Annotated in this window: 54 protein-coding genes, 4 tRNA genes and 1 pseudogene (1 of these 59 running past the window's edge); 29 read left to right on the forward strand and 30 right to left on the reverse strand. The window is 71.0% G+C overall.

Translation table 11 applies throughout. The annotated features are described in order from the left end of the window. The 3 genes and pseudogenes from AB0Q99_RS15415 to AB0Q99_RS15425 form a co-directional block, all read right to left on the reverse strand. Positions 1 to 481, reverse strand: a pseudogene (locus AB0Q99_RS15415) (hypothetical protein); the annotation flags it as partial. A gap of 225 nt (positions 482 to 706) precedes the next feature. Then, positions 707 to 1666 (reverse strand): pirin family protein, encoded by a 960-nt coding sequence (locus AB0Q99_RS15420; RefSeq protein WP_363571857.1) that lies wholly within the window; start codon positions 1664 to 1666, stop codon positions 707 to 709. A gap of 221 nt (positions 1667 to 1887) precedes the next feature. Then, positions 1888 to 2322, reverse strand: a complete 435-nt coding sequence (locus AB0Q99_RS15425; RefSeq protein WP_363572096.1) for an SseB family protein — start codon at positions 2320 to 2322, stop codon at positions 1888 to 1890. Between the two features lie 283 nt (positions 2323 to 2605). Here AB0Q99_RS15425 and AB0Q99_RS15430 point away from each other — a divergent pair, with 283 nt between their 5' ends. Then, positions 2606 to 4435, forward strand: coding sequence for an acyl-CoA dehydrogenase (locus tag AB0Q99_RS15430; RefSeq protein ID WP_363571859.1), 1830 nt, complete (start codon positions 2606 to 2608; stop codon positions 4433 to 4435). 341 nt (positions 4436 to 4776) lie between these two features. Further along, positions 4777 to 6084 (forward strand): M18 family aminopeptidase, encoded by a 1308-nt coding sequence (locus AB0Q99_RS15435; protein ID WP_363571861.1) that lies wholly within the window; start codon positions 4777 to 4779, stop codon positions 6082 to 6084. Between the two features lie 88 nt (positions 6085 to 6172). Here AB0Q99_RS15435 and AB0Q99_RS15440 read toward each other — a convergent pair whose 3' ends face one another. Continuing rightward, complete coding sequence (locus AB0Q99_RS15440) at positions 6173 to 7987, reverse strand: NHL domain-containing thioredoxin family protein (RefSeq protein ID WP_363571863.1); 1815 nt, start codon at positions 7985 to 7987, stop codon at positions 6173 to 6175. A gap of 216 nt (positions 7988 to 8203) precedes the next feature. Here AB0Q99_RS15440 and AB0Q99_RS15445 point away from each other — a divergent pair, with 216 nt between their 5' ends. Together AB0Q99_RS15445 and AB0Q99_RS15450 are read left to right on the forward strand one after the other, a co-directional pair. Next, entirely contained in the window at positions 8204 to 9913 is a 1710-nt protein-coding gene (locus AB0Q99_RS15445) for a DUF262 domain-containing protein (RefSeq protein ID WP_363571865.1), read from the forward strand. Between the two features lie 2 nt (positions 9914 to 9915). Then, a complete protein-coding gene (locus AB0Q99_RS15450; protein ID WP_363571867.1) occupies positions 9916 to 11148 on the forward strand; it encodes a HipA domain-containing protein in 1233 nt (410 codons plus the stop codon). A gap of 120 nt (positions 11149 to 11268) precedes the next feature. Here AB0Q99_RS15450 and AB0Q99_RS15455 read toward each other — a convergent pair whose 3' ends face one another. Then, the gene (locus tag AB0Q99_RS15455) at positions 11269 to 11877 is read right to left on the reverse strand and encodes an XRE family transcriptional regulator (protein WP_363571869.1); all 609 of its coding nucleotides are present in this window, start codon (positions 11875 to 11877) and stop codon (positions 11269 to 11271) included. 300 nt (positions 11878 to 12177) lie between these two features. Between AB0Q99_RS15455 and AB0Q99_RS15460 the strand changes: the two genes are divergently transcribed. Then, on the forward strand, positions 12178 to 12369 hold the full coding sequence (locus AB0Q99_RS15460) for a hypothetical protein (RefSeq protein WP_363571871.1): 192 nt from the start codon (positions 12178 to 12180) through the stop codon (positions 12367 to 12369). After that, positions 12362 to 12568 carry a hypothetical protein gene (locus AB0Q99_RS15465; RefSeq protein ID WP_363571873.1) on the forward strand — a complete coding sequence of 69 codons (207 nt, stop codon included), beginning with the start codon at positions 12362 to 12364 and terminating at the stop codon, positions 12566 to 12568. The genes AB0Q99_RS15460 and AB0Q99_RS15465 overlap by 8 nt, the downstream gene beginning before the upstream one ends. A 66-nt stretch (positions 12569 to 12634) precedes the next feature. Here AB0Q99_RS15465 and AB0Q99_RS15470 read toward each other — a convergent pair whose 3' ends face one another. The 4 genes from AB0Q99_RS15470 to AB0Q99_RS15485 form a co-directional block, all read right to left on the reverse strand. Next, the gene (locus AB0Q99_RS15470) at positions 12635 to 13210 is read right to left on the reverse strand and encodes a recombinase family protein (protein WP_363571875.1); all 576 of its coding nucleotides are present in this window, start codon (positions 13208 to 13210) and stop codon (positions 12635 to 12637) included. Between the two features lie 778 nt (positions 13211 to 13988). Then, on the reverse strand, positions 13989 to 15524 hold the full coding sequence (locus tag AB0Q99_RS15475; protein ID WP_363571877.1) for a recombinase family protein: 1536 nt from the start codon (positions 15522 to 15524) through the stop codon (positions 13989 to 13991). A gap of 21 nt (positions 15525 to 15545) precedes the next feature. Then, the gene (locus tag AB0Q99_RS15480; RefSeq protein ID WP_363571879.1) at positions 15546 to 15686 is read right to left on the reverse strand and encodes a hypothetical protein; all 141 of its coding nucleotides are present in this window, start codon (positions 15684 to 15686) and stop codon (positions 15546 to 15548) included. Positions 15687 to 15749: 63 nt separating this feature from the next. After that, entirely contained in the window at positions 15750 to 16283 is a 534-nt protein-coding gene (locus AB0Q99_RS15485; RefSeq protein ID WP_363571881.1) for a GNAT family N-acetyltransferase, read from the reverse strand. A 129-nt stretch (positions 16284 to 16412) separates the two neighbouring features. On the opposite strand from AB0Q99_RS15485, the gene AB0Q99_RS15490 reads away from it, so the two are divergent. The 6 genes from AB0Q99_RS15490 (at position 16413) to cutA (ending at position 20929) form a co-directional block, all read left to right on the forward strand. Further along, positions 16413 to 16901, forward strand: coding sequence for an LURP-one-related family protein (locus tag AB0Q99_RS15490; RefSeq protein WP_363571883.1), 489 nt, complete (start codon positions 16413 to 16415; stop codon positions 16899 to 16901). Between the two features lie 143 nt (positions 16902 to 17044). Next, complete coding sequence (locus AB0Q99_RS15495) at positions 17045 to 17467, forward strand: DUF350 domain-containing protein (protein WP_363571885.1); 423 nt, start codon at positions 17045 to 17047, stop codon at positions 17465 to 17467. Between the two features lie 173 nt (positions 17468 to 17640). Next, positions 17641 to 18210 carry a GNAT family N-acetyltransferase gene (locus AB0Q99_RS15500; RefSeq protein WP_363571887.1) on the forward strand — a complete coding sequence of 190 codons (570 nt, stop codon included), beginning with the start codon at positions 17641 to 17643 and terminating at the stop codon, positions 18208 to 18210. Between the two features lie 192 nt (positions 18211 to 18402). Continuing rightward, entirely contained in the window at positions 18403 to 19497 is a 1095-nt protein-coding gene (locus AB0Q99_RS15505; RefSeq protein WP_363571889.1) for an NAD(P)/FAD-dependent oxidoreductase, read from the forward strand. 40 nt (positions 19498 to 19537) lie between these two features. Next, a complete protein-coding gene (locus AB0Q99_RS15510) occupies positions 19538 to 20467 on the forward strand; it encodes a class I SAM-dependent methyltransferase (protein WP_363571891.1) in 930 nt (309 codons plus the stop codon). 132 nt (positions 20468 to 20599) lie between these two features. After that, complete coding sequence (gene cutA, locus AB0Q99_RS15515; RefSeq protein ID WP_363571893.1) at positions 20600 to 20929, forward strand: divalent-cation tolerance protein CutA; 330 nt, start codon at positions 20600 to 20602, stop codon at positions 20927 to 20929. A 51-nt stretch (positions 20930 to 20980) separates the two neighbouring features. Here cutA and metG read toward each other — a convergent pair whose 3' ends face one another. The 3 genes from metG to AB0Q99_RS15530 all read right to left on the reverse strand — a co-directional run bounded on the left by metG (position 20981) and on the right by AB0Q99_RS15530 (position 23935). Further along, complete coding sequence (gene metG / locus AB0Q99_RS15520) at positions 20981 to 22714, reverse strand: methionine--tRNA ligase (protein ID WP_363571895.1); 1734 nt, start codon at positions 22712 to 22714, stop codon at positions 20981 to 20983. A 175-nt stretch (positions 22715 to 22889) separates the two neighbouring features. Beyond that, a complete protein-coding gene (locus AB0Q99_RS15525) occupies positions 22890 to 23090 on the reverse strand; it encodes a DUF397 domain-containing protein (RefSeq protein ID WP_363571897.1) in 201 nt (66 codons plus the stop codon). Continuing rightward, positions 23087 to 23935, reverse strand: coding sequence for a helix-turn-helix transcriptional regulator (locus tag AB0Q99_RS15530; protein WP_363571899.1), 849 nt, complete (start codon positions 23933 to 23935; stop codon positions 23087 to 23089). Before AB0Q99_RS15530 ends, AB0Q99_RS15525 begins: the two co-directional genes overlap by 4 nt. Positions 23936 to 24259: 324 nt before the next feature. Here AB0Q99_RS15530 and AB0Q99_RS15535 point away from each other — a divergent pair, with 324 nt between their 5' ends. Continuing rightward, entirely contained in the window at positions 24260 to 24415 is a 156-nt protein-coding gene (locus AB0Q99_RS15535) for a hypothetical protein (RefSeq protein WP_363571901.1), read from the forward strand. An 87-nt stretch (positions 24416 to 24502) separates the two neighbouring features. Here the strand turns inward: AB0Q99_RS15535 and AB0Q99_RS15540 are convergent, their stop codons facing one another. Beyond that, positions 24503 to 25105, reverse strand: a complete 603-nt coding sequence (locus tag AB0Q99_RS15540; RefSeq protein WP_363571903.1) for a GNAT family protein — start codon at positions 25103 to 25105, stop codon at positions 24503 to 24505. Between the two features lie 207 nt (positions 25106 to 25312). Beyond that, positions 25313 to 26596, reverse strand: coding sequence for an adenylosuccinate synthase (locus AB0Q99_RS15545; protein ID WP_363571905.1), 1284 nt, complete (start codon positions 26594 to 26596; stop codon positions 25313 to 25315). Positions 26597 to 26722: 126 nt separating this feature from the next. Between AB0Q99_RS15545 and AB0Q99_RS15550 the strand changes: the two genes are divergently transcribed. The 3 genes from AB0Q99_RS15550 to purM all read left to right on the forward strand — a co-directional run bounded on the left by AB0Q99_RS15550 (position 26723) and on the right by purM (position 30623). Beyond that, positions 26723 to 27568, forward strand: coding sequence for a diacylglycerol kinase (locus tag AB0Q99_RS15550; protein ID WP_363571907.1), 846 nt, complete (start codon positions 26723 to 26725; stop codon positions 27566 to 27568). Between the two features lie 276 nt (positions 27569 to 27844). After that, complete coding sequence (gene purF / locus AB0Q99_RS15555) at positions 27845 to 29428, forward strand: amidophosphoribosyltransferase (protein ID WP_363571909.1); 1584 nt, start codon at positions 27845 to 27847, stop codon at positions 29426 to 29428. A 109-nt stretch (positions 29429 to 29537) separates the two neighbouring features. Then, positions 29538 to 30623: a phosphoribosylformylglycinamidine cyclo-ligase gene (purM, locus tag AB0Q99_RS15560; RefSeq protein ID WP_363571911.1), complete on the forward strand. Its 1086-nt coding sequence runs from the start codon at positions 29538 to 29540 to the stop codon at positions 30621 to 30623. Between the two features lie 191 nt (positions 30624 to 30814). Here purM and AB0Q99_RS15565 read toward each other — a convergent pair whose 3' ends face one another. Beyond that, a complete protein-coding gene (locus AB0Q99_RS15565) occupies positions 30815 to 31072 on the reverse strand; it encodes a DUF3073 domain-containing protein (protein WP_360257915.1) in 258 nt (85 codons plus the stop codon). A 385-nt stretch (positions 31073 to 31457) separates the two neighbouring features. After that, positions 31458 to 32573: a Glu/Leu/Phe/Val dehydrogenase dimerization domain-containing protein gene (locus AB0Q99_RS15570; protein ID WP_363572098.1), complete on the reverse strand. Its 1116-nt coding sequence runs from the start codon at positions 32571 to 32573 to the stop codon at positions 31458 to 31460. Between the two features lie 240 nt (positions 32574 to 32813). On the opposite strand from AB0Q99_RS15570, the gene AB0Q99_RS15575 reads away from it, so the two are divergent. Beyond that, the gene (locus tag AB0Q99_RS15575; protein WP_363571913.1) at positions 32814 to 33746 is read left to right on the forward strand and encodes a hypothetical protein; all 933 of its coding nucleotides are present in this window, start codon (positions 32814 to 32816) and stop codon (positions 33744 to 33746) included. Between the two features lie 487 nt (positions 33747 to 34233). Then, positions 34234 to 34440 (forward strand): developmental transcriptional regulator BldC, encoded by a 207-nt coding sequence (gene bldC / locus AB0Q99_RS15580; RefSeq protein ID WP_014137253.1) that lies wholly within the window; start codon positions 34234 to 34236, stop codon positions 34438 to 34440. 370 nt (positions 34441 to 34810) lie between these two features. On the opposite strand, the gene AB0Q99_RS15585 is transcribed toward bldC, so the two are convergent. After that, positions 34811 to 34884: transfer RNA gene (locus AB0Q99_RS15585), tRNA-Asp, on the reverse strand. Positions 34885 to 35007: 123 nt separating this feature from the next. Further along, a complete protein-coding gene (gene hrpA, locus AB0Q99_RS15590) occupies positions 35008 to 39006 on the reverse strand; it encodes an ATP-dependent RNA helicase HrpA (RefSeq protein ID WP_363571915.1) in 3999 nt (1332 codons plus the stop codon). 141 nt (positions 39007 to 39147) lie between these two features. Here hrpA and AB0Q99_RS15595 point away from each other — a divergent pair, with 141 nt between their 5' ends. Together AB0Q99_RS15595 and AB0Q99_RS15600 are read left to right on the forward strand one after the other, a co-directional pair. Continuing rightward, the gene (locus AB0Q99_RS15595; RefSeq protein WP_363571917.1) at positions 39148 to 39666 is read left to right on the forward strand and encodes a SigE family RNA polymerase sigma factor; all 519 of its coding nucleotides are present in this window, start codon (positions 39148 to 39150) and stop codon (positions 39664 to 39666) included. After that, positions 39663 to 40619: a hypothetical protein gene (locus AB0Q99_RS15600; protein WP_363571919.1), complete on the forward strand. Its 957-nt coding sequence runs from the start codon at positions 39663 to 39665 to the stop codon at positions 40617 to 40619. Before AB0Q99_RS15595 ends, AB0Q99_RS15600 begins: the two co-directional genes overlap by 4 nt. A gap of 76 nt (positions 40620 to 40695) precedes the next feature. On the opposite strand, the gene AB0Q99_RS15605 is transcribed toward AB0Q99_RS15600, so the two are convergent. Continuing rightward, positions 40696 to 40920, reverse strand: a complete 225-nt coding sequence (locus AB0Q99_RS15605) for a hypothetical protein (RefSeq protein WP_363571921.1) — start codon at positions 40918 to 40920, stop codon at positions 40696 to 40698. Between the two features lie 412 nt (positions 40921 to 41332). Here AB0Q99_RS15605 and AB0Q99_RS15610 point away from each other — a divergent pair, with 412 nt between their 5' ends. Continuing rightward, on the forward strand, positions 41333 to 41536 hold the full coding sequence (locus AB0Q99_RS15610) for a cold-shock protein (protein WP_045694210.1): 204 nt from the start codon (positions 41333 to 41335) through the stop codon (positions 41534 to 41536). A gap of 132 nt (positions 41537 to 41668) precedes the next feature. On the opposite strand, the gene AB0Q99_RS15615 is transcribed toward AB0Q99_RS15610, so the two are convergent. The 6 genes from AB0Q99_RS15615 to AB0Q99_RS15640 form a co-directional block, all read right to left on the reverse strand. After that, positions 41669 to 42061, reverse strand: a complete 393-nt coding sequence (locus AB0Q99_RS15615) for a type II toxin-antitoxin system VapC family toxin (RefSeq protein ID WP_363571923.1) — start codon at positions 42059 to 42061, stop codon at positions 41669 to 41671. Next, a complete protein-coding gene (locus AB0Q99_RS15620; RefSeq protein WP_363571925.1) occupies positions 42058 to 42243 on the reverse strand; it encodes a hypothetical protein in 186 nt (61 codons plus the stop codon). Before AB0Q99_RS15620 ends, AB0Q99_RS15615 begins: the two co-directional genes overlap by 4 nt. Positions 42244 to 42294: 51 nt before the next feature. Then, positions 42295 to 42371, reverse strand: a tRNA-Phe gene (locus AB0Q99_RS15625). Between the two features lie 27 nt (positions 42372 to 42398). Beyond that, positions 42399 to 42472 (reverse strand) — tRNA-Asp (locus tag AB0Q99_RS15630). Between the two features lie 56 nt (positions 42473 to 42528). After that, positions 42529 to 42601: transfer RNA gene (locus tag AB0Q99_RS15635), tRNA-Glu, on the reverse strand. A gap of 130 nt (positions 42602 to 42731) precedes the next feature. Further along, on the reverse strand, positions 42732 to 43073 hold the full coding sequence (locus AB0Q99_RS15640) for a metallopeptidase family protein (protein ID WP_363571927.1): 342 nt from the start codon (positions 43071 to 43073) through the stop codon (positions 42732 to 42734). 70 nt (positions 43074 to 43143) lie between these two features. On the opposite strand from AB0Q99_RS15640, the gene crcB (AB0Q99_RS15645) reads away from it, so the two are divergent. The 6 genes from crcB (AB0Q99_RS15645) to AB0Q99_RS15670 all read left to right on the forward strand — a co-directional run bounded on the left by crcB (AB0Q99_RS15645) (position 43144) and on the right by AB0Q99_RS15670 (position 48786). Then, positions 43144 to 43683, forward strand: coding sequence for a fluoride efflux transporter CrcB (gene crcB, locus AB0Q99_RS15645; RefSeq protein ID WP_363571929.1), 540 nt, complete (start codon positions 43144 to 43146; stop codon positions 43681 to 43683). Beyond that, on the forward strand, positions 43680 to 44066 hold the full coding sequence (locus AB0Q99_RS15650; RefSeq protein WP_363571931.1) for a DUF190 domain-containing protein: 387 nt from the start codon (positions 43680 to 43682) through the stop codon (positions 44064 to 44066). Before crcB (AB0Q99_RS15645) ends, AB0Q99_RS15650 begins: the two co-directional genes overlap by 4 nt. Then, positions 44063 to 44437 carry a fluoride efflux transporter CrcB gene (gene crcB / locus AB0Q99_RS15655; protein ID WP_363571933.1) on the forward strand — a complete coding sequence of 125 codons (375 nt, stop codon included), beginning with the start codon at positions 44063 to 44065 and terminating at the stop codon, positions 44435 to 44437. Before AB0Q99_RS15650 ends, crcB (AB0Q99_RS15655) begins: the two co-directional genes overlap by 4 nt. A 185-nt stretch (positions 44438 to 44622) precedes the next feature. After that, positions 44623 to 45276 carry a hypothetical protein gene (locus tag AB0Q99_RS15660; RefSeq protein ID WP_363571935.1) on the forward strand — a complete coding sequence of 218 codons (654 nt, stop codon included), beginning with the start codon at positions 44623 to 44625 and terminating at the stop codon, positions 45274 to 45276. A gap of 195 nt (positions 45277 to 45471) precedes the next feature. After that, positions 45472 to 47736, forward strand: coding sequence for a DEAD/DEAH box helicase (locus AB0Q99_RS15665; RefSeq protein WP_363571937.1), 2265 nt, complete (start codon positions 45472 to 45474; stop codon positions 47734 to 47736). 207 nt (positions 47737 to 47943) lie between these two features. Then, complete coding sequence (locus AB0Q99_RS15670; protein WP_363571939.1) at positions 47944 to 48786, forward strand: TIGR02452 family protein; 843 nt, start codon at positions 47944 to 47946, stop codon at positions 48784 to 48786. A gap of 55 nt (positions 48787 to 48841) precedes the next feature. Here AB0Q99_RS15670 and AB0Q99_RS15675 read toward each other — a convergent pair whose 3' ends face one another. Both AB0Q99_RS15675 and AB0Q99_RS15680 read right to left on the reverse strand, forming a co-directional pair. Beyond that, positions 48842 to 49189, reverse strand: coding sequence for a hypothetical protein (locus AB0Q99_RS15675; RefSeq protein ID WP_363571941.1), 348 nt, complete (start codon positions 49187 to 49189; stop codon positions 48842 to 48844). A gap of 92 nt (positions 49190 to 49281) precedes the next feature. After that, positions 49282 to 50376 (reverse strand): hypothetical protein, encoded by a 1095-nt coding sequence (locus AB0Q99_RS15680; protein WP_363571943.1) that lies wholly within the window; start codon positions 50374 to 50376, stop codon positions 49282 to 49284. A 76-nt stretch (positions 50377 to 50452) separates the two neighbouring features. Here AB0Q99_RS15680 and AB0Q99_RS15685 point away from each other — a divergent pair, with 76 nt between their 5' ends. Both AB0Q99_RS15685 and AB0Q99_RS15690 read left to right on the forward strand, forming a co-directional pair. Then, entirely contained in the window at positions 50453 to 51619 is a 1167-nt protein-coding gene (locus AB0Q99_RS15685; RefSeq protein WP_363571944.1) for a low temperature requirement protein A, read from the forward strand. Further along, a complete protein-coding gene (locus tag AB0Q99_RS15690) occupies positions 51612 to 52061 on the forward strand; it encodes an RICIN domain-containing protein (protein ID WP_363571946.1) in 450 nt (149 codons plus the stop codon). Before AB0Q99_RS15685 ends, AB0Q99_RS15690 begins: the two co-directional genes overlap by 8 nt. Before the next feature lie 67 nt (positions 52062 to 52128). On the opposite strand, the gene AB0Q99_RS15695 is transcribed toward AB0Q99_RS15690, so the two are convergent. The 3 genes from AB0Q99_RS15695 to AB0Q99_RS15705 form a co-directional block, all read right to left on the reverse strand. Next, positions 52129 to 52824 carry a tyrosine-protein phosphatase gene (locus AB0Q99_RS15695; protein WP_363571948.1) on the reverse strand — a complete coding sequence of 232 codons (696 nt, stop codon included), beginning with the start codon at positions 52822 to 52824 and terminating at the stop codon, positions 52129 to 52131. A gap of 190 nt (positions 52825 to 53014) precedes the next feature. Beyond that, positions 53015 to 53776, reverse strand: coding sequence for an SDR family oxidoreductase (locus tag AB0Q99_RS15700; RefSeq protein WP_363571950.1), 762 nt, complete (start codon positions 53774 to 53776; stop codon positions 53015 to 53017). 10 nt (positions 53777 to 53786) lie between these two features. Further along, positions 53787 to 54400: the end of a crosslink repair DNA glycosylase YcaQ family protein gene (locus tag AB0Q99_RS15705; protein ID WP_363571952.1), read on the reverse strand. The gene runs 700 nt beyond the window's last position; 614 of the gene's 1314 nt are visible here — the last part of the coding sequence; its start codon lies beyond the right edge, outside the window — the gene reads right to left on this strand; its stop codon occupies positions 53787 to 53789.

Here is a 54400-nt window from a genome sequence, read left to right on the forward strand (position 1 = left end):
GGCGTCCGGCGTCCGGCGTCCGGCGTCCGGCGTCCGGCGTCCGGCGTCCGGCGTCCGGCGTCCGGCGTCCGGCGTCCGGCGTCCGGCGTCCGGCGTCCGGCGCGGCCAGCTTCTTATTGTATCCAACGCCGTGCGAGAGGACTGCCAACTTGCCTTTGATGTCGGCGAGTTGGCCGCCGAAGCTGGCCGATACGGCCAGGTCCACGGGGATCGTGAGGGCCTGCTCCCAGGGCAGGACCGGAACGCCCGTCGAAGCGAGCAGTTCCTCCACGCCCGACTGGAAGGGCGACGATCCGGTGCAGGTGGCCAGCAGCTGGATCCGCAGATCGTCCCGGAACAGCGGGAGCACATCGAGCAGCCGCGTCGCGGCGGTCACGTTGTGGACGACCAGCAGGACCCGCCGGCACCGGCCGCGGGTGGCCCAGCGGCCCGCGTCGGACCCCACTGGTACCCGAACCCAGTGCTTCAGGTCCTCGACCACGTCGCAATCCCAGCCCTTCCACGTCGAGGCCGCTGCCGCCACCGCTTCCGATCCCGAAGTCGGAACCGTCAACGTATCGCGTCGAGGTGGGCGGGCTCAGCCCTCCGGCCGGGCCGGCCGGACGTCCGGAAGGGGAGCGGGTCGGAGGAACGGCTGCGGCGCCGCACGGCGGAGCGGCGGAGTCGGAGACCGCTCCGCAGCTCCGCCACCCCGCCGCGCCCGGACTCAGCGGCCGTCGGCGGGCACGGTGCCCAGCCGGCCGGCCTGGAAGTCCTCCATGGCCTGCTGGAGTTCGCGGTGGCTGTTCATCACGAACGGCCCGTACCAGGCGACCGGTTCGCGGATCGGGAGGCCGCCGAGCAGCACGACCTCGAAGGTGGCGTTCCGGGAGTCCTGGCTCTCGTCGGCGCGGATGGTGATCGAGTCGCCGTCGCCGAACAGGACCGCCTGGCCCATGGCGAACGGGCGCCGGTCCTGGCCGGCCGAGCCCTTGCCCGCCAGACCGTAGGCGAGAGCGTTGAAGTCGGCGCGCCAGGGAAGGGTGATTTGGGCGCCGGGGCTGACCGAGGCGTGGATCATGGTGATCGGGGTGTGGGTGGCCCCGGGGCCCTGGTGGCCGTCCAGTTCGCCGGCGATCACCCGCAGCAGGGCGCCGCCGTCCTCGGTGCTGAGCAGCTTGACGCTGCCGCCGCGGATGTCCTGGTACTTCGGGGCGATCATCTTGTCCGAGGCGGGCAGGTTCACCCACAGCTGGAGGCCGTGGAACAGGCCGCCGGACATCACCAGCGACTCCGGCGGGGTCTCGATGTGCAGCAGGCCGGAGCCGGCCGTCATCCACTGGGTGTCGCCGTCGGTGATGACGCCGCCGCCGCCGTGCGAGTCCTGGTGCACGAAGGTGCCGTCGATGATGTAGGTGACGGTCTCGAAGCCGCGGTGCGGGTGCCAAGGGGTCCCCTTGGGCTCGCCGGCCGCGTAGTCCACCTCGCCCATCTGGTCCATCATGATGAACGGGTCGAGGTACTTGGTGTCGATCTTGGCGAAGGCGCGGCGGACGGGGAAGCCCTCGCCCTCGTAGCCCTCGGGGGCGGTGACCACGGTCCGGACCGGCCGGGCGTTCGTGACGGCGGCGTCCGGCGTGGTGACGCGCGGGAGGGTCAGCGGGTTGTCGACGGTCACGGCGGGCATGTCGGCCTCCTTCGAGGGGGGTTCTTCGGCCTACGTGCACGAGGTTAGTTCAATCCTCAACAACAAGCAAGTTGAAAGTTGAACTATGTAGTGAGGAGGGGCCGCCGGGCTCCTTCCTCCCCAGGATGGGGCAGGCGGGGGTCCTCCGCACCGCGGCGCGGCCGACCGGCTGTCCGTCGGTCGTCCGTCGGCCGCGCCGGGGGCGGCTCGCCGGCCGTTCGTCAGCCGTACATGCGGCGCATGGTGAAGTCGACCATCTGCTCGACGGCCTTGGCGTCGAACACCATCCGGTGCTCGCCCTCCATGTCCAGCGCGAAGCCGTAGCCGGTCGGCAGCAGGTCCAGGACCTCGGCGCCGGTGACGGTGAAGTGCTTGGAGTCCTTGCCGGCGTAGCGGCGCAGCTCCTTCAGCGAGCTGAACATCGGGATCACCGGCGTCGGGGTGTTGTGCAGCGCGAGGAAGCCGGGGCGGTCGCCGCGCGGGCAGTGCACCTTCGAGGTGATGAAGATGGCCTGGAAGTCCTCGACCGCCATCGAGCCGGTGGTGAACGCCCGGACGGCGTCCGCCAGCGAGGGCGGGGAGGGCTCGGGGTAGAGCGACTGCTGGTTCGCCTGTGACTGCGCCCCGTAGGCGTCCGGTCCGGGCATGCCGTTCATGCCCGGCTGCGGTCCCGCCTGCTGCTGGTAGGGGTCACCCGGGTATGCGTTCTGGTCATATCCGTACACACGGACAGGCTAGCGGGAGCGCACCCGCCCGCGCTGGCGTCGATCCTGACAAAGGAGTGGTTGCCCGGACTGTGGGACGTGACCACGTTCATAGCGGATTCACTGTCGAGGGCTTGCCCAAGTTACCGCTGGGTAGCATCATGATGCCTACTGGTGGGTACGGGACGCCGGACCGCGGCGGTCTCCCGGAAGCGACGAACCGGAGAAAACGGCCATGGGGCACTACAAGTCCAACCTGCGTGACGTGGAGTTCAACCTCTTCGAGGTGTTCGGCCGCGAGCAGGTCTACGGCACCGGACCCTTCGCGGACATGGACGTCGAGACCGCGAAGAACATCCTGAGCGAGATCGCGCGCCTGGCCGAGAACGACCTCGCCGCGTCCTTCGCGGACACCGACCGCAACCCGCCGGTCTTCGACCCCGAGACCAACACCGCGCCGATCCCGGCCACCTTCAAGAAGAGCTACCAGACCTTCATGGACGCCGAGTGGTGGCGCCTGGGCATCCCGGAGTCGATCGGCGGCCAGGTCACCCCGAACTCGCTGATCTGGGCCTTCGCCGAGCAGATCCTGGGCTCGAACCCGGCCATCTGGATGTACTCCTCCGGCCCGGCCTTCGCCGGCGTCATCGCCGAGGAGGGCACCGAGGCGCAGCTGGAGGTCGCCAAGCGGATGACCGACCGCCTGTGGGGCTCCACCATGGTCCTCACCGAGCCCGACGCGGGCTCCGACGTGGGCGCCGGCCGCACCAAGGCGATCCGGCAGGAGGACGGCTCCTGGCACATCGAGGGCGTGAAGCGCTTCATCACCTCGGGCGAGCACGACATGTCCGAGAACATCATCCACATGGTGCTGGCCCGCCCCGAGGGCGGCAAGCCGGGCACCAAGGGCCTGGGCCTCTTCATCGTCCCGAAGTTCGACTTCGACTGGGAGACCGGCGAGCTCGGCGAGCGCAACGGCGTCTACGCCACCAACGTCGAGCACAAGATGGGCCTCAAGGCCTCGAACACCTGCGAGATGACCTTCGGTGCCAAGCACCCGGCCAAGGGCTGGCTGCTCGGCGAGAAGGTCGACGGCATCCGCCAGATGTTCAAGATCATCGAGTTCGCCCGCATGATGGTCGGCACGAAGGCCATCGCCACCCTCTCCACCGGCTACCTGAACGCGCTGGAGTACGCCAAGGAGCGCGTGCAGGGCGCCGACATCTCGCAGTTCCTGGACAAGACCGCCCCGCGCGTCACCATCACCCACCACCCGGACGTGCGCCGCTCGCTGCTGACCCAGAAGGCCTACGCCGAGGGCATGCGCGCGCTGGTCCTGTTCACCGCGTCCACCCAGGACGACATGATGGCGGCCAAGCTGCGCGGCGAGCACGACGAGGCCGCCGAGCGCCTGAACGACCTGCTGCTGCCGATCGTGAAGGGCTACGGCTCGGAGAAGTCCTACGAGCAGCTCGCCCAGTCCCTGCAGACCTTCGGTGGCTCCGGCTACCTGCAGGAGTACCCGATCGAGCAGTACATCCGCGACGCCAAGATCGACACCCTGTACGAGGGCACCACCGCGATCCAGGGCCAGGACTTCTTCTTCCGCAAGATCGTCAAGGACGGCGGCCAGGCGCTCACCGCGCTGTCCGAGCAGATCCAGAAGTTCCTCGGCTCGGCCGCCGGCGGCGACGCCCTCGCCGCCGAGCGCGAGCTGCTGGCCAAGGCCGCGGGCGACCTGGAGGCCATCGTCGGCAAGCTGCTGGCCGACCTGACCTCGGTCGAGCAGGACGTCAAGAACATGTACAAGGTGGGCCTCAACACCACCCGCCTGCTGATGGTCTCCGGCGACGTCGTGGTCGGCTGGCTGCTGCTGCGTCAGGCCGCGGTGGCCCTGGCCAAGCTGGAGGCCGGCGCCTCGGAGAAGGACGTCCCCTTCTACCAGGGCAAGGTCGCGGCGGCCCGCTTCTTCGCCAAGAACGTCCTGCCGACCGTCGCGCCGCAGCGCCTGATCGCCGAGGGCATCGACAACGAGATCATGGAGCTGGCGGAGGAGGCCTTCTGAGGCCCGTAGTCCTTCCGACTGCCTGACACACCCTCACACCGAAGGGCCCGGCTGCCACCGGGCCCTTCGGTGTTCCGTGCGTGGCCCGTTCCGTCCGTGTGCGGTCCGTTCCGGGCTCCGTCCGTTCCCGTCCTTGCGTGGCCCGTTCCGTCCGGGCGCGGTCCGTTCCGGGCTCCGCCCGTCCTGCCGTCGGACGTCCCGTGATCGGCCGGTATCTCGGGTCGTTCACGGTCGTGTCCGGGTCCAGAGGTTCCGAATGCCCTGTCCGTGTACGGGCATATGCTCAAGGTGCGAAGCCGACTCCCCATCCGGCTTCGGCCCTCCCTCGACCCAGGAGCAGTATGTCGACCGCCGCCCGCCAGGCATTCTTCGACCGGACGCACAGCGACGACCTGATCGCGTTCCTCGGCACGTCGCCGTCCCCGTACCACGCGGTCGCGAGCGCCGCGGAGCGGCTGGAGAAGGCGGGCTTCCGGCAGGTCGCCGAGACGGACGCCTGGGACGGCGCCGCCGGCGGGCGCTACCTGATCCGCGGCGGCGCGCTGATCGCCTGGTACCTGCCGGAGGGGGCGGGCCCCGAGACCCCGTTCCGGATCGTCGGCACCCACACCGACTCGCCCAACCTGCGGGTCAAGCCGCTGCCGGACACCGGCTCGGCCGGCTGGCGCCAGGTCGCGGTGGAGATCTACGGCGGCGTCCCGCTGAACACCTGGCTGGACCGGGACCTCGGCCTCTCCGGCAGACTCGCGCTGAAGGACGGTACCGCGCGGCTCGTCCAGTTGGACGAGCCGCTGTTGCGCGTGCCCCAGCTCGCCATCCACCTGGACCGCCAGGTCAACGAGGGCATGAAGCTCGACAAGCAGCGCCACCTCACCCCGATCTGGGGCCTCGGCCCGGTCGACGAGGGCTCGCTGATCTCCTACGTCGCCGAGCGGGCCGGCCTGGCCGCCGACGACGTGGCCGGCTGGGACCTGATGACGCACGACGTCCAGCCCGCCTCCTACCTGGGCCGGGACCGCGAGCTGCTGGCCGGCCCGCGCCTGGACAACCTGCTCTCGGTGCACGCGGCCACCGCCGCGCTCGCCGCCGTCGCCACGGCCGACGGCGCCGCCGAGCTGCCGTACATCCCGGTGATGGCCGCCTTCGACCACGAGGAGACCGGCAGCGAGTCCGACACCGGTGCGCAGAGCCCGCTGCTCGGCAACGTCCTGGACCGTTCGATCCACTCGCGCGGCGGCAACCCCGAGGACCGCGCCCGGGCGCTCGCCGGCACCGTCTGCCTCTCCTCGGACATGGGCCACGCCGTCCACCCGAACTACAGCGAGCGGCACGAGCCGGGCCACCACCCGATGCCGAACGGCGGGCCGATCCTCAAGGTCAACGTCAACAACCGCTACGCGACCGACGGCGTCGGCCGGGCGGTGTTCGCGGCCGCCTGCGAGAAGGCGGGGGTGCCGTGGCAGACCTTCGTCTCCAACAACGCGATGCCCTGCGGGACGACGATCGGCCCGATCACGGCGGCGCGCCTCGGCATCAAGACGGTGGACTGCGGTATCGCGGCGCTCTCCATGCACTCGGCGCGCGAGCTGTGCGGCGCGGAGGACCCGTACCTGCTGGCGAGCGCGATCAAGGCCTTCCTGGAGGGCTGAGCCCCTTCCGGTGCGACCGGGCGGCCCTCCGTTACAACGGGGCCCGGCGGACGACCGATCGTCCGCCGGGCCCCGTCGTCCTCGCGGGCTACTCCATCCCGGCCAGGACCAGCGGGAGGCGGCGGGCGCCGTCGGTGACCAGCTTCACCGGCACGCCCCAGTCCTGCTGGTGCACGTGGCACGCCGGGTACTCGATCTCCGGGTCGTCGTCGCAGGAGGCGGCCATCGCCGAGACGTGCAGCACGCCCTCGGCGACCTCGTCGGAGAGCACCAGCTCGCGGGAGAGGTCGCTGTCCGCGCCCGCGCCGGAGACCAGCAGCTCGGGCGGGGTCGAGCTGACCAGCAGCCGGGTGGACGGGCCGTAGCGCTCGTCCAGCTTCTGACCGCTCGGCGCCGAGAAGACCACGTCCAGCCGGAAGGCGCCCGGCGCGACCTCGGTGGCCGCGCGCTGGGTGCGGTGCGCCACCGACTCCACCCGCACCGCCTCCTCCGGCAGCCGCAGCCTGGTCAGCCGGTGCCGGGCCGACTCGACCACCACGATGTCGCCGTCCACCAGCACCGCGCCGGAGGGCTCGCGCAGGTCGGTGGCCAGCGTGCTGACCTCGCCGGTCGCCGGGTCGTAGCGGCGCAGCGCGTGGTTGTAGGTGTCGCTGACGGCCACCGAGCCGTCCGGCAGCACGGTGACGCCCAGCGGGTGCTGGAGCAGGGCCTGGTCGGCCGCGCCGTCGCGGTGGCCGAAGTCGAACAGGCCGGTGCCGACGGCGGTTTCGACCGTCCCTGTTTCACGTGAAACCCAACGCAGCGCGGAGGTCTCGGAGTCGGCGACCCAGAGCTTCCCGCCGTCCGCGGAGACCGCGAGACCGGACGGCTGGGCGAACCAGGCCTCGGCGGCGGGGCCGTCCACCAGACCCTCGTTGGTGGTGCCGGCCGCGACCCCGACCGTGCCGGCCGCCGGGTCGTAGGCCCACAGCTGGTGCACGCCCGCCATCGCGATCCACACCCGGCCGTCGAACCAGGCGACGTCCCACGGCGAGGACAGGTCCACCTCGCGGGCCGGGCCCTCGGTCGCCGAACCCTGCCACCACTGCCGGCCGGTGCCGGCCAGCGTGGTCACACTGCCGTCGGCCAGCCGCAGGCCGCGCAGGGCGTGGTTGACGGTGTCGGCGACGACCACGTCGTACGCCGAGCCCTCCGGCAGCAGCGCGAGGCCCTGCGGCTCGCTGAACCGGGGGCTGGTGCCGTCCACCAGGCCGCGCTGCCCGTCGCCGATCCGGCGCACCACCGTCTCGCCGTCCTCGGCCAGCTCGACCAGCGAGTGGTGGCCGGAGTCGGCGACCAGGAAGTGCCCGTTCGGCAGCCGGACCGCCTTGCCGGGGAACTTGAGGTCCCCCGCGGTCGGCTCCGGCGCCACGTACGGTCCGTCGCCGCGGCGCAGCGTGCCCTTCGCGGCGTGCTCGGCCTCCAGCTCCTCGACCAGCCGCGCGATCGCGTGGGCGTGCCCCTCACCGGCGTGCTGGGCGACCACGTAGCCCTCCGGGTCGATCACCACCAGCGTCGGCCAGGCCCGGACGGCGTACTGCTTCCAGGTGTCCAGCGCCGGGTCGTCCAGCACCGGGTGGTGCACCTCGTACCGGGCGACGGCGTCCACCACGGCCTGGTGGTCGGCCTCGTGCACGAACTTCGGCGAGTGCACCCCGACGATCACCACGGTGTCGCGGTGCTTCTCCTCCAGCTCCCGCAGCTCGTCCAGGACGTGCAGACAGTTGATGCAGCAGAAGGTCCAGAAGTCTAGTACGACACACTTACCTCGCAGGTCGGCAAGCTTGAGTTCCTTGCCGCCTGTGTTGAGCCATCCGCCGGCGCCGACCAGTTCGGGGGCGCGGACACGTGCACGAGAAGCCATGCCCCAATCAAACCCGATACGCGTGAGAACCATTCCGGCTCGGTGTGGGTGCCAGCAGCCGGAACCAGGACGGAGCTCGCGCGAGCCTCGTCGAGGAGCCTCCTGGCGGGCATGGCACAACTACGATGCTGCACGTTCTGTACCCATGGGCCCCGCGTATGCGCGACCATGGCTTCAGACTGGCGGTAGAGCCAGGGAGCGGATGAGGGGGCAGACGTGAGCAGTGGACTTGATGACCGTCCGAGTGCCACGATGTTCACCGTGGAGCGGCTGGTCGCTATGGCACGCTCTGGGGAGATTCGCATCCCCCATTTCCAGAGGGACTTTCGCTGGCAGCGTCAAGACGTCGTGAGGCTCTTTGACAGCATTGTCCGTGGGTACCCCGTTGGATCCCTTCTTCTCTGGCGTCGTCCTGCCCCCAAGCAGCTCATCCAGCTCGGATCTTTGGATCTTGAGGCTCCCGCCGTCGAAGTTGCCAGATGGGTGGTCGACGGGCAACAGCGAATTAAGAGTCTCGCGAGCGCATTGATCCCGGAGGCAAGCCGTGACCCGCGGTTTGCTTTGGCATATAACCTTAAGGATTCTGAGTTCGTCGCGCGGCCCGCTATAGATGAGCCGACAACTATTCCTCTTCCCGTAATTTTCAATCTCACGCAGATCCTGCAATGGTTCCAGAAATATCCGGAAGCGCTGGAATATGTCGATCAAGCCAACGAGATCACCCAGACTCTTCGGCAGTTCCAGATCCCGGCCTATGAGGTCACGCAGAATGACGTAAAAGTTCTGCAGGACATCTTTGACCGCATGAACAACTACGGCAAGCGCCTGAGTCGTGCCGAAATCTTCTCGGCGCTATTTGCAGATGATGAAGCCGTAACCGATCGCCTCACGTTCGACAAAATTGCTGAACATCTTGACGAGGACCTCGGGTTCGGGACGGTTGACAATGACACAATCCTGAGTTCCATGCTTGCCCGCCGCGGACCTGATGTGCGACGTGAGATTCGCAACGAGTTTGCAGATGATCGCCCAGATTCGCAAAGTAACCAGCCCGGGCGCGCGATCATCGATTTTCCCGATGAGGATCGCGATACCGCCTACCGGCATGGAGAAGTTGCGATGCGTCGCGCAATCGCATTTCTCCAGGAGGAAGCTGGCGTACCGCATGTCAGCGTGCTTCCGTATCGATATTTGCTGGTCGTCCTCACTCGCCTTTTTGCGCATCACCCGAGCCCGGACGCCAGGAGCATTCGCCTGCTGCGGAGGTGGTTCTGGCGTGCAGCAGTGGTAGGGCCAGAGGTTTTCAAGGGCAGCACCACGGGAGCAGTGCGGTTTCTCGTATTTGCGATCAAACCTGATGATCTCTCCGGATCGATCCAGGAGTTGCTGAAGCTTGTCTCCTATCCTGATATCCCCATTCCGGACATCAGGCGCTTTCGAAGTAATGAAGCGGCAACGAAGATCGTCCTATGCTCCTGGTGGGCCGGAATTCCCCGTTCGCTTGACGATGGCAATCCGTTTGACCGTGACGACCTCTCTGCGGCACTGCTAGACCGCTTGACTGCCCTTGATGCTGTTAAGTACATCGTGCCGCGCCAGTCAGTTCCGTCGGAATATCGATTGTGGGCCGCGAATCGGGCCCTCGTGCCACTGGTTGAAGGGAATGGGGCGACAATCGAGTCGCTGGCGACAAGGCGTCCGCTTCGACTTTCTGAGCGAGTTTGGCAGGCCGCGTTGGCATCGCACAGCATCTCGCCGGAGATGGTGTCCCTCTTGGCGGAGGGGAAGGTAGTGGATTTCTTGATGGCTCGCCAGTCTGCTCTTCAGCAGCAGCTATCGGCATTTCTCGGAAAAATGTGCGAGTGGAACTTTGAGAACACGCCGGCCCTCGCGGACCTGTTGCTAGAAGACTTGGAAGACGAGTAGCCATGCGCGAGGCCCAGTACTCGGTCTGGTTGCGGAATCGCCACGTCGGTATCCTGCACCAGAGGGGAGATCACACGCGACTAGCTTTTGATGTGGCCTATCAGGAGGATCCTAATAGGCCCGTCCTTGGGCTTCATTTTGAAGAGACGCTTCTATCTCCGCAGGCGTCCGCGCTGCGCCTTCCTCCCTGGTTCTCTAACCTATTGCCCGAAGGTAGAATTCGTGATTGGGTCGCAGAGGACAGAGGGGTCTCTGTAGATCGCGAAATGGAACTTCTGGCCCACATGGGGCATGATCTTCCGGGCGCAGTACGGATCCTTCCTGCTGGTGTTCCGGCCGACGGCGCGGACTGGGAGGTTGCGGCTCCAGTGCATGACTCTGCAGGCCCTGAGACTGGGCATCCTGGATGGCGAATCTCGCTGGCCGGCGTTCAACTGAAATTTGCAGTGATTTCTAAGCAGGATCGATTTACGGTTCCAGGATATGGTGAAGGAAGCGATTGGATCGTCAAGCTTCCGGACCGCCAGTTCACCCGTCTTCCCGAAAATGAATTCGCAATGATGTCCCTCGCCAAGGCTGCAGGGATTGACGTGCCGGATATCAAACTAGTCCATCGCGACGATCTCGACGGCTTGCCCCGCCATGTGTGGCCGGGGAGCGAGGAGTTCGCCTACGCGGTCAAGCGATTTGACCGAGGCCCCAAGCGCGAGACGATTCACATCGAGGATCTGGCTCAGGTTAGGAATTTCTATCCAGATGACAAGTATAGAGGGAACTTTGAATCGATTGCATCGCTGATTTATCGCGGTCGGGATTCCGAATCCCTGCTAGAATTTGTGCGCCGCCTGACTTTCGTGATCCTGGTCGGCAATGGCGATGCGCACCTGAAGAATTGGTCCCTTATCTATCGCGACCCGCGTATCCCGACGCTGGCTCCAGCATATGATCTAGTTTCGACTGCTATCTATCGAGTCGGTGACGGGCCAGAGGACTTGGGTCTGAAATTCGGGGGAACCAAAGCATTTGAGCGGGTGACTTATGCTACATTTCGGCGTCTCGAGGAGCGCTTGGGTGCTGTAGGAGCCGACCTTGCGGGTGAGGCCGAGCGGACTGTTGAGCGTCTGAAATCTGCATGGGATGAAAATGAAGATCTGCTCAGCAGGACTCCCGAGCTGAGTAGAAATGTCAATGAAATTCGAAATATGCGTGGTGCGTCGCTTGCGCGGCTCAGGTAGCGTTGAATGTGCTATCCAATTGTGCTAGTCGGTCCGAGATGAGGGACGCACATGCGGAAGCCGTGCCCCGATAGAGCTATTGGCATCGATGGGTAACTGCGTTCCTAAAGCAGGATGATGTCACCTAGAAATGCCCGGCCCCAGCACGGAAGAACCACGCTCCCAGAGTTCTTCGGCATGTGCCGCAAACCGGTCGAACATCCCTCCGTCCTGCTGTCGGCGGAGGTGCATCATTGGTGAATCGTGTCCGACGAACCGGGCCAGGTGAGGCGTCACAAGGGCTTGTGAGTCGAACCGGAACACGGACAGGCCGACATGGTTGGTCGCGTCGTCATCGGCGCTGTAACGGGCTTCCACGCCCTCTACGTCGTGCAACTTTGCCAGGTTCTCCTGGGTGATCCGGATACGGGTCGAGACGGTCAGGGCGACGTCCTCGACCCGTTCCCTCTGCGCTGTGGTCTCGCCGTTCGGATCGCCCAGAAGGAACCGCACTCGACAGCCGGCCTTGGCCTTGGCACGGAGCGTGCTCAGAAAGTTGGGCTGCTCCAGCCAGAGGAAGTAGTTCGTGAAGCCGGCGAAGAACAGATCATCCCTGGAGTCACTGATCAACTGCCCCCACGCTGCCGATGTGCAGGCGGAGCGGTAGGGGTAGACAGCGACGATCTCCCGGTCAGGGCCGGTCTTCAGGGTCGTCCGTACGATGTTCGGCCACAGCATCGCTTCACTCACCCCTAGCGCTTCGCTCGCGTCGACTCTATTCCGAGCGTGAGGGACCAACGCCTCATCCGTCAGCCATCGTTCCACCGTCTTAGGTGTCACCCCCACGCGGGTGGCCAACTGTCGGACGCTCACCCGGGCGTCCCCCATAGCGCGGTGAAGGGCAGTGTTCAAGAGACTCCCCCGAGACATTTGGGCGTTCTCAGACGCTACCGCCGAGCCGGGCCGGATGTCCCCACTTTGGCCACTGTTCTCGCCCGAACGGGCCGCTACACCAGTGGGGGACAGACCCGGACAGTGAGTGGAGCCAACATGTCAGCCGAGATGCGGGCCGAGATCTGCCACAGAGTTGTGCCCATGCCCCCGCAGCGTGGAGTCCTCGTCGATGTCTGGGGCGTCGCCGACGGCGATGATCCTGGCCACACCGTGACCGGGCCCGAGGGTGAGCCGGTGATCTTCTACAGCTTCACCGACGCGTCACGATGGGTGGCTGACCGTGGCTGAGCAGTGGGAACCGCAGGCAGGGCAGACGGCCTACGACCGGCGTTCGGGCCAGGCGGTCAGGGTTATGTCGGTGCACACCTTCGGGGTGTTCGTCCGGCCTATCAAGGGCGGCCGGGAGACGATCACGAAGCTGCGCGACCTGATCCCGCCGGATGACCAGCCGGGCGGATTCAACTCCTGGCAGGCAAACCGGGGTTGAGCCCAGCGCGTCAACGAGAAAGGGCACCCTCCTTGGGTGCCCTCTCGCCTGCTGCTCTGCTGCTCCCTACTCGGTGCCGAGTGCCCGATACAGGGTCGCCCGGCTGACTCCCAGCGCCTTGGCGATCACGGTCACGCTCTCACCCTTCGCCCGGCGGGCATGAGCGGCAGCGAGCTTGTCAGCGTCCAGGACATTCGGTCGTCCGCCTGTCCGTCCCTGTGCCCTGGCGGCCTCCAAGCCGGCACGGGTGCGATCCTTGATCAGGCTGCGCTCAAACTCTGCCATCGCGCCGACCACTTGGAGCATGAGGCGGCCGTCCGGGCTGTTCGGGTCGATGCTGGCGAGTGCCCCCGTCAGGACCTTGAAGCCGATCCCCCGCGCCGACAGTGCGTCCACCATGGTCACCAGGTCGATCAGCGACCGAGCGAAGCGGTCCAGCTTCCACACGCAGAGCGTGTCGCCAGGGCGCAGGTAGTCCAGGGCGGCGGCAAGCTCCGGGCGGTCAGTGTTCTTCCCGCTGGCCTTGTCCGTGAAGATCCGGGCGCAGCCCGCTGCGGAGAGCGCGTCGTGTTGAAGCTGTGCCTCCTGGTCGTCGGTGGAGACTCGGGCGTAGCCGATCAGGTGTCCAGTGTTCGTCGCCATGCCCCAAAAGTCTCATAACCCGTCTCATAACATCAAGGGCTTTCGATAGGTTTTGAGACGGGTTATGAACGCTCGATCGACCCCAGGCGGGCTGTTCGCAGGTCGTCGCACAAACCATCGTTTCTGAGACGGCCCGCAAGGGTGACTCAACGTCACGAACGAGCGCCGAGGCCTCCTGCGCCGAGGAGCCGAGGTCGAGCACACAACCCCAGGCCCGTACGAACCGAGCAGCCCAGCACCTCAGCGGTCGGCGAGTCGTGCGCCCGGGGTTACCCCCGCCCTCCCTCTCCTCGCCCCAGAGGTCCAAAGTGCCGTACTGAGCCTTATTTTCTAAACTCTCTAACGCGAGTAGAAGTAAGTAGGAAAAGGGGGGTAGTTCCGGCGCTTTCGCCCCGATCCTGCACTGAGGGTGATGCGCGGCCGAGGATGGCGACGCTCGGTGACGACGGCTGAGGGAGGTGCCCCTCCGCGCAAACAGTCTGATCAGCCATGCGAGAGATATCGCTCCCTGCCGCGCTGGCACGGGAGCGGCAGGGGGGTACCCGCCTGGTCGGCGGCCGGAGGCAGGACGCCACGGGTGACGTGGTGACGAAATGACGACCAGTTCTGGTTTCTCTATGACACACGTGGTCTAGAGAAAACCTGAATCACCCGTCATTCCGTCACCACGTCACCGTCGCCGGCCGACCGCGAATGCCCACACGGCCGCCAGCAGGCACGAAGAAGCCCCACCCGACCACCAGGGACCGGGCGGGGCCGAGAGGGCCGCATAGAGCGGCTACTCCGTGATCGCAGCCCACTTGATGCGGACGCGCTGCTCCGGGACGAAGCGCTTGCCGCGTTCGCCCTTGGTGATGAACACGCCGTCGATGGCCAGAGACAGGCGGTCCCGCTTCTGGTCCTGTGTCGAAGCCCCCCAAGCGGGGTGCAGCATCTCGCTGTCCAACAGCGGAGTGATGTCGACGGCGGGGAGCGGGATGTTGGCGAGGTCGGCGTGTAGCCCGTCGATGCGGCTCTGGAGTCGTGTGGCGAGGCGATCGTAGCGGTCGAGTGCGCCGGGGCGGTCGAACTCGCCACGGACGTAGCGCGCGTCCTCCAGGTCGGTCAACCGGGCCTCCTGGTCAGTGATTTCGGAGGCAATCGCATCCCGCTTGGCGAAGGTTTCGGGATCGGTCCGCTTCATCCACCGGTCAGCGATCGCCACCAGCAAAGGGTCATCCACCTCCAGCGCGGGGAGCAGCGAGAGGAACCGCTCGGACACGTAGGCGTCCACCCGGTCGGCCATGGCGCTGGCGCCGGGGCACTGGTTGCCCGCCCGGCGGGCCATGCACTGGTAGCTGTTGCCGACCTTGTGCATTCGGCGTCCGCATCCCGGCACGTCACAGAACACCAGGCTGGTGAGCAGCGCGGTGCCGTTCGGCTTCGGCATCCGCTTGCCCGCGTGGACGCGGGTCCTGGATTCGAGCTGCCGGATGATCTGCTCGCGCTCGCCGACCGTGATGATCCCTTCGCCGATGCTGACCGTGTCCAGCGTCTCGGGGTCTCGGTAGGGGAACACACGGCTCGTGAACTTTCGGCTGCCGTCCTCGGCTTCGATGGTCTCGGTCTCCGGCATGAGACCGGCGAAGGCGGGCGACTTGACCAGGTTCATGATGCTCGCGGCGTTCCACTGGCCACCGCGAGCCGAGGGGATGTCGTACTCGTTGAGCAGCCGGGCGATCTGCACGAGGGACTTGCCGGCCAGTGCGTCATCCGCGATGAGGCGGGCGTAGACGGCCGTATCGGGGTCGTGCGTCAGCTTTTTCGTGGTCGGGTCGACCAGCAGCCCGTACGGAGGCTGTCCGCCGATCCACTGGCCCTGTCGGCGCAGGTGTCGCTTCGCGTGAGCCACGCGGGTGCCGAGGTTCTTCGACTCGGACCGGGCGAGTTCGGCGAGCATGGCGACGACCATGCGTGCCGAGTCGTTCGAGGTGTCGAGACCGTCCACGACGGACACCAGACGGCCGCCCGCCTTTTCGATGTCGTCCAGAACCTTGCCGACCTGGCCGATGCCCTTCCGGGAGAGCCGGTCCAGCTTCCACACGATCAGCGTCCCGACGACGCCCGCCGTGACGGAGGCAAGGGCGGAGTCGAAGCCCTTGCGCTCAACGTCCTTGAAGCCGGAGCGCCCCCGGTCGATGTGGACCTTGCGGACCGTGAGGCCGTTGCGTTCGGCCCATGCGCGGCAGTCGGCTTCCTGCCGTTCGATCGCCGTCTTGCCGTCCCGGTCCAAGGACAGCCGAAGGTACAGGTCACACAGGGTGTGGTGGTGCACGTACGCCCCCTCTGGAATTCCCTACATTGTGTAGGACTTCCAGAAGTCCAGGATGGTGATCTTGCCCCGGAAGTCGGCGAGGGTGAGGTCCTTGCCGCCGGTGTTCAGCCAACCGCCTGCCCCGACCAGCTCGGGGGCGCGTACACGTGCACGAGATGCCATGCCCCAATGAAACCGCACACCCGGTGCCCGCATTCCGGGCGTGCCGAGTTCAGGGTGTCGGGTTCAGGGGTTCCGGGAGGCGGTGGGTGGGTGGGGGAGGACGGTCTGCCAGCGGGTTTCGCCGTGGTGTCGGTGGGGGGTGGGGCGGAGGCCGAGGGTGGTGGCGATCCGGGCGGAGGCGTGGTGGGCGGGGTGGATGTGGGCGACGGCGGTGGTGGTGCCGGTGGCGGTGAGGTGGGCGAGCAGGGTGCGGGCGGCTTCGGTGGCCAGGCCGCGGTGCTGCCAGGTGGTGCCGACCACCCAGGCGAGTTCGGCCTCGTCGGGGCGGACGGTGGCCTGGACGTAGCCGGTGAGGGCACCGTCCGCGCGCAGCCGGAGGACCCAGTTGCCCCAGCGCTCGGCCGGGTCGGGGGAGCCGGCGGCGAGCCGGACGCAGCGGGCGCGCATCTCCTCCGGGGTGGCCGGGTGGCCGCCGGTGAAGGTGTGCAGGGCCGGGTCGGCGAGTGCGGCCGCCAGCTCCTCGGCGTGCTCGGGGGCGATCGGCAGCAGGTCTAGGCGCTCGCTGTGCAGCGGGGTGGCGGTGGGGTCGGGTCGCATGGCGGTATTGAACGCGAGCGGATGCCGCCGTGCGACGGGGTTTCCCACGGGTGCTTCGTGGCGGTGCTTTTCGACGGGCGGGGGCTCGGGGTCGAATGGGGTCGACGTCAACACGGAGGAGGTCCCGAGGTGCGGTATCTGGTCAGGGAGAAGCTGTTCGCGGTCGGCGACGACTACTGGATCGAGGACGACCGGGGCCACAAGGCGTACCTGGTGGACGGCAAGGTGCTGCGGCTGCGGCACACCTTCGAACTGCGGGACGCGCAGGACCGGTTGGTCGCGGTGGTGAAGGAGAAGATGCTCACCGTCCGCGACGCGATGAAGATCGAGGACGCCGACGGCGAGGTGATCGCGACCGTCCGGGAGAAGCTGTTCACCCCGTTCCGCGACAAGTACCTGGTGGACCTCGCCTCCGGCGGCGAGCTGAAGATCCACGGCAACCTGATCGACAAGGACTACCGGATCGAGAACGACCACGGCGACGAGCTGGCCCGGATCAGCCGCAAGTGGTTCCGGGTTCGGGACACCTACGGGGTGGAGATCGCCGACGGCGCGGACACCGGCCTGCTGCTGGCGATCGCGGCCTGCGTCGACCACCTGGCGCACGAGGAGGACTGACCGTCCCCGGTTCCCGGATCCCGGTCCGCCTCTCATGCGGGTGGGGTATCTTTTGCCAACCCTTGACCCGGCCGGGTCGAGGGGGCCCTGACCAGCCCGGTCGGGGACGTACGGCGAGAACGGACCGGGGGACTGGAACCACGATGAACGACATCCTGCACGGGCTCGGCGCGGCAGCGGCCTACGGCGCCCTCGGGGTGGTGCTGCTGCTGCTCGGCATCGGCTTGGTGGACCTGCTGACGCCCGGGCGGCTCGGCCACCAGATCTGGGTCGAGCGCAACCGCAACGCCGCCGTCCTGCTCAGCTCCGCGCTGCTCGGCATCGGCGGCATCGTCTTCACCGCGATCATGTACACCTACGCCGACTTCGGCAAGGGCCTGGTCTCCACGGCCTGTTACGGCCTGCTCGGGCTGCTGCTGATGGCCGTCGCGTTCTGGCTGGTGGACGTGCTGACGCCCGGCAAGCTCGGCGCGATCCTGGTCGAGTCGGAGCCGCACCCTGCGGTGTGGGTGTCGGCCAGCTGCAACGTCGCGGTGGCGGCGGTGGTGTCGGCCGCGATCGCGTAGCGGTCCGGAGGCAGTGGCGCTGCCGGGCTGCGGGTGGTGGGCGAGGTGTCGAACTGCTGCTCTCAGGACGCGAGTTGGGGGTGCGTCGGCGGCGGATCGGCGGCGGCGGGGGAGGGCCCGGCCGGGGGCGTCGACCTGCTGCGACGGTGAAGGCCGGCCGGTAACGTACCGGCATGGCAGACCTTGAAGAACGCGCCGACGTCGTCGCGTCCGGCTCACGGCGGTCCGGGGCCGGAGTGCTGGTCAGACCGCGTCGCGCCGATGACCTCCCCGACTGCGTCCGGGTGCTGGGTGTCGTCCACAGCGCCGACCACTACCCCGCCGACTGGCCCGACCACCCCGCCGCCTGGCTCACCCCGGACGGCCTGCTGGCCGCCTGGATCGCCGAGTCGGACGGCCGACCGGCCGGCCACGTCGGCCTCGCCCGCAGCGGCCCGGGCGACCTCGCCCCCGCCCTGTGGAGCCGCCGCACCGGCGGCCGCCCGGAGCTGACCGCCGTGATCGGCCGCCTCTACGTCGCCCCGGGGGCGCGCGGCCACCACCTCGGCGCCCGCCTGCTCGCCTGCGCCGTGACGCACGCGCGGGCGCTCGGCCTGCACCCCGTCCTCGACGTCCTGGCCACCGACACCGCGGCCGTCGCCCTCTACCGCCGCCTCGGCTGGACCCACCTTGGCAGCGGCGACCAGCAGTGGGCCTCCGGCCGTACGGTCACCGTCCACTGCTTCGCCGCCCCGAGGGGATAGCCCCGCCGGGCGCGCACACTCACCCCGGCGCGCACACTCACCCCGGCGCGCCCGCCCGGCCACTGCGGTCGGGCGGGCGCGGTGGCCAGGGGGGCCGGCGGCCTGCTCGCACCGGCGCCGGTTTGCTGGGGTGGCAACAAAGCTTGCCGCCGCGTAGAGGTCGGCCGCAGCCTGGCGGTGGAGGTGAGCGCCATGCGCGAGAGGACCGATACGACGATGACGAGGCCGGACGGGCGCTACGACGTGGTGGTGGTCGGGGCCGGCGCGGCGGGGCTGAACGCCGCGCTGGTGTTGGGCCGGGCCCGGCGCCGGGTCGCGGTGGTGGACGCCGGTGAGCCGCGCAACGCCCCCGCCGCCCACATGCACGGCTACCTGAGCCGGGACGGCATGCCGCCGGCGGCGCTGCTGGCGGTCGGCCGGGAGGAGGTCGCCCGGTACGGGGTCGACCTGATCGACGCCCGGGTCGAGCACGTCGAGCACGTCGAGCACGTCGAGCACGTCGAGCACGTCGAGCACGTCGAGCACGTCGAGCACGTCGAGCACGTCGAGACGGCGACGACCGCGACGGACGCGACGGACGCGACGGACGCGGAGCCCGCCGGGCCGCGCTTCGCGGTGCACCTGGCCGGCGGGCCGGTGCTGCCCGCGCGCCGGGTGGTCGTCGCCACCGGGCTGCGCGACGGGCTGCCGGAGCTGCCGGGCCTGGCCGAGCGGTGGGGCCGCGACGTGCTGCACTGCCCGTACTGCCACGGCTGGGAGGTCCGCGACCGTCCGCTCGGCGTGCTCGGCACCCACCCCATGGCCGTCGATCAGGCGCTGCTGCTGCGGCAGTGGTCGGCGGACGTCGTCCTGCTCGTGCACACCCTCCGCCTCACGGCCGTGCAGCGGGAACGGCTCGCCGCCCGCGGCGTGCGGGTGGTCGAGGGCCGGATCCTCCGGCTGGTGTCGGACGACGGGCGGCTGCGCGGTGTCGAGCTCGCCGACGGGCGGGTGGTGCCGCGGGAGGCGGTGTTCGTCTTCCCGCAGCCGGTGCCCCGGGACGCGCTGCTCTTCGGCCTCGACTGCGCACGGGACGACAACGGCTGGGTCACCACCGACCGGGCCGGCCGCACCAGCTTCCCCGGTGTCTGGGCGGTCGGCAACGTCACCGACCCCCGTGCCCAGGTGGTCACCGCCGCCGGGGCGGGCGCGGCGGCGGCCTTCGCGCTCGACCACGACCTCGCGGAGGAGGACCTCGGCCGGGCGGTCGCGGCCCACCGCGCGTCCGGCGCCGCGGTGCCCGCGTGAGCGGGGAAGCATTCGTCAACCGCGAACGGAGAGAACGGACATGACCTCGCACCAGCAATCCGACCAGCACGGGCACGGGCACGGCCACGCCCATGCCCACGGCCACGCCCACGGGTACGTGCCCGACCCCGACTTCGACTGGGACGCGCTCGCCGCGCACCTGGAACACGAGGCCGACCTGCGCGCCGCCGCCGTCACCGAGGCCACGCGGTGGCTGTCCGCCCTCTACGGCCACGGTCCGGAGCGGGCGGACGGCGTCCGCAGGGTCCTGGACATCGGCAGCGGTCCGGGGGTGATCGCCGGGCTGCTGGCGGACGCCTTCCCGGCGGCCGAGGTGGTGGCCGTCGACCAGTCGGCCGCCCTGCTGGAGCGCGCCCGGACCCGCTCCGGCGGCAGGCTCGCCACTCGGCAGGCCGACCTGCCCGCCGAGTTCGACAAGCTCGGCGAGGCCGACCTGATCTGGTCCGGCAACGCGATCCACCACCTGGGCGACCAGCAGGCGGCGCTCACCTCGCTCGCCGGGCTGCTGCGGCCGGGCGGCCTGCTCGCCGTCGCCGAACGCGGCCTGCCCGCGCGCTACCTGCCCCGTGACGTCGGCCTCGGCCGGCCCGGTCTCCAGTCCCGGCTGGACGCCGCCCACGAGGACGTCTTCAACGCCATGCGGGACGAACTGCCGGGCAGCACCGAGGAGATCGAGGACTGGCCGGCCATGCTGGAGCGCGCCGGCCTGACCCCGAGCGGCACCCGCACCTTCCTGATCGACCGTCCCGCCCCGCTCGACCGCCGCACCCGCGAGTACCTGCGCACCCAGCTCGCCCGGCTGCAGGACCGGCTCGCCGACAGCCTCTCGCCCGAGGACCGGACCACCCTGGAGGCCCTCCTCGACGAGGACGCCCCCACCGGCATCCTCCACCGCCCGGACGCCTTCTACCTCTCCGCCATGACCGTCCACACGGCCCGCAAGACCTGAGCGCAGCGAACGGGAACCGGACGGAACCGCACGGAACCGCACGGAACCCCGGGCGCGGACAGGGCGCAGTCAGGGGCGCCGTCAGGTGCACGGACGGGGTCCGGGCCGGCGTCCCCGGGATACCGTCGGGGCATGACAGCGAGCGAGCAGCGCTTCGTCGTGGTGACCACCACCCACGAGAGCGAGGAGCAGGCCCGGGCCCTGGCGTCCGCCGTGGTGCGGGAGCGGCTGGCGGCCTGCGCCCAGGTGTACCCGGTGCGGTCGGTGTACTGGTGGGAGGGCGAGGTGCAGGACGCCGAGGAGTGGCGGATCGACCTCAAGACCCGGGCCGAACTCGCCGACCGGCTGGGCGCGTTCGTCGCCGAACGGCACTCGTACCGGACCCCCGAGGTGATCGCCGTGCCGGTGGTGGCCGGCAGTCCCGGTTACCTGGACTGGGTGGCGGGGGAGACGGCCCGGTAGCAGTGGGCGCGGGGCGGAGGATCGCCTCCGGCCCCGCCCAGTGCGCCGGCCTCAGCCCGCCGAGCCGCCGAAGCGGGTCGTCCAGGCCGCCAGGTCCTCGTCCGTGATCTTGGCGAACAGCACCGGCGGCACCGTGAACGCCGTTCCGGCCGGGACCAGGTCCAGCGCCCGCGCCTCCTCCGGGCCCACCCAGCGGCGGGTGGCGGCCGGCGAGTCCGCGGGCAGGGCGAAGGCCCCGCGCATCGCCGCCGCGGCGGCCGGGATGAACGGCTCGGACACCACCGCGTACAGGTGGATCAGGTTCATCGCCGTGCGCAGGGTGAGCGCCGCCGCCTCCGGGTCGGTCTTCACCTGCAGCCAGGGCGCCTTCTCGTCCAGGTAGGCGTTGCCCGCGCTCCACAGCGCGCGCAGGGCCTGCGCCGCCTTGCGGAAGTTGAGCGCCTCCAGCTGGGTCTCGTACTCGGCGAGCAGCCCGGCGACCTGCTCGCCGAGGCGCTGCTCGGCCCCGCCGGCCGGGTGGCCGGCCGGGACGTCGTCGCCGAAGCGCTTGCGGCTGAAGGACAGCACCCGGTTGACGAAGTTGCCGAGGGTGTCGGCGAGGTCCTTGTTGACCACCGAGGCGAAGAGGTCCCAGGTGAAGCTGGAGTCGTCCGACTCGGGCGCGTGCGCCATCAGGAAGTAGCGCCAGTAGTCGGCCGGCAGCAGTTCCAGGGCGACATCGGTGAAGACGCCGCGCTTCTGGCTGGTGGAGAACTTCCCGCCGTAGTACGTCAGCCAGTTGAAGGCCTTGACGTAGTCGACCTTCTTCCACGGGCGGCGCGAGCCGAGGATCGTCGCCGGGAACATCACGGTGTGGAACGGGACGTTGTCCTTGGCCATGAACTCGGTGTAGCGGACGGTCGCGTCGGCCTCGTACCACCAGGACTTCCAGTCCCGCAGCTGCCCGGCCGGGGCCGCGTCCGCCCACTCCTTGGTGGCGCCGATGTACTCGATCGGGGCGTCGAACCAGACGTAGAACACCTTGCCCTCGGCGGCCAGTTCGGGCCAGACGTCGGCCGGCACCGGGACGCCCCACTCCAGGTCGCGGGTGATCGAGCGGTCCTGCAGGCCCTCGGTCAGCCACTTGCGGGCGATCGAGGAGGCCAGCACCGGCCAGGAGTCGGCGTGGGCGGCGATCCAGTCCTCGACCTCCTCGGTCAGCTTCGACTGGAGCAGGAACAGGTGCCTGGTCTCCCGGACCTCCAGGTCGGAGCTGCCGCTGATCGCCGAGCGCGGCTCCAGCAGGTCGGTCGGGTCGAGCACCCGGGTGCAGTTCTCGCACTGGTCGCCGCGGGCCTTGTCGTAGCCGCAGTGCGGGCAGGTGCCGACGATGTAGCGGTCCGGCAGGAAGCGTCCGTCGGTGTTCGAGTACACCTGGCGGATCGCGCGCTCCTCGATGAAGCCGTTGCGCTGCAGCTCGCGGGCGATCTCCTGGGTGATCTCCCGGTTCTGCGGCGAGGAGCTGCGGCCGAAGTGGTCGAAGGACAGTCCGAAGCCGTCGTACACCGCCCGCTGCGCGTCGTGCGCCCGGGCGCAGAACTCGGCGACCGGCAGTCCGGCCTCCTGGGCGGCCAGCTCGGCGGGGGTGCCGTGCTCGTCGGTGGCGCAGATGTACAGCACCTCGTGGCCGCGCTGGCGCAGGTAGCGGGAGTAGACGTCCGCCGGGAGCATCGACCCGACCATGTTGCCCAGGTGCTTGATCCCGTTGATGTACGGGAGGGCGCTGGTGATCAGGTGCCGAGCCATCCTCGGATGCTCCGATTTCTCCCGCACGCGCACCCCACCCGGAGTGCTGTGCCAGGCGCAGGTGTCCACTGTGGGCTGCCAAGCCTACCGCCGGCGCCGGCTCGGACGGCCGCCGTCAGGGCCGGGCGGGTGCGGCGCCGGGCGGGGCGGGACCGAGGGGCGGGGCCGGGCGCCGTCAGGGCCGGGTGAGGTCGCCGTACCGGTCGAACTCCCCGGCCTTCACGCCCCGGACGAAGGCGGCCCACTTGCGCGGCGTGGTCCGCACGACCACCTCGGGCCGGTCCGACTCACGGATCTCCACCAGCCCGCCCGCCGCCCTGACCTCGACGCAGTCGGTGCTCTCGCCGCTGGCCGAGGCCTTGCGCCACATGCTCATGTGAAGTCTTTCAGTAAGGTCCGGATGAAGTCCCGGGACTCGTCCGACCCGAGTGCGATCGCCGCGGTCTTCTCCTTGATCCGTCGGTAGGAGTCCAATTCCGCCTCGGAGTGCACGAACTTCGGACCGTGGGAGAGGTCGATCTGGACGGTGTCGAGCTCCGGGACCGGCCCGCGGGCGAGGTAGAGGCTCTCCCCGGACCCCGTGTAGGTGGGCACGCTGAACGGGATCACCCGGATCTCCACCCCGGGCCGCTCGGAATTCTCCACCAGGCTCCGCAACTGCTCGCGGAGCACTTCCGGACCGCCGAACTGCATGCGCAGCGCGGACTCGTGCAGGAATGCGCTGTACGGCTTCGGACGGTCGACGAAGATCTGCTGGCGCCGAATCCGGAATGCCTTCCGGACCTCGGCCTCCTGCTGGTACTGCGGGGGGAGGCGCTCGAACACCGCGGCGGCGTACGCCGGGGTTTGCAGCAGGCCGGGGATGAAGGTGCTGTTCAGGATGGACAGGGACGCCGCGTGGTGCTCCATCTCCGCGATGTCGATGATCGCGTTCGGGAGCCGACCCCGGTAGTTGTCCCACCAGTACTTGCGCCGGTCCTGCGTCATCGCGAGCAGCGCGTCCAGGTACGGGCCGTCCTCGCAGCCGCAGGTGCGTGCCCAGATCCGCAGCCGGTCCGCGCTGATGCCCGACTTCCCGTTCTCCATCTGGGAGATCTTGGGCAGGTCGGTAGCGATGGTGGCGGCCAGGGTCTTGGGCGTCACGCCCATGCGTTCGCGCATCCTGCGCAACTCGATCCCGAGGCGCTGCTGGCGCACGGTCGGCGACAAGCGGGGTGGCATGACTCTCTTTTCCGGATCGCGGCTGTGGTCGATGCTTCCGGTGAAGTGTGCCGTGCACTCCGGGCCCTAGCTACCGAAATGGGGGATACCCCACGATGGAGTGAACGTCCTCGCGCTCGGTAGCAACTCTGGTACCCCGACTCTATGGTCGTCGTGTCACTCGCTGACTTGTTGTCGCCTAAACAGTCCTCAATCAGCCGTAATTACACACCAGATGCATGGTCACGGCGCCCGACATCACCGACCGGAGACAGCCATGCCCCTTCCCTCGCCGCTCCGTCTTCCCCGCCGTCCCCGTCCTTCCCGCCGCATTTCCGTATCCCGGTGAATGCGCTCCTCGTCGCCGCATTGTCCGTACTCCTCCTCGCCGTCCTGTTCGTCGGCTGGCTGGTGTGGCTGGTGACCCTCCAGCCCCGCGAGCCCCGCCCGGCGAAGCGCGGGATCGCGGCGGGCCGTTCCGCGGGCGGCGAGCGGAAATAGCGGTCGTCGCCGTCCGGCGGTGAGGGGTGGCCCTGTCCGTCGGACGGCGGTGCCGTCCGGTCCGTGCCGCCCGTCGGACGGCCCCCGTCAGCCCCGCGAAAGCCGCTCCACCAGGCGGGACTTGGCGGCCGGCCACTCGTCGGCGAGCATCGCGAAGTAGGCGCTGTCCCGCCAGGTGCCGTCCGGGCGGCGCCGGTGGCGGCGGTGGACGCCCTCGAACTGCGCGCCGAGGCGCAGGATCGCGTTGCGGGAGCGCTCGTTGCGGGCGTCGGTCTTCCAGAAGACGCGGCCCATGCCCAGTTCCTCGTAGGCGTGGGTGAGCAGCAGCAGCTTGGACTCGGTGTTGACGGCCGTGCGCCAGGCCGAGCGGGCGTACCAGGTGCCGCCGATCTCCAGGTACTCGTTCTCGGCACTGAAGTCGTGGTAGCCGGTGATGCCGACGGCCCGGCCGCTCGCCAGGTCGACGGCGGCGAAGTACACCGACTCCCCGGCCGCCGCCTCGGCGAGGCGGACGTCCAGGAGCGCGCCCATGTCCTCCTCCGAGGCGGGCGCGACGATCGGGATCCAGCGCCAGACCTCGGGGTCGGAGCCGACGGTGGCCCAGAGGTCGGCGAGGTGGCGGCGCTCCAGCGGCTCCAGGCGGATGTGGCGGCCGGTGAGGGTGACGGGTGAGGGCAGCTTCGCGGTCATGGTCCGAACGTAACGGGACTCTGCACTAGATGCAACAGATATTTGTACTAGTTCAAACTGTCGATCCAGGGCACAGTGAAGGGCCCCGCGGACGGATCCCGCGGGGCCCTCGAAGCGCTCGACCTCAGGTGCTCGACCTCAGGCGCTCGGCCTCAGCCGGCAGGCCTCGGGCACTGGGCCTCGGCGGCCGTGCTCAGGCGGCCGGGCTCAGATGAACGAGTTGATCTGGATCGTCTCGTCGCGGCCCGGGCCGACACCGATCGCCGAGATCGGCGCGCCCGACATCTCCTCCAGCGCCTTCACGTACGCCTGGGCGTTCTTCGGCAGCTCGGCGAAGGACTTGGCCTTGCTGATGTCCTCGGTCCAGCCCGGCAGCGTCTCGTAGATCGGCTTGGCGTGGTGGAAGTCCGACTGGTTGTAGGGGAGTTCCTCGACCCGCTTGCCGTCGATCTCGTACGCGACGCAGACCGGGATCTGCTCCCAGCCGGTCAGCACGTCGAGCTTGGTGAGGAAGAAGTCGGTGAGGCCGTTGACGCGGGTCGCGTAGCGCGCGATGACGGCGTCGAACCAGCCGCAGCGGCGGTCACGGCCGGTGGTGACACCGCGCTCGCCGCCGATCCGGCGCAGCGCCTCGCCGTCCGCGTCGAACAGCTCGGTCGGGAACGGACCGGAGCCGACGCGGGTGGTGTAGGCCTTGAGGATGCCGATGACCCGGTCGATCTTGGTGGGGCCGATGCCGGCGCCGGTGCAGGCGCCGCCCGCGGTCGGGTTCGACGAGGTCACGAAGGGGTACGTGCCGTGGTCGACGTCGAGCAGGGTGCCCTGGCCGCCCTCCAGCAGGACGACCTTGTTCGCCTTCAGCGCCTCGTCCAGGACGAGGGTGGTGTCGGCGAGGAAGGGCTTGAGCTTCTCCGCGTAGCCCAGGTACTCCTCGACCACCAGGTCGGCCGGGATGGTGCGGCGGTTGTAGAGCTTGACCAGGATCTGGTTCTTGTCGTGCAGCGCCGCCTCGATCTTCTGGCGCAGGATCGACTCGTCGAACAGGTCCTGGACCCGGATGCCGACGCGGTTGATCTTGTCCGCGTAGGTCGGGCCGATGCCGCGGCCGGTGGTGCCGATCCGGCGCTTGCCGAGGAAGCGCTCGGTGACCTTGTCCAGGGTGCGGTGGTACGGCGTGATCAGGTGGGCGTTGCCCGAGACCAGCAGCTTGGAGGTGTCGATGCCGCGCTCGTTCAGGCCGGCCAGCTCGGAGAGCAGCACGGCCGGGTCGATCACGACGCCGTTGCCGATCACCGGCGTGACGTTCGGGCTGAGGATTCCGGAAGGGAGCAGGTGCAGGGCGTACTTCTGGTCGCCGATGACCACCGTGTGACCGGCGTTGTTGCCGCCCTGGTAGCGGACGACGTAGTCGACGGAGCCGCCGAGGAGGTCGGTGGCCTTCCCCTTGCCCTCGTCCCCCCACTGAGCGCCAACGAGCACGAGTGCCGGCACAGGCGTACACCCCTTCCGGTTGGGGCATCCTGCGTAGGCCGCAGTCTGCCCCGAGATAGACGAAGCCCCTGGCGCAATGGCGCAAGGGGCTCTTGCACCGAGAGATTACCTGAGGAAGGACCGGTCGTGTCGTCCCTGTCCACGCCTGCAACCGGCGGCCCCGAGCCGCTCCTGCTGCTCCTCGACCCGGTGGCCCGGCAGACCGACGGCGAGTCGGTGCGGATCGCGAAGGACGTGCTCTGCGGGGGCGCGGACGCGAAGGTGGTCTACCCGGAGAGCCCGTCCGAACTCGATCGGGTGCTTTCGCACCGGGGCCGTCGGCGACCGGTGGTGATCGGTTCAGACCTCGCGTTGCAGCGGGTGCTGCAGGCACTGCACCGGCAGCGTGAGCTGGGCACGGAACCGGTGGGGATGGTTCCGGTCGGCCGTGCCGAGGGGCTGGCGGCGGCCCGCGCGCTCGGCGTCCCGGGGGAGCCGGTCCGGGCCGCGCGGGCGGTGCTGGCGGGCGCCCCGCGCCGGCTGGACCTGTTGGTGGACGACGGCGGCGGGGTGGCGCTGGGCGGGGTGCGGATCACCGGCGGGGGCGCACGCCGGATGGTGAGCCGTACGGGTGGCTGGCGTTCGCTATGGGCGAAACTGGCTGCGGCCGAGCAGGCGAACGCACTCACGCCGGAGGATGCCGACCACAGCCCCCGGGTCCGGGTCGAGGCCGACGGCCGGCTGCTCGCGGACGTCCACCGGCCGGTCCGGCTGGTCCAGGTCACCCTGCCGTCCGGCGCCTCGGACGGGACGGGCGAGATGGAGGTCGTGGTCCGGGTCTCCGGCGCCCTGGTGCGGGCCCGGGCGGCGAGCGTCTCGGTGGTCGGCCGGGGCTTCGGCTACGAGGCGGACGGCCACCCGGTCGGCCCGGTCCGCGCCCGGACCTGGACGGTGCGCCCGGGCTGCTGGGGCCTGCTGCTGCCGGCCGCGTAGGACCGCCCCGTGCTGCCCGGCCGGGCCGGGATGGCCGCGAGGTGAACGCCGGGTGAGCAGGCTCACGTTCGTCCGCGCCCCGGCACCCGCCGTTCCGCACACGGAACTCCCCAACAGGCGCGAACCACAAGGCCAACCGCCGCCCGGCGGAATTCCGGCGAACCGAAATCCCCGTCGCGTAAGGGGTTTTGTCTACGCGCGTTACGCGCCGACCGCCCGACAATCCCGGCGTCCCGGGTTCCGGAAGCCGGTGCCAACTGCCCTAGACTCGAAGGCGTGCCACGTGGTGACGGAAGACTCAACCACGATCTTCTTCCCGGTGAGAAAGGCCCCCAGGACGCTTGCGGCGTCTTCGGTGTCTGGGCTCCCGGCGAGGAGGTCGCCAAGCTCACGTTCTTCGGCCTTTACGCCCTGCAGCACCGCGGTCAGGAATCCGCGGGCATCGCAGTGAGCAACGGCTCCCAGATTCTCGTCTTCAAGGACATGGGACTCGTCTCCCAGGTCTTCGACGAGGCCTCCCTGGGGTCGTTGCACGGGCATATCGCCGTCGGACACGCCCGCTACTCGACCACCGGTTCCTCGGTCTGGGAGAACGCCCAGCCGACTTTCCGGGCGACCGTGCACGGTTCGCTGGCCCTCGGGCACAACGGAAACCTGGTGAACACCGCCGAACTGGCGGCCATGGTCGCCGAACTGCCCGGTGAGGAGCACGTCTCGCGCTCCGGCCGGACCGCGGCGACCAACGACACCGACCTGGTGACGGCGCTGCTCGCCGGCCACCCGGACCTCTCCATCGAGGAGACGGCCAAGGTCGTCCTGCCCAAGGTCAAGGGTGCGTTCTCGCTCGTCTTCATGGACGAGCACACCCTGTACGCCGCCCGTGACCCGCAGGGCATCCGCCCGCTGGTGCTCGGCCGGCTGGAGCGCGGCTGGGTGGTCGCCTCCGAGACGGCGGCGCTGGACATCTGCGGCGCCTCCTTCATCCGCGAGGTCGAGCCCGGCGAGCTCATCGCCATCGACGAGAACGGCATGCGCAGCTCCCGCTTCGCCGAGGCGAAGCCCAAGGGCTGCGTGTTCGAGTACGTCTACCTGGCCCGCCCCGACACCAGCATCGCCGGTCGCAACGTGCACCTCTCCCGCGTGGAGATGGGCCGCCGCCTGGCGAAGGAGGCCCCGGTCGAGGCCGACCTGGTGATAGCGACGCCCGAGTCCGGCACCCCCGCCGCGATCGGCTACGCCGAGGCCAGCGGCATCCCCTACGGCTCCGGCCTGGTGAAGAACGCCTACGTGGGCCGCACCTTCATCCAGCCCAGCCAGACCATCCGCCAGCTCGGCATCCGGCTCAAGCTCAACCCGCTGCGCGAGGTCATCCAGGGCAAGCGCCTGGTGGTCGTGGACGACTCGATCGTGCGCGGCAACACCCAGCGCGCGCTGGTGAAGATGCTGCGCGAGGCCGGCGCCGCCGAGGTGCACATCCGGATCTCCTCCCCGCCGGTGAAGTGGCCCTGCTTCTTCGGCATCGACTTCGCCACCCGCGCGGAGCTGATCGCCAACGGCATGACCATCGAGGAGATCGGCCGCACCCTCGGTGCCGACTCGCTCTCCTACATCTCGATCGACGGCATGATCGAGGCCACCAAGCAGCCGAAGGACAAGCTCTGCCGGGCCTGCTTCGACGGTGAGTACCCGATGGAGCTGCCGGACCCGGCGCTGCTCGGCAAGCTGCTGCTGGAGGCCGAGATCAAGGGTGGCCGGCAGCAGCCGGCCGTCCGCGGCAAGCCGACCAGCGGCAGCGACCTGGACGGCGTCCAGTCGCTGCTCGGCGGGGCGGGCGCGGCCGACGCGCTGCGCCGCCCGTAGCGCTGCCAGGGTGGGGTCCCGCGAACCGGGACCCCACCGCCGTTCCACCCCCCGCAGTCCGACCCAGCTGTTCCGAACCACCCCACCTGACCCGAAAGGGCCGCACGCAGTGACCTCCAACCAGAACGGCGCCACCTACGCCGCCGCCGGTGTCGACATCGAGGCGGGCGACCGCGCCGTCGAGCTCATGAAGCAGTGGGTGAAGAAGGCCAACCGCCCCGAGGTGGTCGGCGGTCTCGGCGGCTTCGCCGGCCTCTTCGACGTGTCCGCCTTCAAGAACTACGAGCGGCCGCTGCTGGCCTCGGCCACCGACGGCGTGGGGACCAAGGTGGCCATCGCGGCCGCCATGGACAAGCACGACACCATCGGCCACGACCTGGTCGGCATGGTCGTCGACGACCTCGTGGTGTGCGGCGCCGAGCCGCTGTTCATGACCGACTACATCTGCGTCGGCAAGGTCGTCCCGGAGCGGGTCGCCGCGATCGTCAAGGGCATCGCCGAGGGCTGCGCGCTGGCCGGCTGCGCCCTGGTCGGCGGCGAGACCGCCGAGCACCCGGGCCTGCTGGGCCCGGACGAGTACGACGTGGCGGGCGCCGGCACCGGTGTCGTGGAGGCCGACGCGCTGCTCGGCGCGGACCGGGTCCGGGCCGGCGACGTGGTGATCGCGATGGCCGCCTCCGGCCTGCACTCCAACGGCTACTCGCTGGTCCGCCACGTGCTGCTGAACGAGGCCGGCTGGAAGCTGGACCGCAAGGTCGAGGAGTTCGGCCGTACCCTCGGCGAGGAGCTGCTGGAGCCGACCCGGATCTACTCGCTGGACTGCCTGGCGCTCACCCGTGCGACCGAGGTCCACGCCTTCTCGCACGTCACCGGCGGCGGCCTGGCGGCCAACCTGGCCCGGGTCATCCCGGACGGCCTGCACGCCCGCCTGGACCGCGGCACCTGGACCCCGCTGCCGGTCTTCCGGACCGTCGCCGAGGTCGGCAACGTGGCCACCCTGGAGATCGAGAAGACGCTCAACATGGGCGTCGGCATGGTCGCGGTCGTCCCGCCGCACTCGGTGGACGCCGTGCTGTCGATCCTGGAGGACCGCGGCGTCGAGTCCTGGCTGCTCGGCGACATCGTCGAGCGCACCGACGAGCACGAGGGCGGCGCGGCCCTCTACAACGCCTACGAGGGCTTCCGGACGGTCTGATCCGGACCCGGACGGCGAGAGGGCCCCTCCGACGCCCCGGAGGGGCCCTCTCGTGTCCCACGGGCACCGTCCGGCGCGGGCGGCGCGACCACCGGCCGGTCCGCTGCCGGCCTGCAACCCGGCCGCCCGCGGGAACGCCGAAGACCGGTCCGGGCGCCCAGGGCGCCCGGACCGGTCCGGTGGAGCTGCTGTTACGAGCGGCGGGAGGCCTGCGAGGCCCCGGTGCCCGGCTCGTTGTCGTCCTCGTCGTCGAGGTCGGCGTAGCGGGCGGCGTACTCCGCGTACGGGTCGTCGTCCTCCTCCTCTTCGATCGGCTCCGGCTCGATCGGAGAGGTGGACGGCGATACGCCCAGCTCGTTGGACAGACGGTTAGCGTCGAACCCGCCGCTGTTGTACTTCAGCTCGCGGGCGACCTTCGTCTGCTTGGCCTTGGCCCGGCCGCGCCCCATGGGTCGACCCCCTCAACGATGGGGCTCACGGCCCCGAGTCTGACACGTGTTCATGATCAGGACCGGCCTGCCCGAATGGGAGAAGCCGTCCCTTGGAGCATTAACGGTACCTGTTTCCGCCGCTGGACGGTACGTCGTCGGTGTGACGTGGCGCGCACCGACTGCACCCGAGACCAGGTCTTTCCAGGTCAAGGGAGGTTTTGCGGCGGTTTTCGCGCTGTCCGGAGGTGTCTGAGGTCCGTCGTTCCAGGACTGATTATCCCCCCTGGGGGGACCTCGGATCACCCGTTCGGGCGGAGAAGTGAGAATCCGGTTCCACATCGTGATGCGCGGGGGGCCGCGGTGGCGGCCCCCCGCGCATCCGGGGTCCGGTGACGGCGCCGGATCAGCTGCGGCGGGCGCCCGGGAGCAGGACCGTGCGCAGCGCGCTGATCTCGCGCATCCGCTTCTCGGCCAGGCGGTCGGCGGCGACCGCCGGCGGGATGCCGTCGGTGGCGGCCCGGGTGAAGATCTCCAGGGTGGTGTCGAAGATCTTGGTGGCCTTGTTCTTGGCCCGCTCGAAGTTGAAGCCCTCGATCTCGTCGGCGACCTGGATGACGCCGCCGGAGTTCACCAGGTAGTCCGGCGCGTAGAGGATGCCGCGGTCGGCCAGGTCCTTCTCGACGCCCGGGTGGGCCAGCTGGTTGTTGGCCGCGCCGCAGACGATCGAGGTGCCGAACTCGCCCAGCGCCCCGACGACCGAGTCGGTCAGCGCGCCGCCGAGGGCGCAGGGGGCGTAGACGTCCAGCTTGGCCTGGAGCAGGGCGGCGGTGTCGGCGACCACCTCGACGTCGGGGTGGGCGGCCCGCACACGGTTCACGGCGGCCTCGAAGGGGTCGGTGACGACGACGGTGGCGCCGTCCGCGACCAGGTGGCCGACCAGGTAGTGGCCGACCTTGCCGACGCCCGCGACGCCGACCCGCTTGCCGCGCAGCGTCGGCTGGCCCCAGCGGGCCTGGGCGGAGGCGCGCATGCCCTGGAAGACGCCGAAGGCGGTCAGGATGGACGAGTCGCCGGCGCCGCCGTGCTCGGGCGAGCGGCCGGTCACGAACTCGGTCTCGCGCGCCACGACGTCCATGTCCTGCACGTAGGTGCCCACGTCGCAGGCGGTGATGTAGCGGCCGCGCAGGGACTCGACGAAGCGGCCGTAGGCCCGGAGCATCGCCTCGTTCTTGTCCTTGTTCGGGTCGCCGATGATGACGGCCTTGCCGCCGCCGAGGTCCAGGCCGGCCAGCGCGTTCTTGTAGGACATGCCGCGGGACAGGTTCAGCGCGTCCTCCAGCGCCGCCTCCTCGGAGGCGTACGGGAAGAAGCGGGTGCCGCCGAGGGCCGGGCCCAGGGCGGTGGAGTGGATGGCGATGATCGCCTTCAGGCCCGAGCTGCGGTCGTGGCAGAGGACGACCTGCTCGTGTCCGTCGCCGGGGGCGCCGTCCTGTTCGGTACGGAAGATCCTGCTGAGCACGCCGGGTGCGGGGTGCGTGGCGGGGGTCTGTACGTCGGTCACTGTGGTGACTCCAGTATCGAAGGCCCGCTGCTGTGGTGCGGGCGCCTAAGGCGAAGCGTAGTCGGGCGGGCGCCGCCGATCCGCCCTCTTGTCCGAGCTTGTGCCGGTTGTCCGAAGGGTGAGACGGGAGGGGGTGCGCGGTGCGGGCGCGAACGGTTCGGGGCCGCGCCCTCCCGGCCCCGGGCGGCGCGTGCGACCATGCAGGACGTGACCGTCGTACGTACTTCGGTGCAGCCGCCCTACGCCGCCCACCTGCGGGTCTACGAGCCGCTGGCCGCCTACCCGGAGCCCGAGCGGGCGCGCTGGCAGGCCTACGCGGCGGAGCGCGGGCCGGACGCGGAGGAGGCGGCGCAGCCGGTGGCGGCGGCGGTGCTGGAGGAGCAGCGGGAGGCACTCGCGGAGCTGGCCGCCCGGACGCCCCGGGCGCTGCCCGAGCGGGAGAGCGGACGGGCGTACCTGCGGGTGGTGGACGGCGTCCTGTACGTCTGCCCGTGGGCGACCAGGCTGCGCAGCTGGCAGGCGCTGGAGGAGCTGCGGGCGGGGGCGCCGGTGGCGCTGCTGGACACCGCGCTGCCGCCGGCGGCCCGGGAGGCGGCGGAGGCGGACCGGGAGCGCTGGCGGGCCGGGCACCCGGACGCCCGGCCGTGGATCCTCACCAGCCGCTGGGAGGTCCCGGTGCGCTGGTTCCTGCCGTTCGGGGACGAGGACCGCTGCTTCGTGCCCGGCGGGGCGGCGGCGCCGGGCGGGGAACCTGGCCCGAGGGGCGGAGCGGAGGGGGCCGGCCGGCCGGCGGCGCTGTTCTACCTGGTGCCGATGGCGCAGGCGCGCCGGCGGGTGGCGCGGGCCTACCGGGCGCTGCGCGAGGCGGTGCCGGAGGGGGACCTGGTGCGGGGGGCGGAGCGGATCGGGCGGTGGCTGGAGGAGTTCCATCCGCGCTCGCTGGTGGAACTGGACTACGGGGGACTGGTGCACCTGCTGGGGCCGGAGCGGTTGGTGGCGGACCGTTCGGCGGGGGAGCTGGAGGAGGGGCTGCGGGCGCTGCGGGCGGGGGACACCGCGGAGGCGCTGCGCGCGTACGGGGAACTGACGGCGCGGTGGCGCCGGGTGCTGGCGCTGCGGTACGCGAACTGACGTCCGACCGCCCGTGTATGACTGTAAGAGGCATAGGGACCGCGGCGCCGATGACCAAGGTCCTGGTTCGGGTCAATAGCTGTCGAACGTGACACTACTCACCGTTGACGCGAACTTACCCCTATGTGCAAAAATGGGACAACCAGCCCAACTTCACGTGAGCGTGCCCACTTTTGGGTGGTTCTGGAGTCGATGCGTGCTTTGCGGGGAAACGGAGGGTCTGGTCCCTTCGTAACCGGACGTCATCACTGCGTGACTGTCCGTTATGGGGTGGTCCATCGCCATCCGTCGGCCTTGAACCCGTGAGGGGTCAATTTTGGCGGTTTGGTCGATAGGGCTGGACGGATGGTGTAGTTGTAGACACCAGGACAAGCCGTTCGTCCTATAACCGACTCGGCCCGTCTATGCCATTTCGGGCATCGCGGGCCAAGGTGCAGAATTTGAAGGATAGAACCGCCCTGGTTCGGTTCTCCCGAGGAGGCCGCTCATGACCGCTCGTACCCCTGATGCTGAGCCGCTGCTGACGCCGGCAGAGGTTGCCACCATGTTCCGCGTGGACCCGAAGACGGTCACCCGTTGGGCCAAGGCGGGCAAGCTGACGTCGATTCGCACGCTCGGCGGTCACCGCCGTTACCGCGAGGCGGAGGTGCGCGCTCTGCTGGCCGGGATTCCGGCTCAGCGCACTGAGGCCTGATAGGCCGAAGGCTCTTTAAAGGGGCCGCTTACCGGACTCCGCCGGGTCCGGTAAGCGGCCCCTTTGTCGTACCCGGTCGCCGTCCCGGGTTCCGGGCTTCCGGTACCGGCCGGCCGGTTGGAATGCCGAACTCCGGATAACGGTGTGAGGCGTGTGGGGTGGGGGGGATTTACAGTGAATAACTGTACAATTTTACATATTAAATTAGTGGGGTTCGGGTAGGCCCGTCTCGGGGTCGACTTTCGGGGAAGATGGGTGACGACCGTCACGCGGACCTTCGCTTGCGGTCCGGGCCCGGTCGGGGTAGTGAACCGGACGACCAAAAGCGAGAGGCCCGGAACCTGACGGTTCCGGGCCTCTCGCGCTGCGGCGATCCCGACGGGACTTGAACCCGCGACCTCCACCTTGACAGGGTGGCGAGCTAACCAACTGCTCCACGGGACCAGAGTTCTCTGATCTCGTTCACTCGCTTGCCGCGCTGCGAACAAGACAGACTGTAGCCCATGGTGGGCCCCCAGGTCGAACTGACTCCTGAGGGCCCACCCGCAGCTCACGGCACCCGCCGGGTCAGAGGGACGTCCGGGCCGCCTCCATCGCCTTCATGATCCGCTTCTCCGAGACCGGGCTCGGCGTGCCCAGCGACTGGGCGAAGAAGCTGACCCGCAGCTCCTCGATCATCCAGCGGATCGCCCGCACCTCCTCGGACGGCTGCCGCCCGGCCGGCACCGCCGCCAGCAGCTCCCCGTACGCCTGCTGGACCTGCTGGACCTTCAGCAGCTGCTGGGCGTCCCGCTGCGGGTGGTTCGGCAGCGCCTCCAGGCGGCGGTCCACCGCCAGCAGGTAGCGCTTGAGGTCCGGCAGCCGCTGCCAGCCGGTGGCCGTCACGAAGCCCGGGTGCACCAGCGAGGCCAGGTGCAGCCGGACGTCGTTCACCGCGTTCAGCAGCACCGGGCTGCTCACCGACTTCAGCCGGGTCGAGGCCTTGTGGAAGGCGATCAGCGCGGTGGCCGTCTTCAGGGTGGTGTCCGCGGACAGGTCGTACAGGTCCGCGCGCACCTTGTCGTGCAGCTTGCCGAAGGCCGCCGCGTCCCAGGCCGGACCGCCGGCCAGGGCCATCAGCCGGTCCGTCGCGGCGGACACGACGTCCTCGAAGAGGGCGCCGATCGAGCCGTGCGGGCTGTGCGAGAGCGCCAGCTTCGCCTGGTTGCCCAGCCGGCCCTGGATCGACTTGGCCGGGGAGGTGGTGGTCAGCATCAGCAGGCGCCGGGTGCCCTCCCACATCGCCCGGGTCTGGGCCTCCGGGGTGTCGAACAGCCTGATGCCGACCGCGCCGCCCTCGTCCACCAGGGCCGGGTAGGCGCGCAGCGCGTGGCCGCGCGAGCGCTGCTCGAAGGTGCGCTGCAGGACCGGCAGGGACTCCGGCCAGGCCGTCAGCCCGCCCTGCTCGATGCCCTGGCCCGAGGCGGCCGAGGACAGCGTCTCCTTGAGCTTCGGCTTGAGCCTCAGCCGCAGCTCCTCCAGGTCCTTGGACTCGGCGAGCTTGCGGCGCCCGTCCACCACCCGGAAGGTCACCCTGAGGTGGTCCGGCACCCGCTCGTCGTCCCAGGCCTCCGGCGGCACGGTGACGGCCGTCAGCCGCTTCAGGGCGTGCTCCAGGGACGGGAGCAACGGCTCCTGTCGGTCCTTCACCGCGCGCAGCGCCGCCCGGGCGAAGTCCGGCGCCGGGACGAAGTTGCGCCGGATCGCCTTCGGCAGCGACTTGATGTAGGCGGTGACCAGTTCCTCCCGCAGCCCGGGGATCTGCCAGTCGAAGCCCTCCGCGGTGACCTGGTTGAGCACCGGCAGCGGGATGTGCACGGTCACGCCGTCCGCGTCGCTGCCCGGCTCGAACTGGTAGGTCAGCTTGAAGCGCAGCTTGCCCTGCTGCCAGTGGTCCGGGTAGTCGGCCTCGGTGACGCCGCCGGCGGCGTCGTTGATCAGCATCGACTTCTCGAAGTTCAGCAGGTCCGGCTGCTCGTGCCGGGCCTTCTTCCACCAGGAGTCGAAGTGCCGGGTGGAGACGATCTCGTCGGGCAGCCGGCTGTCGTAGAAGTCGAACAGGGTCTGGTCGTCCACCAGGATGTCCCGGCGGCGGGCCCGGTTCTCCAGCTCCTCGACCTCGCCGAGCAGCTTGCGGTTCTCCGCGAAGAACCGGTGGTGGGTCTCCCAGTCGCCCTCGACCAGCGCGTTGCGGATGAACAGCTCTCGGCAGAGCTCCTGGTCGATCTTCCCGTAGTTGACCTTGCGCTGGGCGACGACCGGCATCCCGTAGAGGGTGACCTTCTCGTACGCCAGCACCGCGCCGGCCTTCTTCTCCCAGTGCGGCTCGCTGTAGCTGCGCTTGATCAGGTGGCCGGCCAGCGGCTCGACCCACTCCGGCTCGATCTTGGCGTTGATCCGGGCCCAGAGCCGCGAGGTCTCCACCAGCTCGGCCGACATCACCCAGCGCGGTGGCTTCTTGAACAGTCCGGAGCCCGGGAAGACCGCGAACCGGGCGCCGCGCGCGCCGCCGTACTCGCGCTTCTCCGGGTCGAACAGGCCGATGTGGGAGAGCAGTCCTGCCAGCAGGGACTGGTGGATCCGGTCGGCGTCCGGCTCCGCTTCGGGACCGTCGGTCCGGATGCGATCGTCCTCGATCGTCACGCCCAACTGCTTCGCCACGGTGCGCAGCTGGGTGTAGATGTCCTGCCACTCCCGTATCCGGAGGTAGTTGAGGAACTCCGCCTTGCACATCCGGCGGAAGGCCGAGGAGGAGAGCTCCTTCTGCTGCTCCCGGACGTAGCGCCACATCGCCAGGTAGGAGAGGAAGTCGGAGGTCTCCGAGGTGAACCGGCGGTGCCGGTCGTCGGCGGCCTGGCGCTTCTCGGCGGGGCGCTCGCGCGGGTCCTGGATGGAGAGCGCGGCGGCGATCACCATGACGTCGCGGACGCAGCCGTTGCGGTCCGCCTCCAGCACCATCCGGGCCATCCGCGGGTCCACCGGGAGCTGGGCGAGCTTGCGGCCGAGCTGGGTGAGGCGCTTGCGCGGGTCCTTCTCGTCCGGGTCCAGCGCGCCCAGCTCGTGCAGCAGGTGCACGCCGTCCTTGATGTTGCGCGAGTCCGGCGGGTCCAGGAACGGGAAGGCGGCGATGTCGCCGAGGCCGGCCGCGGTCATCTGCAGGATCACCGAGGCCAGGTTGGTCCGCAGGATCTCGGCGTCGGTGAACTCGGGGCGGGAGAGGAAGTCCTCCTCCGAGTACAGCCGGATGCAGATGCCGTCCGAGGTGCGGCCGCAGCGGCCCTTGCGCTGGTTGGCGCTGGCCTGGCTGACCGCCTCGATCGGCAGCCGCTGCACCTTGGTGCGGTGGCTGTAGCGGGAGATCCGGGCGGTGCCCGGGTCGATCACGTACTTGATGCCGGGGACGGTGAGCGAGGTCTCGGCCACGTTGGTGGCCAGGACGATCCGGCGGCTGCCGGAGCGCTGGAAGACCCGGTGCTGCTCGGCCGAGCTGAGCCGTGCGTACAGCGGCAGGACCTCGGTGTTCCGCAGCTTGAGCCGGTTGAGGGCGTCGGCGGTGTCGCGGATCTCGCGCTCGCCGGAGAGGAAGACCAGGATGTCGCCCGGGCCCTCGGCCTGCAGCTCCTGGGCGGCCTCGCAGATCGCCTGGACCTGGTCCCGGTCGCGGTCGACCTCGTCCCCGTCGTCCTCGGCGTCGTCGTCCACGACGGGGCGGTAGCGGACCTCCACCGGGTACGTCCGGCCGGAGACCTCGACGATCGGGGCGTCGTCGAAGTGCCGGGCGAAGCGCTCCGGGTCGATGGTCGCGGAGGTGATCACGACCTTGAGGTCGGGACGGCGGGGGAGCAACTGCTTGACGTAGCCGAGGATGAAGTCGATGTTGAGGCTGCGCTCGTGCGCCTCGTCGATGATCAGGGTGTCGTACTGGAGCAGCTCGCGGTCGGTCTGGATCTCCGCGAGCAGGATGCCGTCCGTCATCAGCTTGACCAGGGTGTCCTGGCCGACCTGGTCGGTGAACCGGACCTTCCAGCCGACCGCCTCGCCCAGCGGGCTGTCCAGCTCCTCCGCGACCCGCTCGGCCACCGTGCGGGCGGCGATCCGGCGCGGCTGGGTGTGGCCGACCAGACCGCGCACGCCGCGGCCGAGCTCCAGACAGATCTTCGGGATCTGGGTGGTCTTGCCGGAGCCGGTCTCGCCCGCGACGATCACCACCTGGTGGTCCCGGATCGCCGCCAGGATCTCGTCCTTCTTCTGGCTGACCGGCAGCTCGGCCGGATACGTGATCGGCGGGACGGCGCCCCGGCGCTGCTCGACCAGCAGTTCGGCGCGGTCGATGTCGGCGGCGATCTCGGCGGCGATCTTCTGCCGGGCCTCCGGCTTGCGGACCCGGCGGGCCCCCTCCAGCCGGCGCCCGATCCGCACCTGGTCGCGCAGGGTCAGCTCGGGCAGGCGGGCGGCCAGCTCACCGATTCCGGGACCCTCGGCGGGCGCGGGGGCGGACTGGACTGCGGGAGAACTCACTGCGGGCATCCCTCTAGGTTCGCAAGGAGGTACGGCGGAGCGCACCTCGGTTTTCGAGCCCCTCCAGTGTCACAGCCGCCGGCCGCGAATCGCGAACGGCGGGCAACGGTCCGCGGCCGTCGCGGGCTCCAGGGGGTTGAGGAGGTGCTCATGGGAGCCCAGAAGACCGCGCGGGACGAGGAGTTCCGGGCGTTCGTCGGCAGCGCGTGGACGCGGCTGTTCAGGACGGCGTACCTGCTCGCGGGGGACCGGCACGGCGCCGAGGACCTGGTCCAGCAGGCCCTGGAACGGGCGTACGTCGCCTGGGGCAGGGTGCGCGCGGCGGACGACCCGCCCGCGTACGTCCGCCGGATCCTGATCAACGAGCACGCCCGGCGGTTCCGGCGCAGACCGGCCGAGCACCTGGTGCACGACGTCCCGGAGCGGGCCGCGCCGGCCGGGGTCGACCCGGACGACCGGGCCGTGCTGCTCGCCGCGCTCGACGGCCTGCCGCCGCGCCAGCGTCAGGCGGTCGTCCTGCGCTACTGGGAGGACCTCACCGAGACCCAGACCGCCGCGGCGATGGGCTGCTCGGTCGGGACGGTGAAGAGCCAGGCGGCCAGGGGCCTGGCCAAGCTCCGGGCGGCCTCCTCACACAACGGACTGACCAGCATCGGAGGCGGAAGATGAGCAAGGAGTCCACGGACGTGGGCCCGGCCGGGGCTGCGGGGGGTGCCGGGGAGGACGAGGTGGCGGTCTCGTGGGCCCTCGGCGAACTGGCCGGCGGCGTCGACACCGGCACGGTCCCGTACGACCGGCTGGTCACCGGGGGGCGGCGGCGCCTGCGGCGGCGACGGCTGCTGACGGCCGGGACGGCGGTGGTGCTGGCCGCGGCGGTGGTCGGCGGCGGGGCGCTGCTCGGTGAGCGCGGGCGGCAGGCGGTCTCGTCGGTGGCGGCGGCCTCGGCCTCGGTGTCCGCGTCCGGGGCGGTGTCCGCGTCCGGTTCGGCTCCGTCGTCCGCGGGGGCCACCCCGACCGCGCGGGTGCGGGACCCGTTCACCCCGGTCCGGGTGAAGGTCGGCGAGGGCACCGTGAACGGCCGCAGGTGGCAGGCCTGGGCCGCGCTGTGGCCGGCCGCGCCCACCAAGGAGGACGCCTACCGGCAGGAGGAACTGCGCTGGGAGGACCGGCACGCCGCCATCCCGCAGCTGCCGAAGATGACGGACGGTGAGGTCGACCGCCAGTGGCGGGCCGACCTGGACGCGGTGAACCTCTACCTCACCCTGGACGGCACCCGGCAGGTGGACGACACCGTGCACCAGACCGTGGTCCCCGGGGGACCGGGCAGCGGGTCGCTCCCCGGCTCCTCCTTCTCCGGCGGCGGGACGGTGCTCGGCCTCAAGGGCGCGGAGGCGGGCGGTTCGCCGGTGCTGATCGCCGGGGTCAAGCCGGAGGTCGCCAAGGTCGTGGTCACCTGGGAGACCGGCGGCTCCACCGAGGCCGTGCCGGTCACGGTCGGGGACTCCCCGACCCGCTGGTTCGCCGTCGCGAAGAAGCCGGGCTCGGACGCCAGGACCTTGACCCTCTACGCCGCGGACGGCTCGGTGCTCGGCACCGACACCACCTGGTTCCGCAGCTCCTGAGCCGGCTGCTCCCGAGCCGAGTGTTCCTGAGTCGACTCTTCCTGAGCCGCCCGCTCCTGAGCCGTCCCGCCGGGAGTCAGAGTCGGAAGAGCTTGGCGAAGGGCGCGGGGATCCGCACCGTCCGTGAGCCGAAGTCGACGAGCACGGCCGAATCGCCTTCGACGCCGATGGCGCGGCCGAGGCCGTACTCGTCGTGCGTCACCCGGTCTCCGACGGCGAATTGCTTGGGCGGCGGCGGGGCCGGCGCCTGACGGAAGGGGCTGGTGGGCAGGTGGCGCCGGGGCGCGGCTGGATTCGTCATTCCGGCCAGTATGCGCCCGATTTCGACGGAGTGGGCGGCTCCGGTCCCGGATATTTTCCGATCTCCACTCTCCACCGGCGGGTCTGCGGGCCACCGCGGGTGCGTGGGCGGGCGCGTGGGCAGGCGCGCACCCCGGCGCGAGCGGGCGATTCGGGGCGCGGGGAGGGCCCGGTGTCGTCCCCGGTCGGGGACACCTCGGCGAACTGGCCGGAGAGAGCTTCCCCGTTGTGGTTCGGACCCTGCTACAGTCGTGGTAGTTGCAGTTGTGGTTCCCATGAACTTTGTGTGCGCCTGCCGTTTGCGATCGCAGGCGCATTTTGTTACCCGGCCATTCCCCGGGTGGGTCATCATCGCGGCGACGCGGAACTCACGACCTGTGAGTTTCGGACGTCCCATTCGAAGGATATTTTTTATGGCTAACGGCACTGTGAAGTGGTTCAACTCGGAAAAGGGCTTCGGCTTCATCGAGCAGGAGGGTGGCGGTCCGGACGTGTTCGCCCACTACTCGAACATCAACGCCAACGGCTTCCGTGAGCTGCTCGAGGGCCAGAAGGTCGAGTTCGACGTCACGCAGGGCCAGAAGGGCCCGCAGGCGGAGAACATTCGCCCGCTGTAGTACTTCCCGCTGCACGGCACCTGCCGGACAGCCCGGGCCCGCACCGCGCGCACGCGCACGGTGCGGGCCCTTCGGCGTTCCACGGCCGGCGATCCGGGGGCGGAGCCCGGCGGACCGCCGCCGTCCGCACCGTCAGTTGATCACTTCGATGACGCACCGTGCCCCGGAACCTCGCTGCAGCTTGGCGTCGCCGGTGACCAGGGGCACGCCCAGATGTTCGGCGAGGGCCACATACGCGGCGTCATACGCGGTGAACTTGCCGCGGAGCTCCCAGATCCGCGACAGGAGCTCCGTGTGCTGGGCTCGCTGAATCGGCAGCGAGGGCAACAGCCGGAGGGCGCGATCCGCGTCGGCGAACTCGATCTTCCGGCCGAGCAGCAGTCCTCGGACGGCACTCGTGGCCTCGATGTCGATCAGGGCCGGGGCGGCGAGGCGTTCTCCGGAAATCCGGCTCGCGCGGGCCTTCCCGACGGGACCCCGATCAACCAGCGCTGCCACGAGCACCGAGTTGTCGACGACGATCACTCGGCCCGGCCCTCCCGCTGTGCGGCGAGGATGTCGGCCATCGAGACGCCACTCGACAGGTTCGCGCGGGCGGTGGTCAACACCTCCTCGACGGTGGGCTGCGCAGCCTCCTCTTCGAGTCGCAGCGTGCGCAGTGAGGGACGAGGGTGACCGCCAGCCGTCGTACGGGCGTCAGAAGACACGAAAATGCCCCCGAAGCGCATTGCTTCGAGGGCATCGTGCCTGGTCAAGGCTGGTGGCCAGGGCCGGGGTCGAACCGGCGACCTTCCGCTTTTCAGGCGGACGCTCGTACCAACTGAGCTACCTGGCCGTACTGCACCGTCTCTTGCGAGACGAGCGATCCCGACGGGACTTGAACCCGCGACCTCCACCTTGACAGGGTGGCGAGCTAACCAACTGCTCCACGGGACCTTGTGGTGGCGAACCACCAAGGTCTTGCGTCACTGCACTTTACTACGGTTACTGCGTGCCCCCAACGGGATTCGAACCCGTGCTACCGCCTTGAAAGGGCGGCGTCCTGGGCCACTAGACGATGAGGGCTTGCGGCCTGTCCCGCTGTTTCCAGCGTTCGGGGACGTCGAGAAGCATATGGGATGTCGGGCGGATCGCCAAAACGGGTTTCGGCCGGGTGGGCGGGCCGGGGTCGGCGCCGGGACTCCGGGGTGGGGGGTCAGGACCAGCCGAGCTCGTCCAGCTCGTGGTCGTCGAAGCCGAAGTGGTGGGCGACCTCGTGGATCACGGTGGTGCGCACCTCCTCGACGACCTGCTCGCGGGTCTCGCAGTGGCGGAGGGTGGGGCCACGGTAGATCAGGATCCGGTCGGGCAGGACGCCCGCGTACCACTCGCCGCGTTCGGTGAGCGGGGTGCCCTCGTAGAGGCCGAGGAGTTCGGGGTCGCCGGGGTCGGGCTCGTCCTCGACGAAGATCGCGACGTTGTCCATCATGGCCGCGAGCTGCGGGGGGATCTGGTCGAGCGCGTCGCCGACCAGCGTCTCGAACTCTTCCCGGGTCATCTCCACCGGATCATTGTCGGGTCTGGGATGACGGTGTGCCAGGTGGCGGAAGCCGGTGTTTGATGGGGCTATGACGACCTCGGAGGGCGCGGTGGACGACCCGGTGGACGGCCTGGTGGACGGCCCGCCGCGGACGCCGCCGCCGGTCGCGGCGCGGGTCCGGAGCCGGCCGCCGGTGCTGCGCGGGCAGGGGCCGGCCGTGGCGGTGGTCGCGGTCGGCGGGGCGATCGGGGCAGTGGCCCGGTACGCGGCCGGGCTCGGCTGGCAGACCGGGCCGACGGCCTTCCCGTGGACGACGCTGCTGGTCAACGTGGTCGGCTGCGCGGTGATCGGGGTGTTCCTGGTGGTGATCACCGAGGGGCGCCAGGCGCATCCGCTGGTGCGGCCGTTCTTCGGCACCGGGGTGCTGGGCGGGTTCACCACCTTCTCGACGTACGCCGTGGACGTCCGGCGGCTGCTGGAGCAGGGGCGGCTCGGGCCCGGGCTGGCGTACCTGGGGCTGACGCTGCTGGGCGCGCTGGTCGCGGTGTGGGCGGCGGCCGGGCTGACCCGGCGTCTGATCCACCGGGCGGTCCGGCGCGGCGCCGCGACCGGCGGGGGCGGGCGGTGACCCGGCTCGGCGGGCCGGCGTTGCGGCTGACGGTGCTGGTCGGCGAGAGCGACCGGTGGCACCACCGCCCGCTGTACAGCGAGATCGTGCACCGGGCGCGGGCGGCCGGGCTGGCCGGGGCGAGCGTGTTCCGGGGCATCGAGGGGTTCGGGGCGTCGTCGCTGGTGCACACCACGCGGCTGCTGTCGCTGAGCGAGGACCTGCCGGTGGCGGTGGTGGTCGTGGACGAGGAGGAGCGGGTGCGGGCGTTCCTGCCGCAGTTGGACGGGCTGGTGGCGGAGGGTCTGGTGCTGCTGGACCGGTGCGAGGTGGTGACCTACACCGGGCGCGGCCCGGCTGGGGGCCCCGGCGGGGCTGTGGGCGGGGGAGAGTCGGCGGAGTGAACTGGCTGCTGGTGGTGGCGGGCGCGGTGGTCGGCGCTCCGCTGCGGTACCTGACCGACCGGGCGGTGCAGTCCCGGCACGACTCGGTGTTCCCGTGGGGGACGTTCACGGTGAACGTGGTCGGCTGCCTGGTCCTCGGGACGGTGACCGGCGCGGTGGCGGCGGGTGCGGCGTCCTCGCAGGTCCAGCTGGCGCTGGGGACGGGGCTGTGCGGCGCGCTGACCACGTACTCGACCTTCTCGTACGAGACGCTGCGGCTGGCCGAGACCGGCGCCGGGCGGTACGCGCTGGCGAACGCGGCCGGCAGCGTGGCGGCCGGGCTGGCCGCGGTGTACGCCGGGGCGGAGCTGGCCGCGGCGCTCTGGGGCTGAGCCGGCGCCCCGGCGGCGGCGCCGGGGTCGAACTGCCGTCCTGCCCGTGTCCCGCCGGGCCGGGCGCGCGTTGGGCACCGAAAGCGGCCGCGCGCGAGTGGGCGGCCCGGGTGGGGCGGTAGAGAGGGACCTCGGTGGCTTCGGTGCGGGCAGTGCGGGCAGTGCGGACGGTTCGGACGGTTCGGGTGCGGAGCGCGGCGGCCCTGCGCTCGCGCGCGGTACGGGCGGCGGCGGTGCTGACGGTGGCCGGGCTGGGGTTGACCGGGTGCATGTCGGTCGGTCCGGCGGCCGAGGAGACGCACGGCGGCGTGGCGCCGGTCGGGCAGGCCGGTCCGGCGGTCCGGCCGGGCGCGACGGCCGGGCCGTCGGCCTCGCCGGGGGCCGGGCACCCGGGCGGCGCGTCGGGGCACCCGGAGCGGCCCGGCGGCCTGCCGGCGGAGAACGCGCCGGGCGGGGCCACGGCGTCGGCGCCGGGCGAGGCGGCGCCCGGTGCGGGCGGCACGGTGACCGGTGTGGTCCCGGTGCCGGCGCCGGGGGCCCCCGACGGTGCGCCGGGCAGCGGTCAGGCGGGCGGCGGGAACACCAGCCCGGCGCCGCACCCGGGCGGCGGCGCGTCGACCGGCTCCGGCGGCGCGACGGGCTCCGGCGGGGCGGGCGGCACCGGTGACGGCCGTTCCGGCGGTGCGGCGGGCACCCCGTCGGCCACCCCGAGCAACCGCCCGTCGAGCACCCCGGAGCCGGAGCACAGTTCGCCCGCCACCACCGTCCCGCCGCTCCCGGAGCCGTCCGCGGGGAGCTCCGGTTCCTCGGCGCCGAGCCCCCGCGCGGTCGGCCACTAGCGGGCTGGCCTGGGCATTTGCCTTCGATCCCAGGGTTCCTCTATGGTGGTAGATCGTTCGTTTGATTCATTTGACTGGCGCCCTATTCCCATCTGGCGCCCTTGGCGCGTTCCGGCGATCCGTGGCTGACCGCATAGAGGCGGTTGTGAAACAGAACCCCGGACTTTGGCGCGTGCCACTTCCGGAAGGTTTTGCATGTCTCTCGTTGACGACGCCCGCTTCGCCATGCCCGCGAACGAGGCTGCCGCCGATGTCACCGACACCATCGACACCATCGACACCGCCGCGGACGAGGTGATCGCCGAGGCCGTGGAGGCCACCGAGGAGGCGGCCGCCGAGCCGACCGTCACCTTCGGCGACCTGGGCCTGCCGGACGAGGTCGTCCGCGCCCTCGCCAAGCGCGGCGTCACCACCCCGTTCCCGATCCAGGCCGCGACGATCCCGGACGCCCTGGCCGGCAAGGACGTGCTGGGCCGCGGCCGCACCGGCTCCGGCAAGACCCTCAGCTTCGGCCTGCCGCTGCTGACCCGCCTCGCCGACGGCGAGCGCACCAAGCCCAAGCACCCGCGCGGCCTGATCCTCGTCCCGACCCGCGAGCTGGCCATGCAGGTCGCCGACGCCCTGGAGCCGTTCGGCTCGGTCCTCGGCCTCAAGCTCAAGGTCGTCTGCGGCGGCACCTCGATGTCGAACCAGATCTACGCGCTGGAGCGCGGCGTCGACATCCTGGTCGCCACTCCCGGCCGACTGCGCGACCTGCTGAACCGCGGCAGCGCCAAGCTCGCCGACGTCCAGACCGTCGTGCTCGACGAGGCCGACCAGATGGCCGACATGGGCTTCCTGCCCGAGGTCACCGAGATCCTCGACCAGGTCCCGGACGGCGGCCAGCGCCTGCTGTTCTCCGCCACCCTGGAGAACGAGATCGACACCCTGGTCAAGCGCTACCTGAAGAACCCGGTCACCCACGAGGTCGACCCGTCGGCCGGCGCGGTCACCACCATGACCCACCACATCCTCGTGGTGAAGCCCAAGGACAAGGCGCCGATCACCAACGCGATCGCCGCCCGCAAGGGCCGCACGATCATCTTCGTCCGCACCCAGATGGGCGCCGACCGCGTCGCCGAGCAGCTCATCGAGGCCGGCGTGAAGGCCGACGCGCTGCACGGCGGGATGACCCAGGGCGCCCGTACCCGCGTCCTCGGCGACTTCAAGGACGGCTACGTCAACGTCGTCGTCGCGACCGACGTCGCCGCCCGTGGCATCCACGTCGACGGCATCGACCTGGTCCTGAACGTGGACCCGGCCGGTGACCACAAGGACTACCTGCACCGCTCCGGCCGCACCGCGCGGGCCGGCCGCTCCGGCGCCGTCGTCACCCTGGTGCTGCCGCACCAGCGCCGCGGCGTGTTCCGCCTGATGGAGGACGCGGGCGTGGACGCCTCGCGCCACATCCTCGACCACGCCTTCGACGCCGAGGTCGCCAAGATCACCGGCGCCCGCTCGCTGATCGAGGTCCAGGCCGAGAGCGCGGCCGGCATCGCCGGTGCCGCCGAGCGCGAGCTCGCCGACATGACCCGCCAGCTGGAGCGCGCGCAGCGCCGCGCCACCGAGCTGCGCGAGGAGGCCGACCGTCTGGCCGCCCGTGCCGCGCGCGAGCGGGCCGAGCTGGGCATCGTGGACGAGGAGCCGGCCGCCGAGGAGACCGGCGAGTCGGTCGCGGCCGAGGCCGCTCCGGCTGCTGCCGAGGCCCCCGCCGCCGCGCCGCAGGCCGAGGAGCGCGCCCCGTCGTACCGCGAGGCGCGCACCGAGCGTCCGGCCTTCGGCCGTGACCGCGACCGCGACCGGGACCGTGACGACCGCCGCTCCGGTGGCTTCGGCCGGGACTGCGACCGGGACGGCGGCCGGGACCGTGACGACCGTCGTTCGGGCGGCTTCGCCGGCCGTGACCGGGACGACCGTCGCTCCGGTGGCTTCGACCGTGACCGTGGTGGCGACCGCGGTGGCTTCAACCGTGACCGTGGCGGCTTCGCCGGCCGTGACCGGGACGACCGTCGCTCGGGCGGTTTCGACCGTGACCGTGGTGGCGACCGCGGTGGCTTCAACCGTGACCGTGGCGGCTTCGCCGGCCGTGACCGGGACGACCGTCGCTCCGGTGGCTTCGACCGTGACCGTGGTGGCGACCGCGGTGGCTTCAACCGCGACCGCGACGACCGCGGCGGCCGTTCCTTCGGTGACCGTCCGGCCCGCTCCTTCGGCGACCGTCCGTCCTTCGGCCGGGACCGCGACGAGCGCGGCGGCAGCAGCCGTCCGTTCTCGCGCCGCGACGACCACCGCTCCGGCGGCCGTCCGCAGGCCGACCGCGGTGGCTTCAACCGCAACGGTGGCGGCTTCGACCGTGACCGCGGCGGCGACCGCGCCGGCGGCTTCAACCGCGACGACCGCAAGCCGCGCTGGAAGAACTGACGCCGTAGGGCGGTAGTCGACCGCCCACCCGGCCGAACGTGAACGTACGAAGGGCCCGCTCCCCCGGAGCGGGCCCTTCGCGTTTCCCCGCTACCCCCCGTTTTCCCCCCGGTACCCCCGGCACCTCGTCGTGCCTCCCGAGGTGTTGTTCTGGAAGTGAGAATAACCTGTGGCGCGCGGCCGCGATAGTGCCGTAGCGTCCGGGGCATGAGCAGCAGACTGCACGACGTGGCGCGGGTGAACGAGGAGATCGCCGGGCGGGGGAGCTACCGGACGGCCGGGGGCGAACTCGTCGAGGTGGGCGAGCAGTTGACGGCGGCGCGGGCCGGCACGGTGTCGTACGCGCCGCAGGCGCTGGAGGCGCTGGTGGCGGCGGGCGCGCCCGGGCCCGGGCCGCGCGGGAGCGTCGAGGTGACGGCCGAGGGGAGCATCGAGGCCGCCGGGCGGCTGGTCCGGGCCGGAGCCGGTCAGGTCGGGGTGCTGAACTTCGCCTCCGCGCGCAACCCCGGTGGCGGGTACCTGCGCGGCGCCCGTGCCCAGGAGGAGGACGTCTGCCGCAGCGCGCTGCTGTACAGCTGCCTGCTGGAGGCGCCGGACTACTACGAGGCGCACCGGGCCTCCGACGACCTCCGGTACAGCCACCGGGTGATCGTCTCGCCCGGCGTGCCGGTGATCCGGGACGGGCGCGGCGAGCTGAGCGCGCAGCCGTACCCGGTCACCTTCCTGACCTCGCCCGCGCCCAACGCCGGCCAGCTGGAACGGCGTTCGGCCGGGACGGACGTCCGGGGCGTGCTCGCCGAGCGGGCCCTGCGGGTGCTCGCGGCGGCGGCCCGGCACGAGGTGCGTGCGCTGGTGCTCGGTGCCTGGGGCTGCGGGGTGTTCGGCAACGATCCGGCGCAGGTCGCCGAGGCCTTCGAGGGCGCGCTGGCGCGGTACGGGGCGGCCTTCGACCGGGTGGTGTTCGCGGTCTGGGACCGTACGCCGGTCTCGCCGAACCGGGCCGCGTTCGAGGCCCGGTTCGGCGCGGAGAGCCGGCCGTCGCGGCCGTAGCGGGCTCGGTGCTCGCGGTGCTTCCGAAGCTCCGGGGGGTGGCGGCGGTGAGCGGTCAGCGGCGTTTGCGGTTCCTGCGGGCGGACAGCGCCGTCGTGGCCGTGGAGGCCGCCGCGACCACGGCGGTGACGGCGAACACGGACGGCCAGGCGCCGATCCTCTTCGCCAGCGGGTGCGAGCCGCCGAAGGCCGCCAGGTACAGGCCGGTCAGCGCCGCCGCCGCGCCCGCGCCGGAACTGCGGCGCCACTGCGCGGCCGCCCCGGCACCGGCCGCCGCCAGCACCGCGCCGCCCAGCTCGCGCCGGCCGGTCCAGCGGGCCACGCCGTAACCGCCGACCAGACCGCTCGCCGCGGTCACTGCGGCGGGTGCGCCGGCCGCGAGCGCGTTCGGGACCTTCGCCATCGTCGACTCCACTCCTCGGGGCTGCATCGGCTTCCGACCCTAACCCGGCCGGGCCGACGAGCCCGCGCAGGCGCCGGAGGAGGACCCGGTCGCTAGTGGACGGCCGTCCCGGCGGACCGCCCCGGGACGGTGCGGGCGAGCAGCCGGGCCGCCTCCGCCGGTTCGAGCACCCGCTCCAGCCGGAGGTCGCCCGGGACCTCCTGGACGAACCGCCCGGCCGACCAACTGCGCTCGTACGACAGCGGCTCCAGCACCAGGGTGCGCAGGCCGTCCAGCACCGGGACGTCGCTCGGCGTGCCCTCGTTCCGGATCCGGGAGCCGTCCGGGGCGACCAGGTCGAAGGCGCCGGTCGCGATCGGCCGTCGGGTGTCCAGGACGGCCGTCCGGGCCAGCGCCACCACCTCCGGGTCCTGCGGGGCGCCGGGCAGGTGGCCGCCGCCGATCAGCACGTCGGCGAGCAGGGTGTGCAGCTGGAAGGTGTCGCTCAGGCCGGTCATCCGCAGCAGGTAGCCGGTGCCGGTGGGGCGGTCCAGCACCAGCAGCGGCTCGTCGTCCAGCACCAGCGCCAGGTGGGTGAGGCCCTTGAAGTCGTGCCGCTCGCCCCCGTACCGGCCGAACAGCTCCACCAGCGCCCCGGTCACGCCCGAGGCGCGGGCCTCGGCCCGGACCGGGGCGTGCGCGTACACCGCCCAGGACGCCTGCTGCCACAGCCGCAGCGTCCACCAGCCGACCACGGCCAGGTGCGCGTGCCACTCGTCCAGCCGCGCCGGGTCGGCGATCCGCTCGTGCGCCGCGGCCGGGTCGTCCTCCGCAGGGTCCGGCAGCGGGCCGCCGCCGGTCTCGGCCCAGCGCCGCACCAGCAGCTCGGTGCCGGTCAGCGCCCCGCGCAGGCCGGCCAGCACCGGACCGGCGCAGGCGACCGGGTCGGCCCCGTGCTCGACGCAGGCGCCCACCACCATGGCCAGGTGGGCGCGCGGGAACGGCGGGGCGTCCGGCAGCAGCGCGGCCAGCCGGGGGCCGGCGGCCACCCGCTCGGCCGGGTCGGCCGGGCCGAACAGCCCGCCGAGCCGGCCGAGGACGGGGCCGAAGCGTTCGTCGTCCCCGGCGGCGACCGCCGCCTCCAGTTCGGTCACGGCTTCCAGGAGGGCGGGCTGCTGACGGTGCGACGGCGTCTGCTCGGTGGACATCCGCCGCAGCATAGGCGGCCGAGTCGGTCCGGTCGAAACGCCCCCGGGGCAGGGCCGGGTGACGGATACTCGCGCGGTGACCGCGTCTCCTGTTCCCCCCGGTGCTCCCGGGGTCGTCGAGGCCGCCAGGACCGTCGAGCCGGCCCTGAAAGTGGCGTCGCTCGAACTGTTCCTCGACCTCGTCTTCGTCTTCACCATCACCCAGCTCACCGGCAGTCTGGTCCACCACCTCACCCCCGGCGGGTTCGCCCAGGTGCTGGTGATGCTGGCCGTGATCTGGTGGATGTACGACGCCTTCATCTGGCTGACCAACGCCATGCCGCCGCGCACCCACGGCCGGCGCGGGCTGCTGATGCTGGCGATGGGTGCCTTCGTGGTGATCTCGCTGTCCGTCCCGCACGCCTTCGAGGGCAGCGGCGCCGCCTTCGGCTGGGCGTACCTGGTGGTGGTCGTGCTGCACACCGGGATGTTCGTCGCCGCCGGGGTCACGCCCGCCGCGGTGCTGCGGATGGGCGCGAGCAACCTGGTCGTCGGCACCCTGGTGGTGGCCGGCGGCTACCTCACCGGGACGGTCCAACTCGGCTTCTGGACAGCCGCCTTCGCCATGCAGTTCGTGACCCCGTGGGTCGCCGGGCTGCCCGAGTTCCGGCTGCGCGCCGACCACTTCGTGGAGCGGCACGGGCTGATCGTGATCATCGCCTTCGGCGAGTCGGTGATCGCGATCGGCGTCGGCGCCGGGACCGCCGAGCTCGGGCCCGCGCTGATCGCCGTGGCGCTGCTCGGCCTGACCGTCTGCGTCGGTCTCTGGTGGGCGTACTTCGGGCACGACGACGACGCCCGCGCCGAACACCGGATGGCCGCGCTGCCCTCCGACCAGCGCAACCGGGCGGCCGTCTCCGTCTACTACCTCGGCCACTTCGGGCTGCTGCTCGGCGTGCTGCTGTTCGCCGCCGGGGTCAAGTCCGCGGTCGGCCACCCGGGCGCCGCGATCAGCCTGCCGCAGGCCGTCGCGCTGGCCGGGGGGATCACCCTCTACCTGGTGGTCAACACCGCCCTGCGCGGCTTCTTCGGCCTGCGCCCCAACCTGCCCCGGCTGCTCGGCGCGCTGCTGGTCGCGGGCACCGTGCCGCTCGGCACCCGGGTGTCGGCGCTGGTCCAGATCGGTGTGGTGGCGGCGGTGCTGGCCGCGGTCTTCGGCTACGAGGCCTGTCGGTACCCGGTGGCAGACTTCGACCGTGACTGACTCCGCGATCACCGACGGCAGCTACCTCGTCCGCAACGTCGGCAGCGGCCTGCTGCTCCGGGTCGCCGACGCCTCCCGGCGCAGCGGCGCCCGGATCGTCCTGGGCGCGGACGACGGCACCGACGCCGAGCTCTGGCGCCTCACCGCCGTCCACCCGGGCGGCGCGCTCGTCCACCTGGAGAACGCCGCCAGCGGCAAGCGCCTCGACGTCACCGGCGCCTCCCCGGACAACGGCGTGCCGATCCAGCAGTGGGGCGCCAACGCCTTCGGCGCCCAGGAATGGCTGCTGGAGGCCCACGTGGACGCCCCGGGGACGTACACCGTCACCAGCTTCGTCAGCGGCAAGCCGCTGACGGCGCCGGACGGGCCGGACGGCGTCGTCCACCAGTGGGAGGACGTCGACGCGCCGGCCCAGTGGTGGCGCTTCGAGCGGCGGGGGTGACGGGGGCCGGGCGCCTGCCGCTCGGCCCGGGCGGGGGCCGTCGGGCCGGTCGTGGGCCGGGCGCCGGTCAGGCTGCGAGGTTGGTGCGGACGGCGTCCAGTTCCTCCTCGGTGACGCCGTGGTGGCGCAGGTAGGCGGGGACCGAGCCGTGGTGGGTGTGGATCCAGGCGAGGGAGGAGGCGAGGAGTTCGGCGCCGACCGGGCGGGAGACGCGCTCGGTGCCGGTCTCGTCGATGTACGGGGTGGGGCCCTTGTCCAGACCGAGGCCGAGGTTGGAGAGCAGGAAGTCGGCGGTGATGTCGGCCTCGGAGGCGCCCAGCAGGGACTGCAGGACGGCGATGGTGAGGCCGGTGCGGTCCTTGCCGACGGCGCAGTGGACGACCACGGCCAGGGACTCCGGCGCGGCGAGGCGGCGCACGACGGCGGCGAGCGAGGAGCCGGCCGTTTCGGCCATGAAGGGGTAGAGCGACGCCTGGTCCTCGGGCCAGGGCCGGTCGACGTCGCCGCGGTCGGCGGGCAGGGTCGGCACGTGGAGGGTCTCGTGGTCGAGGCCGTGCCGCTGGTCCGGCCAGACGTCCAGCTCGAACGCGCTGCGCAGGTCGATCACCGTCCGCAGGCCGAGGGCCTTGAGCCGCCGGGCGCCCTCCTCGGTGAGCGTGTGGAAGGAGCCGGAGCGGTAGAGCACGCCCCGGCGGAGGGCGCCGATGCCGCCCGCGTCACGGAAGTTGCGCACACCGGGGATGTCGATGAAGGCGTCGGTCATGGCCTCCACCGTACGGGCGGGGACCGGCGTGCGGAAGGAAACCGGAGGGGGCCGTTCGGTGGCGGGGCGACGCTGTCCGAAACCGGTCCCCGAAGCGGTGCGGATCGGCCTCCGGGGGCGGTGCGGGGCGGTTTCCTCGGCGGGCGCCGGGGCGGCTTCCGGGCCGGTGCGAGCCGGTGTGGATCGGGGCTCAGCGGCCGCCCGAGACGTCGAGGAACGCCCCCGTGGTGTACGAGGCGGCCGGGGAGAGCAGGAAGAGGATCGCCTCGGCGACCTCCTCCGGCTGCCCGCCGCGCCGCATCGGCAGGCCGGGGGCGACCCGGTCGACCCGCCCGGGCTCGCCGCCGAGCGCGTGGATCCCGGTGTGGATCAGTCCGGGCCGTACCGCGTTGACCCGGATCCCCTCGGCCGCGACCTCCAGCGCGAGGCCGCGGGTCATCGAGTCCACGGCGCCCTTGGCGGCCGCGTAGTCGACGTACTCGTTCGGCGAGCCGATCCGGGAGGCGGCCGAGGAGACGTTGACGATGGCGCCGCCGCGGCCGCCGTACCGGGTGGACATCCGGCGGACGGCCTGGGCCGCGCAGAGGAACGGGCCGGTGATGTTGGCGGCCCAGATCCGGTTCAGCCGGTCCTCGTCGATCTCCTCCAGCCGGCACTGCCCCTCCAGCGTGCCGGCGTTGTTCACCAGGCCGGTGAGCGGCCCGAGTTCGGCGTCCACGGTGGCGAACAGCCGCTCCACCTCGGCGGTCCGGCTGACGTCGGCGCGCACGGCGACGGCAGCACCGCCCTCGGCCCGGATCGCGTCCACGACGGAGGCCGCCGAGGCCTCGTCCGTACGGTAGTTGACGCAGACCCGGTGGCCGTGGCGGGCGGCCAGCAGCGCGGTGGCGGCACCGATGCCGCGGCCGGCGCCGGTGACGAGCAGGACCTCGTCGGTGGTGGTGGTCGACATGGGCCTTACGCTACCCGGCCGTTGGGCCCGCCGGGCCTGTTGTGGCCGTTGTGCCTGTCGGACTTGCTGGGCCCGTTGAGCCGGTCGTGCCCGCCGTGCCCGCTCCGGCCGCCGCGCCTGCCGCGGCCGCCCGCAGCGCCGCGACCTTCGGTGCGCGGCTCCGCGGCGAGTCGAGGCCGAAACCGCGGGCGTCGCCGAGCTCCTCGCGGACGAAGGCCTCGGTGCGGGCCACCGCCTCCCGCAGGGCGTCGTCGAGCGGGGCGAAGGGCAGCAGGACGATCTCGGCCCGCTCGGTGTCGTACTCCCACAGCCCCACGATCCGGCCGCGGTCGAGCACGAGGTGGGTCTGCGGGTCGGCCTCGCTGCCGAAGGCGCGGCCGGCCCGGCCGGCGGGCAGCGGGCGGGCGGCGTCGGCGGGGTCCAGCAGCCGGGGCAGCTCGCGGTGCAGCAGGTGGATGCCGTCGATGCCGGCCAGCAGGGTGTAGTGCGGGGTGCGGGGCGCCGTGAACTCGGCGAACTCCTCGGCGAGTTCGGGTGGGAGCAGGAGCTCGGAGCCGGGCGCGAGCGGCACCGGGCCGGCCTCGGCGACGGCGCGGCGGGCGGTGGCGGCGGTGAAGCCGGAGA

Source organism: Kitasatospora sp. NPDC086791 (assembly GCF_040685975.1).
GTDB lineage: Bacteria > Actinomycetota > Actinomycetes > Streptomycetales > Streptomycetaceae > Kitasatospora.

Bases quoted from the DNA above. Each gene is read 5' to 3' on its own strand.
- AB0Q99_RS15420 (WP_363571857.1), bottom strand. From the start codon at position 1,666: ATGCCCGCCGTGACCGTCGACAACCCGCTGACCCTCCCGCGCGTCACC.
- AB0Q99_RS15425 (WP_363572096.1), bottom strand. From the start codon at position 2,322: ATGAACGGCATGCCCGGACCGGACGCCTACGGGGCGCAGTCACAGGCG.
- AB0Q99_RS15430 (WP_363571859.1), top strand. From the start codon at position 2,606: ATGGGGCACTACAAGTCCAACCTGCGTGACGTGGAGTTCAACCTCTTC.
- AB0Q99_RS15435 (WP_363571861.1), top strand. From the start codon at position 4,777: ATGTCGACCGCCGCCCGCCAGGCATTCTTCGACCGGACGCACAGCGAC.
- AB0Q99_RS15440 (WP_363571863.1), bottom strand. From the start codon at position 7,987: ATGGCTTCTCGTGCACGTGTCCGCGCCCCCGAACTGGTCGGCGCCGGC.
- AB0Q99_RS15450 (WP_363571867.1), top strand. From the start codon at position 9,916: ATGCGCGAGGCCCAGTACTCGGTCTGGTTGCGGAATCGCCACGTCGGT.
- AB0Q99_RS15460 (WP_363571871.1), top strand. From the start codon at position 12,178: ATGTCAGCCGAGATGCGGGCCGAGATCTGCCACAGAGTTGTGCCCATG.
- AB0Q99_RS15470 (WP_363571875.1), bottom strand. From the start codon at position 13,210: ATGGCGACGAACACTGGACACCTGATCGGCTACGCCCGAGTCTCCACC.
- AB0Q99_RS15480 (WP_363571879.1), bottom strand. From the start codon at position 15,686: ATGGCATCTCGTGCACGTGTACGCGCCCCCGAGCTGGTCGGGGCAGGC.
- AB0Q99_RS15485 (WP_363571881.1), bottom strand. From the start codon at position 16,283: ATGCGACCCGACCCCACCGCCACCCCGCTGCACAGCGAGCGCCTAGAC.
- AB0Q99_RS15495 (WP_363571885.1), top strand. From the start codon at position 17,045: ATGAACGACATCCTGCACGGGCTCGGCGCGGCAGCGGCCTACGGCGCC.
- AB0Q99_RS15500 (WP_363571887.1), top strand. From the start codon at position 17,641: ATGGCAGACCTTGAAGAACGCGCCGACGTCGTCGCGTCCGGCTCACGG.
- AB0Q99_RS15505 (WP_363571889.1), top strand. From the start codon at position 18,403: ATGCGCGAGAGGACCGATACGACGATGACGAGGCCGGACGGGCGCTAC.
- AB0Q99_RS15510 (WP_363571891.1), top strand. From the start codon at position 19,538: ATGACCTCGCACCAGCAATCCGACCAGCACGGGCACGGGCACGGCCAC.
- cutA (WP_363571893.1), top strand. From the start codon at position 20,600: ATGACAGCGAGCGAGCAGCGCTTCGTCGTGGTGACCACCACCCACGAG.
- metG (WP_363571895.1), bottom strand. From the start codon at position 22,714: ATGGCTCGGCACCTGATCACCAGCGCCCTCCCGTACATCAACGGGATC.
- AB0Q99_RS15525 (WP_363571897.1), bottom strand. From the start codon at position 23,090: ATGAGCATGTGGCGCAAGGCCTCGGCCAGCGGCGAGAGCACCGACTGC.
- AB0Q99_RS15530 (WP_363571899.1), bottom strand. From the start codon at position 23,935: ATGCCACCCCGCTTGTCGCCGACCGTGCGCCAGCAGCGCCTCGGGATC.
- AB0Q99_RS15540 (WP_363571903.1), bottom strand. From the start codon at position 25,105: ATGACCGCGAAGCTGCCCTCACCCGTCACCCTCACCGGCCGCCACATC.
- AB0Q99_RS15565 (WP_360257915.1), bottom strand. From the start codon at position 31,072: ATGGGGCGCGGCCGGGCCAAGGCCAAGCAGACGAAGGTCGCCCGCGAG.
- AB0Q99_RS15575 (WP_363571913.1), top strand. From the start codon at position 32,814: ATGCAGGACGTGACCGTCGTACGTACTTCGGTGCAGCCGCCCTACGCC.
- bldC (WP_014137253.1), top strand. From the start codon at position 34,234: ATGACCGCTCGTACCCCTGATGCTGAGCCGCTGCTGACGCCGGCAGAG.
- hrpA (WP_363571915.1), bottom strand. From the start codon at position 39,006: ATGCCCGCAGTGAGTTCTCCCGCAGTCCAGTCCGCCCCCGCGCCCGCC.
- AB0Q99_RS15595 (WP_363571917.1), top strand. From the start codon at position 39,148: ATGGGAGCCCAGAAGACCGCGCGGGACGAGGAGTTCCGGGCGTTCGTC.
- AB0Q99_RS15600 (WP_363571919.1), top strand. From the start codon at position 39,663: ATGAGCAAGGAGTCCACGGACGTGGGCCCGGCCGGGGCTGCGGGGGGT.
- AB0Q99_RS15605 (WP_363571921.1), bottom strand. From the start codon at position 40,920: ATGACGAATCCAGCCGCGCCCCGGCGCCACCTGCCCACCAGCCCCTTC.
- AB0Q99_RS15610 (WP_045694210.1), top strand. From the start codon at position 41,333: ATGGCTAACGGCACTGTGAAGTGGTTCAACTCGGAAAAGGGCTTCGGC.
- AB0Q99_RS15640 (WP_363571927.1), bottom strand. From the start codon at position 43,073: ATGACCCGGGAAGAGTTCGAGACGCTGGTCGGCGACGCGCTCGACCAG.
- crcB (WP_363571929.1), top strand. From the start codon at position 43,144: ATGACGACCTCGGAGGGCGCGGTGGACGACCCGGTGGACGGCCTGGTG.
- AB0Q99_RS15665 (WP_363571937.1), top strand. From the start codon at position 45,472: ATGTCTCTCGTTGACGACGCCCGCTTCGCCATGCCCGCGAACGAGGCT.
- AB0Q99_RS15670 (WP_363571939.1), top strand. From the start codon at position 47,944: ATGAGCAGCAGACTGCACGACGTGGCGCGGGTGAACGAGGAGATCGCC.
- AB0Q99_RS15675 (WP_363571941.1), bottom strand. From the start codon at position 49,189: ATGGCGAAGGTCCCGAACGCGCTCGCGGCCGGCGCACCCGCCGCAGTG.
- AB0Q99_RS15680 (WP_363571943.1), bottom strand. From the start codon at position 50,376: ATGTCCACCGAGCAGACGCCGTCGCACCGTCAGCAGCCCGCCCTCCTG.
- AB0Q99_RS15695 (WP_363571948.1), bottom strand. From the start codon at position 52,824: ATGACCGACGCCTTCATCGACATCCCCGGTGTGCGCAACTTCCGTGAC.
- AB0Q99_RS15700 (WP_363571950.1), bottom strand. From the start codon at position 53,776: ATGTCGACCACCACCACCGACGAGGTCCTGCTCGTCACCGGCGCCGGC.